Origin of the sequence: Streptomyces sp. NPDC005863 (assembly GCF_042871345.1) — a bacterium.
Lineage (GTDB): Bacteria > Actinomycetota > Actinomycetes > Streptomycetales > Streptomycetaceae > Streptomyces.
Genome location: NZ_JBIAII010000017.1, coordinates 114433 through 160089 on the forward strand (window position 1 = coordinate 114433; position 45657 = coordinate 160089).

Annotated in this window: 49 protein-coding genes, 1 tRNA gene and 2 riboswitches (1 of these 52 only partly in view); of the genes, 31 read left to right on the forward strand and 19 right to left on the reverse strand. The window is 70.5% G+C overall.

Annotation, left to right across the window (positions count from 1 at the left end):
- The 3 genes from ACFYO9_RS37050 to ACFYO9_RS37060 all read left to right on the forward strand — a co-directional run.
- Positions 1-1415: the 3' portion of a DEAD/DEAH box helicase gene (locus ACFYO9_RS37050; protein WP_358778669.1), read on the forward strand. It extends 385 nt beyond the left edge of the window; only the last 1415 of its 1800 coding nucleotides appear in the window; the start codon falls outside the window, past its left edge; the stop codon is at positions 1413-1415.
- A 329-nt stretch (positions 1416-1744) separates the two neighbouring features.
- Positions 1745-2386 carry a helix-turn-helix domain-containing protein gene (locus ACFYO9_RS37055; protein WP_355816862.1) on the forward strand — a complete coding sequence of 214 codons (642 nt, stop codon included), beginning with the start codon at positions 1745-1747 and terminating at the stop codon, positions 2384-2386.
- A gap of 102 nt (positions 2387-2488) precedes the next feature.
- Complete coding sequence (locus ACFYO9_RS37060) at positions 2489-3289, forward strand: S16 family serine protease (RefSeq protein ID WP_355816865.1); 801 nt, start codon at positions 2489-2491, stop codon at positions 3287-3289.
- Between the two features lie 36 nt (positions 3290-3325).
- On the opposite strand, the gene ACFYO9_RS37065 is transcribed toward ACFYO9_RS37060, so the two are convergent.
- The 5 genes from ACFYO9_RS37065 to ACFYO9_RS37085 all read right to left on the reverse strand — a co-directional run bounded on the left by ACFYO9_RS37065 (position 3326) and on the right by ACFYO9_RS37085 (position 7664).
- Positions 3326-4294: a glycine betaine ABC transporter substrate-binding protein gene (locus ACFYO9_RS37065; RefSeq protein ID WP_355816868.1), complete on the reverse strand. Its 969-nt coding sequence runs from the start codon at positions 4292-4294 to the stop codon at positions 3326-3328.
- On the reverse strand, positions 4291-5163 hold the full coding sequence (locus tag ACFYO9_RS37070) for an ABC transporter permease (RefSeq protein WP_355816985.1): 873 nt from the start codon (positions 5161-5163) through the stop codon (positions 4291-4293). Before ACFYO9_RS37070 ends, ACFYO9_RS37065 begins: the two co-directional genes overlap by 4 nt.
- A gap of 26 nt (positions 5164-5189) precedes the next feature.
- On the reverse strand, positions 5190-6398 hold the full coding sequence (locus ACFYO9_RS37075) for a betaine/proline/choline family ABC transporter ATP-binding protein (protein WP_355816987.1): 1209 nt from the start codon (positions 6396-6398) through the stop codon (positions 5190-5192).
- Positions 6399-6474: 76 nt separating this feature from the next.
- Positions 6475-7122, reverse strand: a complete 648-nt coding sequence (locus tag ACFYO9_RS37080; RefSeq protein ID WP_355816990.1) for an ABC transporter permease — start codon at positions 7120-7122, stop codon at positions 6475-6477.
- A gap of 71 nt (positions 7123-7193) precedes the next feature.
- Positions 7194-7664 carry an Lrp/AsnC family transcriptional regulator gene (locus ACFYO9_RS37085; RefSeq protein ID WP_355816871.1) on the reverse strand — a complete coding sequence of 157 codons (471 nt, stop codon included), beginning with the start codon at positions 7662-7664 and terminating at the stop codon, positions 7194-7196.
- A gap of 121 nt (positions 7665-7785) precedes the next feature.
- Here ACFYO9_RS37085 and hppD point away from each other — a divergent pair, with 121 nt between their 5' ends.
- The 4 genes from hppD (at position 7786) to nthA (ending at position 10223) form a co-directional block, all read left to right on the forward strand.
- Positions 7786-8934 carry a 4-hydroxyphenylpyruvate dioxygenase gene (gene hppD / locus ACFYO9_RS37090; RefSeq protein WP_358778668.1) on the forward strand — a complete coding sequence of 383 codons (1149 nt, stop codon included), beginning with the start codon at positions 7786-7788 and terminating at the stop codon, positions 8932-8934.
- Between the two features lie 146 nt (positions 8935-9080).
- Positions 9081-9362, forward strand: a complete 282-nt coding sequence (locus tag ACFYO9_RS37095) for a hypothetical protein (RefSeq protein ID WP_358778667.1) — start codon at positions 9081-9083, stop codon at positions 9360-9362.
- Between the two features lie 22 nt (positions 9363-9384).
- The gene (locus ACFYO9_RS37100) at positions 9385-9639 is read left to right on the forward strand and encodes an SH3-like domain-containing protein (protein ID WP_358778666.1); all 255 of its coding nucleotides are present in this window, start codon (positions 9385-9387) and stop codon (positions 9637-9639) included.
- Entirely contained in the window at positions 9636-10223 is a 588-nt protein-coding gene (nthA, locus tag ACFYO9_RS37105; RefSeq protein ID WP_358705612.1) for a nitrile hydratase subunit alpha, read from the forward strand. Before ACFYO9_RS37100 ends, nthA begins: the two co-directional genes overlap by 4 nt.
- Here the strand turns inward: nthA and ACFYO9_RS37110 are convergent.
- Positions 10220-10783, reverse strand: a complete 564-nt coding sequence (locus ACFYO9_RS37110; protein ID WP_358778665.1) for a quercetin 2,3-dioxygenase — start codon at positions 10781-10783, stop codon at positions 10220-10222. The two genes, nthA and ACFYO9_RS37110, sit on opposite strands and share 4 nt — an antisense overlap.
- A 91-nt stretch (positions 10784-10874) precedes the next feature.
- Here ACFYO9_RS37110 and ACFYO9_RS37115 point away from each other — a divergent pair, with 91 nt between their 5' ends.
- On the forward strand, positions 10875-11336 hold the full coding sequence (locus ACFYO9_RS37115; RefSeq protein WP_355816888.1) for a MarR family winged helix-turn-helix transcriptional regulator: 462 nt from the start codon (positions 10875-10877) through the stop codon (positions 11334-11336).
- Between the two features lies 1 nt (position 11337).
- Here the strand turns inward: ACFYO9_RS37115 and ACFYO9_RS37120 are convergent, their stop codons facing one another.
- Positions 11338-12951 (reverse strand): tetratricopeptide repeat protein, encoded by a 1614-nt coding sequence (locus ACFYO9_RS37120; RefSeq protein ID WP_358778664.1) that lies wholly within the window; start codon positions 12949-12951, stop codon positions 11338-11340.
- Positions 12952-13048: 97 nt separating this feature from the next.
- Here ACFYO9_RS37120 and ACFYO9_RS37125 point away from each other — a divergent pair, with 97 nt between their 5' ends.
- Positions 13049-14419: an FAD-linked oxidase C-terminal domain-containing protein gene (locus ACFYO9_RS37125; RefSeq protein WP_358778663.1), complete on the forward strand. Its 1371-nt coding sequence runs from the start codon at positions 13049-13051 to the stop codon at positions 14417-14419.
- A gap of 100 nt (positions 14420-14519) precedes the next feature.
- On the opposite strand, the gene ACFYO9_RS37130 is transcribed toward ACFYO9_RS37125, so the two are convergent.
- Positions 14520-15005 (reverse strand): SsgA family sporulation/cell division regulator, encoded by a 486-nt coding sequence (locus ACFYO9_RS37130; RefSeq protein ID WP_355816896.1) that lies wholly within the window; start codon positions 15003-15005, stop codon positions 14520-14522.
- A gap of 266 nt (positions 15006-15271) precedes the next feature.
- Between ACFYO9_RS37130 and ACFYO9_RS37135 the strand changes: the two genes are divergently transcribed.
- Positions 15272-16924, forward strand: coding sequence for an RDD family protein (locus tag ACFYO9_RS37135; RefSeq protein ID WP_358778662.1), 1653 nt, complete (start codon positions 15272-15274; stop codon positions 16922-16924).
- Positions 16925-17044: 120 nt separating this feature from the next.
- On the forward strand, positions 17045-17752 hold the full coding sequence (locus ACFYO9_RS37140) for an RDD family protein (protein WP_355816901.1): 708 nt from the start codon (positions 17045-17047) through the stop codon (positions 17750-17752).
- A gap of 83 nt (positions 17753-17835) precedes the next feature.
- Here the strand turns inward: ACFYO9_RS37140 and ACFYO9_RS37145 are convergent, their stop codons facing one another.
- Positions 17836-18120, reverse strand: a complete 285-nt coding sequence (locus ACFYO9_RS37145; protein WP_358778661.1) for a hypothetical protein — start codon at positions 18118-18120, stop codon at positions 17836-17838.
- Positions 18121-18611: 491 nt separating this feature from the next.
- On the opposite strand from ACFYO9_RS37145, the gene ACFYO9_RS37150 reads away from it, so the two are divergent.
- Both ACFYO9_RS37150 and ACFYO9_RS37155 read left to right on the forward strand, forming a co-directional pair.
- Complete coding sequence (locus ACFYO9_RS37150; protein WP_358778660.1) at positions 18612-21026, forward strand: immune inhibitor A domain-containing protein; 2415 nt, start codon at positions 18612-18614, stop codon at positions 21024-21026.
- 156 nt (positions 21027-21182) lie between these two features.
- Positions 21183-21491: a hypothetical protein gene (locus ACFYO9_RS37155; protein WP_355816910.1), complete on the forward strand. Its 309-nt coding sequence runs from the start codon at positions 21183-21185 to the stop codon at positions 21489-21491.
- A 147-nt stretch (positions 21492-21638) separates the two neighbouring features.
- Here the strand turns inward: ACFYO9_RS37155 and ACFYO9_RS37160 are convergent, their stop codons facing one another.
- Both ACFYO9_RS37160 and ACFYO9_RS37165 read right to left on the reverse strand, forming a co-directional pair.
- Positions 21639-22223: an isochorismatase family protein gene (locus ACFYO9_RS37160; protein ID WP_358778659.1), complete on the reverse strand. Its 585-nt coding sequence runs from the start codon at positions 22221-22223 to the stop codon at positions 21639-21641.
- Positions 22224-22390: 167 nt separating this feature from the next.
- Entirely contained in the window at positions 22391-23719 is a 1329-nt protein-coding gene (locus tag ACFYO9_RS37165; protein WP_358778658.1) for a nicotinate phosphoribosyltransferase, read from the reverse strand.
- Positions 23720-23810: 91 nt separating this feature from the next.
- Here ACFYO9_RS37165 and clpS point away from each other — a divergent pair, with 91 nt between their 5' ends.
- The 10 genes from clpS to ACFYO9_RS37215 all read left to right on the forward strand — a co-directional run bounded on the left by clpS (position 23811) and on the right by ACFYO9_RS37215 (position 32001).
- Positions 23811-24125, forward strand: coding sequence for an ATP-dependent Clp protease adapter ClpS (gene clpS, locus ACFYO9_RS37170; RefSeq protein WP_355816918.1), 315 nt, complete (start codon positions 23811-23813; stop codon positions 24123-24125).
- A 107-nt stretch (positions 24126-24232) separates the two neighbouring features.
- Positions 24233-24838 carry a DUF2017 domain-containing protein gene (locus ACFYO9_RS37175; protein WP_358778657.1) on the forward strand — a complete coding sequence of 202 codons (606 nt, stop codon included), beginning with the start codon at positions 24233-24235 and terminating at the stop codon, positions 24836-24838.
- Positions 24839-25219: 381 nt separating this feature from the next.
- The gene (locus tag ACFYO9_RS37180) at positions 25220-26722 is read left to right on the forward strand and encodes an amino acid permease (RefSeq protein WP_358778656.1); all 1503 of its coding nucleotides are present in this window, start codon (positions 25220-25222) and stop codon (positions 26720-26722) included.
- Between the two features lie 89 nt (positions 26723-26811).
- A complete protein-coding gene (locus ACFYO9_RS37185) occupies positions 26812-27234 on the forward strand; it encodes a M67 family metallopeptidase (RefSeq protein WP_355816925.1) in 423 nt (140 codons plus the stop codon).
- A riboswitch (cobalamin riboswitch) is annotated at positions 27198-27371 on the forward strand. It overlaps the preceding gene by 37 nt.
- 43 nt (positions 27372-27414) lie before the next feature.
- Positions 27415-28392, forward strand: a complete 978-nt coding sequence (locus ACFYO9_RS37190; protein WP_358778655.1) for an ABC transporter substrate-binding protein — start codon at positions 27415-27417, stop codon at positions 28390-28392.
- A gap of 128 nt (positions 28393-28520) precedes the next feature.
- Complete coding sequence (locus ACFYO9_RS37195) at positions 28521-29579, forward strand: FecCD family ABC transporter permease (RefSeq protein WP_388667083.1); 1059 nt, start codon at positions 28521-28523, stop codon at positions 29577-29579.
- Positions 29576-30382, forward strand: coding sequence for an ABC transporter ATP-binding protein (locus tag ACFYO9_RS37200; RefSeq protein WP_358778654.1), 807 nt, complete (start codon positions 29576-29578; stop codon positions 30380-30382). The genes ACFYO9_RS37195 and ACFYO9_RS37200 overlap by 4 nt, the downstream gene beginning before the upstream one ends.
- A gap of 66 nt (positions 30383-30448) precedes the next feature.
- On the forward strand, positions 30449-30550 hold the full coding sequence (locus ACFYO9_RS37205) for a putative leader peptide (RefSeq protein WP_355816933.1): 102 nt from the start codon (positions 30449-30451) through the stop codon (positions 30548-30550).
- A 206-nt stretch (positions 30551-30756) separates the two neighbouring features.
- Entirely contained in the window at positions 30757-31035 is a 279-nt protein-coding gene (locus tag ACFYO9_RS37210; RefSeq protein WP_355816935.1) for a MoaD/ThiS family protein, read from the forward strand.
- 12 nt (positions 31036-31047) lie between these two features.
- A complete protein-coding gene (locus ACFYO9_RS37215; protein WP_355816937.1) occupies positions 31048-32001 on the forward strand; it encodes a cysteine synthase in 954 nt (317 codons plus the stop codon).
- Between the two features lie 758 nt (positions 32002-32759).
- On the opposite strand, the gene ACFYO9_RS37220 is transcribed toward ACFYO9_RS37215, so the two are convergent.
- Positions 32760-33227, reverse strand: coding sequence for a type II toxin-antitoxin system PemK/MazF family toxin (locus ACFYO9_RS37220; protein WP_355816940.1), 468 nt, complete (start codon positions 33225-33227; stop codon positions 32760-32762).
- Positions 33228-33426: 199 nt separating this feature from the next.
- Between ACFYO9_RS37220 and ACFYO9_RS37225 the strand changes: the two genes are divergently transcribed.
- Complete coding sequence (locus ACFYO9_RS37225) at positions 33427-34179, forward strand: MBL fold metallo-hydrolase (protein WP_358778653.1); 753 nt, start codon at positions 33427-33429, stop codon at positions 34177-34179.
- Between the two features lie 52 nt (positions 34180-34231).
- Here ACFYO9_RS37225 and ACFYO9_RS37230 read toward each other — a convergent pair whose 3' ends face one another.
- The 3 genes from ACFYO9_RS37230 to ACFYO9_RS37240 form a co-directional block, all read right to left on the reverse strand.
- Positions 34232-35158: a hypothetical protein gene (locus ACFYO9_RS37230; RefSeq protein ID WP_358778652.1), complete on the reverse strand. Its 927-nt coding sequence runs from the start codon at positions 35156-35158 to the stop codon at positions 34232-34234.
- Positions 35159-35246: 88 nt separating this feature from the next.
- Positions 35247-36524, reverse strand: coding sequence for a PTS transporter subunit EIIC (locus ACFYO9_RS37235; RefSeq protein ID WP_355816948.1), 1278 nt, complete (start codon positions 36522-36524; stop codon positions 35247-35249).
- A gap of 266 nt (positions 36525-36790) precedes the next feature.
- Entirely contained in the window at positions 36791-38104 is a 1314-nt protein-coding gene (locus ACFYO9_RS37240; protein WP_358705579.1) for a PTS transporter subunit EIIC, read from the reverse strand.
- Between the two features lie 144 nt (positions 38105-38248).
- On the opposite strand from ACFYO9_RS37240, the gene ACFYO9_RS37245 reads away from it, so the two are divergent.
- The 4 genes from ACFYO9_RS37245 (at position 38249) to rdgB (ending at position 40623) form a co-directional block, all read left to right on the forward strand.
- Positions 38249-38548: a PTS glucose/sucrose transporter subunit IIB gene (locus tag ACFYO9_RS37245; RefSeq protein ID WP_355816953.1), complete on the forward strand. Its 300-nt coding sequence runs from the start codon at positions 38249-38251 to the stop codon at positions 38546-38548.
- Positions 38549-38697: 149 nt separating this feature from the next.
- Positions 38698-39453 carry a ribonuclease PH gene (gene rph / locus ACFYO9_RS37250; RefSeq protein WP_355816956.1) on the forward strand — a complete coding sequence of 252 codons (756 nt, stop codon included), beginning with the start codon at positions 38698-38700 and terminating at the stop codon, positions 39451-39453.
- A gap of 136 nt (positions 39454-39589) precedes the next feature.
- The gene (locus ACFYO9_RS37255; protein ID WP_355816958.1) at positions 39590-39985 is read left to right on the forward strand and encodes a hypothetical protein; all 396 of its coding nucleotides are present in this window, start codon (positions 39590-39592) and stop codon (positions 39983-39985) included.
- A 32-nt stretch (positions 39986-40017) separates the two neighbouring features.
- A complete protein-coding gene (rdgB, locus tag ACFYO9_RS37260; RefSeq protein ID WP_358778651.1) occupies positions 40018-40623 on the forward strand; it encodes an RdgB/HAM1 family non-canonical purine NTP pyrophosphatase in 606 nt (201 codons plus the stop codon).
- A gap of 53 nt (positions 40624-40676) precedes the next feature.
- On the opposite strand, the gene ACFYO9_RS37265 is transcribed toward rdgB, so the two are convergent.
- The 4 genes from ACFYO9_RS37265 to bcp form a co-directional block, all read right to left on the reverse strand.
- A tRNA-Leu gene (locus tag ACFYO9_RS37265) sits at positions 40677-40761 on the reverse strand.
- A 33-nt stretch (positions 40762-40794) separates the two neighbouring features.
- Positions 40795-41865, reverse strand: a complete 1071-nt coding sequence (locus ACFYO9_RS37270; protein ID WP_358778650.1) for an HNH endonuclease signature motif containing protein — start codon at positions 41863-41865, stop codon at positions 40795-40797.
- 152 nt (positions 41866-42017) lie between these two features.
- Positions 42018-43514, reverse strand: a complete 1497-nt coding sequence (proP, locus tag ACFYO9_RS37275) for a glycine betaine/L-proline transporter ProP (RefSeq protein ID WP_358778649.1) — start codon at positions 43512-43514, stop codon at positions 42018-42020.
- Positions 43515-43687: 173 nt separating this feature from the next.
- Positions 43688-44155, reverse strand: coding sequence for a thioredoxin-dependent thiol peroxidase (bcp, locus tag ACFYO9_RS37280; RefSeq protein WP_355816966.1), 468 nt, complete (start codon positions 44153-44155; stop codon positions 43688-43690).
- A 162-nt stretch (positions 44156-44317) separates the two neighbouring features.
- Here bcp and ACFYO9_RS37285 point away from each other — a divergent pair, with 162 nt between their 5' ends.
- From ACFYO9_RS37285 to ACFYO9_RS37295, 3 genes are all read left to right on the forward strand, one after another.
- Positions 44318-44638 carry a DUF3618 domain-containing protein gene (locus ACFYO9_RS37285; RefSeq protein WP_388667086.1) on the forward strand — a complete coding sequence of 107 codons (321 nt, stop codon included), beginning with the start codon at positions 44318-44320 and terminating at the stop codon, positions 44636-44638.
- 106 nt (positions 44639-44744) lie between these two features.
- Positions 44745-45047: a co-chaperone GroES gene (locus tag ACFYO9_RS37290; protein ID WP_055568690.1), complete on the forward strand. Its 303-nt coding sequence runs from the start codon at positions 44745-44747 to the stop codon at positions 45045-45047.
- An 80-nt stretch (positions 45048-45127) separates the two neighbouring features.
- Positions 45128-45199, forward strand: a riboswitch (guanidine-III (ykkC-III) riboswitch).
- 46 nt (positions 45200-45245) lie between these two features.
- Positions 45246-45566 carry a multidrug efflux SMR transporter gene (locus ACFYO9_RS37295; protein WP_150168366.1) on the forward strand — a complete coding sequence of 107 codons (321 nt, stop codon included), beginning with the start codon at positions 45246-45248 and terminating at the stop codon, positions 45564-45566.
- Positions 45567-45657 lie beyond the last annotated feature (91 nt).

Here is a 45657-nt window from a genome sequence, read left to right on the forward strand (position 1 = left end):
GGCCGATGCTGCACCGCAACCGCTCCGAGCAGCGCAAGACCCTGGTGATCCTCGACGAGATCCACCACGCGGGGGACAGCAAGTCCTGGGGCGAGGCGTGCCTTGAGGCGTTCGAGCCCGCCACCCGCCGCCTCGCGCTCACCGGTACGCCGTTCCGGTCCGACACGAACCCGATCCCGTTCGTGCAGTACGAGGAGGGCAACGACGGCATCCGGCGCTCCTCCGCCGACTACACGTACGGCTACGGCAGCGCGCTCGGCGACGGCGTCGTGCGGCCCGTGATCTTCCTCTCGTACTCCGGCAACATGCGCTGGCGCACGAAGGCGGGGGACGAGATCGCGGCGCGGCTGGGCGAGCCGATGACCAAGGACGCGGTCTCGCAGGCGTGGCGCACGGCGCTGGACGCGCGCGGCGAGTGGATGCCGAACGTCCTCAAGGCCGCCGACAAGCGGCTCAGCGAGGTCAGGAAGGCCATTCCGGACGCGGGCGGCCTCGTCATCGCCTCCGACCAGGACTCCGCGCGCGCCTACGCCAAGCTGATCCGTGAGATCACCGGCAGCAAGGCCACCGTCGTCCTGTCCGACGACACCGGCGCCTCCCAGCGCATCGACGACTTCGCCGCGAGCACCGACCGGTGGATGGTCGCCGTCCGCATGGTGTCGGAGGGCGTCGACGTGCCGCGCCTCGCGGTGGGCGTGTACGCGACCACCATCTCCACCCCGCTCTTCTTCGCGCAGGCCGTCGGCCGTTTCGTACGGTCCCGGCGGCGCGGCGAGACCGCCTCCGTCTTCCTGCCCACCGTGCCCGACCTGCTCACCTTCGCCAACGAGATGGAGGTCGAGCGCGACCACGCCCTCGACAAGCCGAAGAAGGAGGGCGAGGAGGACCCCTACGCCGAGTCCGAGCAGGAGATGGACGAGGCGAACAAGGAGCAGGACGAGGACACCGGGGAGCAGGAGCAGTTCTCCTTCGAGGCCCTGGAGTCCGAGGCCGTCTTCGACCGGGTGCTCTTCGACGGCGCCGAGTTCGGCATGCAGGCCCACCCCGGCAGCGAGGAGGAGCAGGACTACCTCGGCATCCCGGGGCTCCTCGAACCCGACCAGGTGCAGATGCTGCTGCAGAAGCGGCAGGCCCGGCAGATCGCGCACAGCAAGAAGAAGCCGGACGGCGAGGCGGACCTGCTCGAGCTGCCCGCCGAGCGGCGGCCGGTCGTCTCGCACAAGGAACTCCTCGGGCTGCGGAAACAGCTCAACACGATGGTCGGCGCGTACGTGCATCAGAGCGGTAAGCCGCACGGGGTGATCCACACCGAACTGCGGCGCACCTGCGGGGGGCCGCCGAGCGCGGAGGCCACCGCCGGGCAGCTGCGCCAGCGCATCGAGAAGGTCCAGGAGTGGGCGACCCGGATGAAGTGAGCCGGAGGGTGAGGCGGGGGGGGGTGAGGCGGGGGTTCCGAGTGGGGAGGTGGTGTGCGAAGTGCGTGCACGCCCCCGCACCGGCGGCCACCGCGTAACGGGGCAATCGGGGGCGCTAGGGGCGTCCCGGTGCCCGGATTCTGGACGAAGTCTTCCGCTGAGCGGGACGGCCTCGCTAATGTCCCCGCACAGCACACGCCCCGTGGCAGCGCCGCCGCGGAGCGCAGCCGGTGTTCCGACCGGCGGCCTCTGACGCGCGTCGCCCACGGGACCGGCGACGCAACCGCCGCGTAAGGGGGTCGCCGACCCTCACCTAAGGAGTGGGCGTCGTGACCGCGGAGACTTCTCAGACGCTCGACCGAGGACTGCGCGTCCTCAAGCTGCTGGCCGACACCGACCACGGACTGACGGTCACCGAGTTGTCCACCAAACTCGGGGTCAACCGGACCGTCGTGTACCGCCTGCTCGCCACGCTCGAACAGCACGCCCTCGTCCGGCGCGACCTGGGCGGCCGCGCCCGCGTCGGCCTCGGCGTGCTGCGGCTCGGCCGCCAGGTGCATCCGCTGGTACGGGAGGCCGCGCTGCCGGCGCTGCGCTCGCTGGCGGAGGACATCGGGGCGACGGCGCACCTGACCCTCGTGGACGGCACGGAGGCCCTCGCGGTCGCGGTGGTCGAGCCCACGTGGACGGACTACCACGTCGCCTACCGCACCGGCTTCCGCCACCCGCTGGACCGGGGCGCCGCGGGCCGCGCGATACTCGCCGCCCGGCAGGGCCTGGTGACCGACCCCGGCTACGCGCTCACCCACGGCGAACTGGAAGCGGGCGCGAGCGGGGCGGCGGCGCCGCTGGTCGGCGTCACGGGCCTGGAGGGCAGCGTGGGCGTCGTCATGCTGGCCGACGCGGTGCCGGAGCGGGTGGGGCCGCGAGTGGTGGACGCGGCGCGCGAGGTAGCAGACGCGTTGCGCTGAGGACGGGTGAGATACAGCCCGTCCGGCGTTTGAGGACGAGCTCGGCGCAGCCGGCGATGAGCCCCGCCACGGCTCAGAGCACCGTCACGTTAGATTGATCGCGTGTTCTCTCGTCTCACGCGCCCCCAGGCCCTCGCCCTCTGCGCCCTCCCCGTCGCGGCCCTGCTCGCCGTCGCGGGGCTCGCGCCGCTGCCGTTCGCGGTGGCCCAGCCCGGCGGCACGGCGAACGTGCTCGGGGAGCACGAGGGCAAGCCGGTCCTCACCGTCTCCGGCGTGCCCACGCGGGAGACGAAGGGCGAGCTCCGCATGACGACGATCGTCGCGACGGGGCCGCAGATGGACATCCACCTGGGCGACGTCGTCGACGGCTGGTTCCGTACCGACCGCGCCGTGATGCCCAAGGACTCCGTCTACCCGGTCGGCGACAACGTCAAGGAAGTCGAGAAGCACAACCTCGGCGACATGAAGAAGTCGCAGGACGACGCCACGAAGGCGGCCCTGTCGTATCTGAAGGCGAACGGCGTCGACGACACCGGCAAGGTGAAGGTCAAGGCCGACCTCGGCAAGATCGGCGGACCGAGCGCCGGACTCTTCCTCTCGCTCGGCATCATCGACAAGCTGGACGGCGACGGCAGCGGCGGCGACCTCACCGGCGGCCGGAAGATCGCGGGCACCGGCACGATCGACGCGGACGGCACGGTCGGCCCCGTCGGCGGCGTGGCCCTGAAGACGCAGGCCGCGCGGCGCGACGGCGCGAGCGTCTTCCTGGTCCCGAAGGACGAGTGCTCGGACGCCGAGGCGGAGCTGCCGAAGGGGCTGCGACTCGTGCCGGTCACGACGCTGAAGGGCACGGTCGCCTCCCTCCGGGCCCTGGAGAAGGGCGCGAAGCTCCCGAGCTGCTGACGCCGCGGTCCGCGCTCGAAGGCCGACCCCGCCCCGCTACCCCTCCTTCACGAACCCCTCCTGTACCAGCCACTCCAGCGCCACCTCGTGCGGGTCCTGCCCCTCCACGTCCACCTTGGAGTTGAGCTCCCGGGCCACCGTGTTGTTCAGCTTCTTCGTGATGGGCTCCAGGACCTCCGCCATCGCCGGGTGCTTCTTCAGGGAATCGCTGTTGATCTCCGGTGCGGCGTTGTAGTTGGGGAAGAAGTGCTTGTCGTCCTCGGTCGTCGTCAGCTTCATCGCCTTGATGCGGCCGTCGGTCGTGAAGACCTCACCGAAGGTGCACGAGCCCTTGGACACCTGCGTGTAGATGATGCCGGTGTCCATCTTGGTGATGCCGGCGGCCGGGATCTTCATGCCGTACGCCTTCTGCATGCCCGGAAGCCCGTCCTCCCGGGACGCGAACTCGCTCTCCACGCACAGCGACACGGCCTTCGGGTCGGACTTGGACAGGGCGGCCACATCCGAGAGCGTCTTCGCCTTGTACTTGGCGGCGTTCTTCTCGTTCATCGCCAGCGCGTACGTGTTGTTGAGCTCGGCGGGCGCCAGCCAGGTGACCCCGTTCTTCAGGTCCGCGTCGCGCACCGCCTGCCACTGCTTCTGCGGGTCGGTGATCGGTTTCGTGTTGCCCTGGTAGGTGATCCAGGCGGTGCCCGTGTACTCGTACATGGCGTCCGCGTCACCGCTCTTGACCGCCTCGCGCGCGCCGATCGAGCCCTGGATGCCGGTGCGGTCGAGCACGTCCGCGCCGGCCGCCTCGAAGGCGATGCCCATGATCGCGCCGAGGATCAGCTGCTCGGTGAACTCCTTGGAGGTGACGGTGAGATCGACGCCCTTCAGGGGCTGTCCCTTGCCGATGGAACCGGGCTTGACGTCGTCCACCATCGGGCTGCCGCTGGTGAGCCCGCACGCCGCGAGCAGCGCACCGCCCAGGGCGAGGGCGAGGGCCTTGCGTGCCGTCCTCATGAGCTCACCTCCAACCCGCGCGGACGCAGGAGCAGTTCGGCCAGCGAGGCCAGCCAGTCGACGAGGAGCGCCAGCGCGATCGTCAGGATCGAGCCCAGCATGAGGACCGGCATCCGCTGGTTGGTCATGCCCGTGGTGATCAGGTCGCCGAGGCCGCCGCCCCCGCCGAACGTGGCGAGCGTCGCCGTGCCCACGTTGAGCACCAGCGCGGTGCGCACGCCCGCGAGGATCAGCGGTACGGCCAGCGGGAGTTCGACCCTGCCGAGGACGCCGAGCGGCGACATGCCGATGCCGCGCGCCGCCTCCAGGAGCGTCGGGTCGTTCGCCTTCAGGCCCGCGATGGTGTTGGAGAGGACCGGCAGCACGGCGTAGATGATGATGCCGATGAGGGCGGCCTTCTCGCCGATGCCGATCCAGATCACCAGGAGCGCGAGCAGCCCGATCGCGGGGGTGGCCTGGCCGATGTTGGCCAGGGCCATCGCCACCGGGGCGCCCTTGCGGAGCTTCTTGCGGGTCAGCAGGATGCCCAGCGGGATGGCGATGATGAGGACGAAGAACGTCGAGATCGCCGTGAGCTGGATGTGCTGGCGCACCCTGAGCCACACGTTGCCGTCCGCCAGGGCGTTCTTCGAGATCGAGTCCAGCTCGGCCTGCTGGAACCACCACCAGGTCGCCAGCAGGATCACCGCGAGGACGACGGGCAGGAAGGTGAGCTTCTGCCAGGTGACCTTGGGCGGCTGTTTCTGCGGGAGGAGCGTCGGCGGGGCCTCCTGTTCGGCCTCTCCCTCGTCGCGGAAGGCGAGCCCCTTTACCTCGTGCTCGCCCTCGGGGCGGGCCGGCTCCCTCGGCGACGGCTTGCGGTCCGGGATCCGGGGCTCGCCCCCGGCCGTGCCGCTCACGCCTTCGCCTCCCCGCCGGTGCCCTCCTGCTCGAAGTGCGTCATGTGGGTGCGCTGCTCCTCCAGTTGGTGCTGGTGCTCGACGGCTTCGAGGCGGTCGGCCTCCAGCATCTCGTGGACGGAGTTCATCAGCGTCTCCATGTCGACGACGCCCGTGTACTCGCCGCGCCGCCCGGTCACCGCGACCCGGCCCGCGTTGTCGGTGAGCACCGCTTCGAGCGCGTCGCGCAGGGTGGCGTCGCGGGTCACCGTGTCGTGGACGAGGGTGCCCGCGCGGGCCAGCGAACCCTTGGCGCGCATCAGGTCGCCGCGGCGCAGCCACTTGTAGGGGCGGCGGCGCTTGTCGAGCAGGAGCAGTTCGTTGGTGCCGCTGCCGCGCAGCTTGTCGAAGATGTCCTGCAGCGGGTCGTCGACGGTCACCGTCGGGATGTCGGCGATCTCCACGTCCCGTACGCGCGTCAGGTTCAGCCGCTTGAGCGCCGCGCCCGCGCCGACGAAACCGGAGACGAAGTCGTCGGCGGGGTTGGTGAGGATGGCCTCGGGGGTGTCGAACTGCGCGATGTGCGAGCGCTCGCGCAGCACCGCGATCCGGTCGCCGAGCTTGATCGCCTCGTCGAAGTCGTGGGTGACGAAGACGATGGTCTTGTGCAGCTCGTGCTGGAGCCGGATCAGCTCGTCCTGGAGGTGGTCGCGGGTGATCGGGTCGACCGCGCCGAACGGCTCGTCCATCAGGAGTACGGGCGGGTCGGCCGCCAACGCCCGTGCCACGCCCACGCGTTGCTGCTGTCCGCCGGAGAGCTGGCGCGGGTAGCGGCCGTGGAACTCGGCCGGGTCGAGCCCCACCAGGTCCAGCATCTCCTCGACCCGGGACTTGATCCTCGTCTTGCCCCAGCCGACCATCTTCGGCACGAGGGCGATGTTCTGGGCGACGGTCATGTGCGGGAAGAGGCCGGAGGACTGGATGGCGTAGCCGACCTTGCGGCGCAGCTTCACCGGGTCGATGTCGGTGACGTCCTCGCCGTCGATGCGGATGCGGCCGCTGGTCGGCTCGATCAGCCGGTTGATCATCTTCAGGGTGGTCGACTTCCCGCAGCCGGAGGGCCCCACGAAGATGACGATCTCGCCCGCCTTGATCTCCATGTTGACGCTGTCCACGGCGGGGTCGGCGCTGCCCGGATAGCGCTTGGTGAGGTTCTCCAGCTCGATGGTCGCCCCGGAGGTGGTGGCCCCGGACGTGGTGGTGGCCCCGGAGGTGGTGGCACCCCCGCCGGTCTCGGTCGCCTCAGACACGGATCCCCCTTGAGATGGTCAGCCGGCCGATCAGGACGTACGCGGCGTCGAAGAGCAGGGCCAGGACGATGATCCCCAGCGTGCCCGCGAGCACCTGGTTGAGCGCGTTCTTGCTGCCGAGCGAGCCGATGCCGCGGAAGATCTCGTTGCCGAGCCCGGGGCCCGACGCGTACGCGGCGATGGCCGCGATGCCCATCAGCATCTGCGTGGAGACCCGGATGCCGGTCAGGATCGGCGGCCAGGCGATCGGCAGCTCCACCCGGAAGAGCCGGGCGAGCCGGGACATCCCGATGCCCTTCGCGGCGTCCACCAGGGACGGGTCCACGCCGCGCAGGCCGACGATGGCGTTGCGCACGATGGGGAGCAGCCCGTACAGGGTCAGCGCGATGACGGTCGGCGCCACGCCGAGCCCCACGACCGGGATGAGCAGGCCGATCATGGCGAGCGACGGCACGGTGAGGATGGTGGAGGTGGTGGTCGTGGCGAGGTTGCCCGCCCACTCGCTGCGGTACGTGGCGACGCCGATCACCACACCGATGACGGTGGCGACGACCATGCACTGGAAGACGGCGCTCGCGTGCTGGTACGCGTCCGTCAGGAGTTGCTGGTGGCGGTTGCCGAGGTAGTCCCAGAAGTTCACTGAAGTGCTCACCTCGCATCTGGTCGGAGGTACTCGGCGATCGTCGGGCCCGGGGACCCGCGATCGGAGACTCAGGGGTCTTCGGACGCCTGCTCCACCAGCGGGATGATCCGCAGCGGAACGGGGTTCTCCATGACGATGGCCGTGGAGGCCCGAACGATGCCATCAAAGCCCACGACCCGATCGATCACACGTTGGAGATCCGCGTTCGACCGGGCCACGAGGCGGCAGAGCATATCGCCGTGACCGGTGATGGTGTGCAGTTCGAGCACCTCGGCGACGCCCGCCAGATGGGCCCGTACGTCCGCGCCCTGGCCCTGTTTGATCTCCAGGGTGGCGAAGGCGGTGACGGGGTAGCCGAGGGCCGCGGGATCGACCTCCGGGCCGAAGCCGCGGATGACTCCATTGGACTGAAGCCGGTCCATCCGCGCCTGCACCGTGCCCCGCGCCACGCCGAGCCTGCGGGAGGCCTCCAGGACCCCGATGCGGGGCTCCCGGGCGAGGAGCACGATGAGCCGCCCGTCCAGATGATCGATCGCCATGACGCCTCCCAGATGGTCATGATGTACAGATAGCCCGCCCATCCTGGCCACCGACTGTGCAGTTTGACCACTGAAAACGCGAACTATTGCGCACCTTGCTGTTCGGCGGGAACCTCGGGCCATGACTGAGACCACCACCCACACCACCCCGGACACCGCGCGCGAGGCCGACCCCTTCCCGGTCAAGGGAATGGACGCGGTCGTCTTCGCCGTGGGCAACGCCAAGCAGGCCGCGCACTACTACTCCACGGCGTTCGGCATGAAGCTGGTCGCCTACTCCGGACCGGAGAACGGCAGCCGCGAGACCGCGAGTTACGTGCTCACCAACGGTGGCGCGCGCTTCGTCCTGACCTCCGTCATCAAGCCCTCCACGGACTGGGGACACTTCCTCACCTCCCATGTGGCCGAGCACGGCGACGGCGTCGTCGACCTCGCCATCGAGGTCCCGGACGCGCGCGCCGCGTACGCCTACGCCGTCGAGAACGGCGCGCGCGGCATCACCGAGCCGTACGAGGTCAAGGACGAGAACGGCACGGTCGTGCTCGCCGCCATCGCCACGTACGGCAAGACCCGCCACACCCTGGTCGAGCGCGGCGGTTACGACGGCCCGTACCTGCCCGGTTTCGTGGCCGCCAACCCGATCGTCGAGCCGCCGGCCAAGCGCACCTTCCAGGCCATCGACCACTGCGTGGGCAACGTCGAGCTCGGCAAGATGAACGAGTGGGTCGGGTTCTACAACAAGGTCATGGGCTTCACGAACATGAAGGAGTTCGTGGGCGACGACATCGCGACCGAGTACAGCGCGCTGATGTCGAAGGTGGTCGCGGACGGCACCCTCAAGGTGAAGTTCCCCATCAACGAGCCCGCCATCGCCAAGAAGAAGTCGCAGATCGACGAGTACCTGGAGTTCTACGGCGGCGCCGGCGTCCAGCACATCGCGCTCGCCACGAACGACATCGTGGAGTCGGTGCGCACGATGCGCGCGGCGGGCGTGCAGTTCCTCGACACCCCCGACTCGTACTACGACACGCTCGGCGAGTGGGCCGGTGAGACCCGCGTGCCCGTCGAGATCCTGCGCGAGCTGAAGATCCTCGTCGACCGCGACGAGGACGGCTACCTGCTGCAGATCTTCACCAAGCCGGTGCAGGACCGTCCGACGGTCTTCTTCGAGATGATCGAGCGGCACGGGTCGATGGGCTTCGGCAAGGGCAACTTCAAGGCGCTCTTCGAGGCGATCGAGCGGGAGCAGGAGAAGCGGGGCAATCTTTAAGCGGGGTTGATCGCGGGCTGCGCCCAGCTCGTCCTCAATCGCCGGACGGGCTTCGTCTTCGCGGGCTGCGCCCTGCTCGTCCTCAATCGCCGGACAGGCTCTGTCTGTCCGGCGATTTCGCGTCGCGGGACGGCTAGTGTGCGGGCATGGCCAGGATCAATGACGTCGGCGGGATGCAGGGGTTCGGGGTGCTCGACACCTCCGACGACACCGAGCCCTTCCACGCCGACTGGGAAGCCCGCGTCTTCGCCCTCAACAGCGCGCTGGTGCGCGAAGGCGTCTACAACCTCGACGAGTTCCGCGACGCGATCGAGACGATGTCGCCCGCCGACTACCTCGCCGCCTCGTACTACGAGCGCTGGTTCCACGCCATCCGTACGCTCCTGGAACGCAAGGGCGTGATCGAACCCGGCGCGCTCGATGAGTGACCGGTTCGGGCCCGGAGCCCGCGTGCGCACCGTGGCCCACGACCCGCCCCACCACACCCGCCTGCCGCGCTACGCCCGCGGCAAACGCGGCGTGGTCGTCGAGCCGGAGGGCTCCCACCCGCTGGCCGACGTCCGCTCCCAGGGGCGCGGTGACGCCCCCGTCGAGCAGGTCTACGCCGTGCGCTTCGACGCCCGCGAGCTGTGGGGCGAGGGCGACCACCACGTCGTCCTCGACCTGTGGGAAAGCTATCTTCAGCCGGAGGACGACACCCCATGAGCGGTACGCACACCGACGCCACGATCTCCCGCCAGGTCCGGCGCCTGGAGACCCTGTTGGAGGAGCGCGGCATCGTCGTCGGCGCCGCGCTCGACGAGATGCTGGACGCCTTCCTCGCCGGGGCGAGCCCCGTGAACGGGGCCCGGGTCGTCGCGCGGGCCTGGACCGACCCGGCGTACAAGGAGCGGCTGCTCGCCGACGGCACCGCCGCCGTCACCGAACTCGGCTACTCCGCAGGGGGAGTCCAGCCGCAGCGGCTGCGCGTCGTCGAGAACACCGAGGACGCGCACAACGTCGTCGTCTGCACGCTCTGCTCCTGCTACCCGGTCCGGCTGCTCGGCCCCTCGCCCAGCTGGTACAAGAGCGAGGCCTACCGCTCGCGGGTGGTGCGCGAACCCCGCGCCGTGCTCGCCGAGTTCGGCCTCCGGCTGCCGGAGGCCACGGATGTCACCGTGTGGGACTCCAGCGCGGAGACCCGCTACCTGGTCCTGCCGCGCCGCCCCGCGGACACGGCGGGGCTGACCGAGGACGAGCTGGCGGCGCGGGTGACCCGCAACGGTCTGATCGGCACGGCCGCGCTCTAGAGATCCCGCGTGCGCCACTCGTGGCCGGGCAGGAACGTCACGTCGTAGTGCTCGGGAACGGTCTCGAACGAGCGGCGTTCGGGGGTCAACGGCCGGTGCGGGAGCCCGTGTTGCTCCGTCGGGGCGCCGAGGTTCTCGAAGAAGCGCTCGAAGGTGCCGCCAGGCCCCGCGGCGACCCCGACGACCTGGCTGTGGTGGCGCTCCATGCGGTAGGCGTGCCGGCAGTTCTTGGGCACGAAGCCGAAGTCGCCGGGGGTGAGCAGCTTCTCCTGCTGCACGCCCTCGGTGTCCTCGACGAAGAGGCGGACCGCGCCCTGGGTGACGTAGAAGACCTCGTGGGTGTCGGCGTGCACGTGGGCCGGTATGAGGTCGCCCTTGGGCCCCTCGACGGTGAAGAAGTTGAAGGTGTTCTCGGTCTGCTCGCCGCCCGCGTACACGGTGATGAGGTCCCCGAAGAGGTGCGCGCGGTCGCCCTCGCCCTTCTCGATGAAGTACGGCTTGCCCGGCTCCGGGGGGATGCGGGAGGCCCGGCGGTGGCGGGTGGCGTACTCGATGGTCATGGGCGTGCTCCTTCGTGGCGGTGATCTGTCGTATCGGTGATCTGTCGTGGCGGTGCTCTGTCGGACATCCGTGTCAGGTACCCTGACATTAATGACGCAGAAGCCCGCCCGACGCAACCTCCCCCAGCTCCTCGGCGAAGCCCGCCGCTGGTTCGAGGAGGGGCTCCTCGCCGCCATGGCGGCGGCCGGGGCCACCCCCGTCTCGCCCACCCAGGTCCAGCTCTTCGCCGTCCTCGACGACGACGGCACCACCGTCTCCGAGCTCGCCCGCCGCATGGGCGTCACCCGGCAGACCGCCCACCAGGCGGTACACGGCCTGGTCGGCGCCGGGCTGCTCGCCCAGGTGCCGGACCCCGCCTCCGCGCGGCAGCGGCTGATCCGGCGTACGGCGGAGGGTGAGCGGGCGCACCGGGCGGCCGAGGCGGTCCTCGTACGGATGGAGGAGCGGCTCGCCGAGCGCATCGGCCCTGCGGCGGCCGACGCCCTGCGCGCGGCCCTGGAGGCGCCGTGGGGCCCGCCGGCGGAACCGGAGCCGCCCGGCGCGGACCGCTGAGTCAGTTGCTCCCGGAGGAACCGGATGAGCTGGAGGAACCGGATGAGCCGGAGGAACCGGACGAGCGGGGCCGAGGCGTTTGCCCCCGCCCCCGCGCGGACTGGCGCTGGGTCGTACGCCGCTGCGGCTGCCCTCGTCGCGGCGTGCGCCGCGGCTTCACCTCGGTGATCTCCGCCGCGGGACCCGACGCGTACATCTCCTCCGGGCCGCCCTCCGGCGGCTCGCCCAGCGCCTCAAGGGCCCGCTTCGCCGCGGGCACGGCCAGCGGCGAGAAGAACGGATTGACGCGCATCGCCTCACCGATGTGGCGCCGCGCCGCCCCGTAACGCTCCAACTCCCGTTCGATCTCGCCCCGGTGATAGGCGATCAGGGCGCTGCGCGGCCCCTTTTCCATCGCCTTCGTCGCCAGTTTCAGGGCCGCCTTGTCGTTGCCGGCCCTGTGCAGCGCCCAGCCCAGCGCGTCCGCCGTCTGCGGGCTGCCGTGCCGCTTGTACTCCGCGGTGAGCCGCTTCACCGCCGCGTCGGCGTCACCGTGGTCCGCCTCGAACAGGCCGAGGATCCGTTCGTTGTTGACGCCGCCCGCGGCCTCCTGCTTCACGCGCGCCCGCAGCGCGTCGTACTGCGCCCGCGCCGCCGGCCTCAGCTTCAGCGACTCGTACAACTCGCCCAGTTCCAGGTCGTATTCGGGCAGCGGGTGGCGGAGGATCGCCGCGCGGTAGGCCTGCAGCGCCTCCGAGGGGCGGCCGAGCGCGGCAAGGGCCCGGCCCCGGCCCGCCATCGCCGGGTGGTGGTCGGAGTCCGCGGCGAGCGCGGCGTCGTCGTAGCGCAGCGATTCCGTCGGCTCGCCCCGCTCCCACGCGAGCTCCGCGACGTGGTGCAGGCACGCCGCCTTCTCGGCGGGGGAGCGGGCCAGGGCCGCCGCGTCGACGAGCTCCGCGTTCGCGTTCTCGCGCCAGCCGCGGTCGCGGTAGACCTGCCCGGCGAGCGTCCGGACGGTCGTGGCCGAACCCGACCCCGAGCCCGACCCCGAGCCCGACCCCGACCCCGAGCCTGAGCCCGACCCCGAGCCCAGCTTCTGTAGCGACTCCAGCTCCCGGCCGACCCCCTTGGCGTCGCCGAGACCCGAGTACGCGTCGATCAGCGCGGCGTGGGCCGCCCACCGCTTCGGCGCCTCCTTCACCGCGAGCTCGCCCCACTTCTTGGCGGCGCGGTAGTCGTGCCGGGCGTCGGCGAGGGCGGCGAGCCCCGTCAGGGCCTCCGGGTTCCCCTGGGGTCGTACCCGGAGCGAGGTGTTCAGCGCGGTCTCCGCCTTCGGGAAGTCGGCGACCATGGAGCTGCGCACGCCGCGCGCCACGTACGCCGAGCCGAGCACCGCCCAGGAGTGGTCGTCGCGCGGGTTCGTCCGCACGAACGCCTCCTGCTCGCCGATGAGCGCCGCGAGGTCCGGCAGCGCGGCGGGCACCCCCGTCCCGACCGCCGCCATCGCCCGCCCGGCGGGTCCCAGCGCGGGTGGCGCCGCCTTGTCCCCGGACGGCGGCAGCAGTACGTACGCGCCGCCGAGCACCACGCTCCCCGCGACGGAGGCGACCAGGACACGCTTCACCCAAGGGTTCATGCCGTTCACTGTGCGTCAATAGGAAGAGCACATCCGGGCGGCGGAACGTTGTCGTACACGGGTTCACACCGATGGCCCCGGGTGCAAGGCTGTGATCATGAGCCGCACGCTGATCGAACTCCTCCAGGAGGGCCTCCCGGCCGAGGCGGTCCTCACCGACCCCGACGTCACCTCCTCGTACGCGCACGACATGGCGAGCTTCTGCGCCGCGGGCGCACCGGCCGTCGTCGTGCTTCCGCGCACCGTCGAGCAGGTCCAGCACGTCATGCGCACCGCCACCGAGCTGCGCGTCCCCGTCGTCCCGCAGGGCGCCCGCACCGGCCTGTCCGGCGCCGCCAACGCCAGCGACGGTTGCATCGTCCTGTCCCTGGTCAAGATGGACCGCATCCTGGAGATCAGCCCCGTCGACCGCGTCGCGGTCGTCGAACCGGGCGTCGTCAACGCCGCACTGTCCCGCGCGGTCGGCGAGCACGGCCTGTACTACCCGCCGGACCCCTCCAGCTGGGAGACCTGCACCATCGGCGGGAACATCGGCACCGCGTCCGGCGGCCTGTGCTGTGTGAAGTACGGCGTCACCGCGGAGTACGTCCTCGGCCTCGACGTCGTCCTCGCCGACGGGCGGCTCATGAGCACCGGGCGCCGCACCGCCAAGGGTGTCGCCGGCTACGACCTGACGCGGCTCTTCGTCGGCTCCGAGGGCAGCCTCGGCATCGTCGTCCGCGCTGTCCTCGCGCTCAAGCCCGAGCCGCCCCAACAGCTCGTCCTGGCCGCCGAGTTCGGCTCGGCGCAGGCCGCGTGCGACGCCGTCTGCCGGATCATGGAGGGCGGCCACGTCCCGTCCCTCCTCGAACTGATGGACCGTACGACGGTGAAGGCCGTCAACGCCATGGCCCAGATGGGGCTGCCCGAGACCACCGAGGCGCTGCTGCTCGCCGCCTTCGACACCGCGGACCCCTCGGCGGACCTCGCCGCGGTCGGCGCGCTCTGCGAGGCCGCGGGCGCCACCCAGGTCGTCCCGGCCGAGGACGCGGCGGAGTCCGAACTCCTGCTCCAGGCGCGGAGGTTGTCGCTCAACGCGCTGGAGGCGGTGAAGGGCACCACGATGATCGACGACGTGTGCGTGCCGCGCTCCAGGCTCGCGGACATGCTCGACGGCGTCGAGCGCATCGGCGAGAAGTACGGCCTGACCATCGGGGTCTGCGCGCACGCGGGCGACGGCAACACCCACCCCACCGTCTGCTTCGACGCGGCGGACCCCGACGAGAGCCGGCGGGCCCGCGAGTCCTTCGACGAGATCATGGCCCTCGGCCTGGAACTCGGCGGCACCATCACCGGCGAGCACGGCGTCGGCATCCTGAAGAAGGAGTGGCTGGCGCGCGAACTCGGCCCGGTGGGAGTGGAGATGCAGCAGGCCATCAAGGCCGCCTTCGACCCGCACTCACTCCTCAACCCGGGCAAGCTCTTCTGAAACCCGGGCAAGCCCTTCCGACCGGACCTGGACCTGGACCCGGACCCGGTCCCGGTCCCGGACTCTTCCCGCTCCGCTCTCGCCCCCGTGGCGGCGGTGCTCACTCACCGTCCTTGGACTCGTCGGACGGCCACGGGTCGCGCAGCCACAACTCGTCCGCGCGGGTGCGGCCCGACGCGGGCGCGAGCAACTCGGCGAGGCCGTCGTCGATGCCGAGCTGCTCGGCCTCGGAGCCCGGCGGCACCACCCGCAACGTCCGCTCCAGCCAGGCGGACACGGCGGTGGCGGGCGCCTCCAGGAGCGCGTCGCCGTCCGGCGAACTCAGCGCCATCAGGACGACGCTGCGGCCGTCCACCTTCGTCGGCCACACCCGCACGTCGCCGTGGCCGCACGGCCTGAACACCCCCTCCACCAGGAGCTCCCGGGCGAACGTCCAGTTCACCGGGTGCTCGGAGCCGATGTGGAAGGCGATGTGGACGGCGTACGGGTCGTCGGTGCGGTAGGTGAGGCGGGCCGGTACGGGGATGACCCGCTCCGGCGAGAGGACCAGCTTGAGCTCCAGTTCGCGTTCCACCACGGAGTGCATGTCGATGCCCTTCCTTGCCTGTAGGGGCCCTGGGAGCGGACCCGTACGAGTGGAGAGCGCGAGATCCCCCGGCCATTACGCGGGTTCGGGAGAATTTCTCCGGACGCCGTCGCCGCGGTCGCCGCCAAGGGCGGGGGAGGGGCGGGGGATGTGTGGGGAGCGTGCCCGGAAAGTGGTCCGTAGGGCGGGAGACGCCCGGTGGGACACGGAGGTCTGATAGATGTGGAGCCCCCAGAAGACCCCCGAGCAGATACGGGACGACGGACATGAGCGCCCCAACTCCGGCCCCAGGCGACGACCGGCCGCGCGAAGGCTACTACCCCGACCCGTCCATTCCCGGATATGTCCGGTACTGGAACGGTGCCGCCTGGGTCCCCGGTACGAGCCGTCCCGCGCCGTCCGACGGCGAACCGCTGCCGCCTCCGCCCGGTGCGGGTGCGGGTATCGGCCCCGACGCGGGTGCAGGTTCCGCGGTGCCGCCCGCCGTGGAGGAGACGGGCCCGCACTTCTTCGACGAAGACCCGCCGGCCGGCGGGCCCCAGCAGTCCGGCGGCCCGGCGCAGTCCGGTGGTCCGGAGCAGGCCGGCCGCGCCGACCAGCACGGCTCCCGGCCCGAACCCGCGTCGGCGTGGGGCGCGGACGCGGGCCGCCAGACCGGCCTCGGCGGCGAGCCGGACCACAAGGTGGTCTGGGGCGCCCCGGGCCAGCCCGACCCGCGCGTGCCGAGCGACGCGGCGCCCCGCGCGGAGTCCCCGGCCCCCGGCACGGCGCTGCGGCCCGCCGAGCCGCCGCAGGACGAGAGCAACCCCGGCACGGTGACGATCCGCGCCGTGCCGCCGGGCACGGCGAAGCCGCCGACCGGCGAGGGCACGGTGACGTTCCGCCGCCCGACGGGCCCCGTGCCGCCCGCCGCGGGCAGGCCAGGCGGCGCGGCCACGCCCGCCCCCTCGGCCGGCACCGACGGCACCATGTCGATCCGCGCGATCCGGCCCAAGTCGGCGCTGCGGGGCGGCGGTCGGACCGCGGCCGCGCAGTCGCCCGTACCGCAGCAGACCGCCGACCCGGCCGCCTCGGGCCCGGCCCCGGCGCCGACCCCGGCCCCCGCACCGACCCCGGCGCACCAGCAGCCGCAACCGCAACCGCAGCCCCAGCCTCAGCCGCACGCCCAGCCCCAGCCCCACCAGCAGCCCCAACCCCAGCCCCAGCCCCAGCCCCAGTCCTCCGTGCCGCAGCAGGGTGGCGTCCCCGCCCCCGTCACCTCGGGGCCCGGCGGCGGCTCGCCCTCCTGGGCGCAGCAGGTGCACCAGCTCGCACAGCCGCAGCCCGGGACGCCCACACCGGGCCCCGCCCCCGCACAGGAGGGCGAGGGGCAGCCCGTCGTGCCGTGGAAGCCGGTGGCCGAGGACCCGTTCCTCGCGGTCGCCCGCGCCCAGGCCGCGGCGCGCCCCGCGGGACTCGGCAGGCGCCTGGTGGCCCGGCTCATCGACACCGTCGCGCTCGCCGCCGTCACCGGCGCCGCCGCGCTGCCGCTCGGCACCAAGGCCGCCGACCACGTCGACAGCAAGATCGACGCGGCGAAGCTGTCCGGCCAGAAGACCACGGTCTGGCTGCTGGACGGCACCACCGCGGGCTACCTCGGCATCGTCCTCGCCGTCCTGCTCCTCTTCGGCGTCGTCTACGAGGCACTGCCCACCGCCAAGTGGGGCCGCACCCTCGGCAAGAAGGTGTGCGGGCTCCAGGTGCGCGACATCGAGGAGCACGAGGCGCCGACCTTCGGGGCGGCGCTGCGGCGCTGGCTGGTGTACAGCGTGCCGGGCGTCCTGGTGATCGGCGTGGTGGGCATGGTGTGGTGCGTCTTCGACCGGCCGTGGCGCCAGTGCTGGCACGACAAGGCGGCGAACACCTTTGTCGCGGGGTGACGGCGGGCGCGGCGGCGGGGCGGCGGTGAGGTGACGGCGGGGCGGCGGGGGTGACGGCCGGGTAACCCGGTCAGCCGCTCGCCGGATGCGGAGCGGGGACCGGCGCGGTCGACTCGGGCCATGAGCACCGAACCGCCGCAATACCCGCCGCCGGACGACGACCCGTTCAAGAAGCAGCCCCCGCAGCAGCCCCCGCAGGGCGGCGGTTCGCCGTACGACACCCCGCCCACGGGCCCGCCCCCGGGCGGCGGCTCCCCCTACGGCACCCCGCCGCCGGGCGCGGGCGGCGGCTCCCCTTACGGCACCCCGCCGGGCTCCGGGCCCCCGCCCTACGGAGGCGACCCGTACGGGGGCGGGCACGGCGGGCAGGATCCCCTCGCCGGGATGCCGCCGCTCGCCGACAGCGGCAAGCGGACGCTCGCCCGCGTCATCGACATGATTCTGGTGGGCATCGTCGTCGCCCTGTTGTCGTGGGCCTTCGGCACCGCCGAGTACGACATCGACCCGGACGACGTGAACACGGGCCGCTCGTTCGGCCAGGCCCTGCTGGCCGCCGTGCTCTACATCGCGTACGACACCTTCATGATCTCCAGGACCGGGCAGACGCTCGGCAAGAAGTGGCTGGGCATGCGCGTCGCGAACCTCAACGACGGGGCCACGCCGAGCCTGCAGACCTCGCTGGCCCGCGCGGCCGTGCTCTGGCTGCCGTTCGCCTTCTGCTGCGCCTGCATCTGGACGGCGATCTGCGGCGGCTGGAGCTTCTTCGACAAGCCCTACAAGCAGGGCCTGCACGACAAGGCCGCCAAGACGGTGGTGGTCAGCGTCTAGGGGTGGCCCGGCGTCCAGGGGCGGCCGGCGTTCAGCGGTGACCGGCGCCCATCGGCGTCAGGTGGTGGTGGCGGGTCCGTGGGTCACGGGCCCGCCGGTTCGCGTACGGAGTCGGCGAGCACGGAGCGCTGCGCCGGGACGCGGTCGCCGGCGGGGGCGGCCGCAGGCGCGGTGCGGGCGGCGGGCGCCGCGGGCTGTTTCGGCAGCGGCACCGTCATGGCGACCAGTAAGCCGAGGCCGAGCGCGGCCATGGCTATCACGGCGATGCCGACTCCCGAGGCGGTCTGGGAGAGCAGCAGCATCGCGAGGGTCGACAGGATGACGGTCACCGAACCGTAGGTGATCTGTGCGGTGGTCGGACGTGGCATGGGACGCGGCATGACGTGATCCGTCCTCGGCAGTGATCCCCCCACGCCTTGTGAGCCATGGGGGCGGATGCGGGTGTGGGAACGGCTGTTGCGAATCAAAGGGTGCCTGACGGCGGCGACTTGGGATGTGTCGCCCAGCGCGGTGGCGCACCGTCGATTGACTCTATTCCGCACCATGCCCGACGGGAACGGTTGGTAAGCGTGACCTAACCCACGGTGCAGCAGCACAGGGGGCGCACGGGTTCATGGCGTCCATCAAGTGGACGGTGCGGCGCGCCCGTTGGCCCGCTCCGGCGGGGCGTGTGCCGTGTCCGCATAGCGGTGTTCCGCTTCTGCATAGTGCACTTGGCCTGTGCAAGTCAAGGTCTGTCTTTTCTCCCGTACTTCCGGTCGAATGTCGTCACTTGTGACGCGTACATCGCGCGCGGACCTCCTCCGACCGGGATCTCGGTCCGCCATTTTCGCGCGGGCGCGGGGGAGGAAAACACCAAGTGACAGCCAGAACACGGACGTTCAGAGCCACCGCGGTGGCCGTGGCGATGGCCGCTGCCGCCGCGACGTTCTCTGCGGCGACGGCCTCGGCCGACGGCGGGACCTCGTCGGGGGCTCCGGCCATCGACCGCCAGGACCCGTCGCGGACCAAGGCGCAGGTCGACCACGACCTCGACGGACCCTTCAGCAAGCAGCAGGCGCAGCAGCGCAAGGCGGCTCTGCAGCAGGTCGTCGCGGGCGACGCCAAGGTCCAGAAGAAGGGTGGCTCCCAGGTCGTCAAGCTCGACGACAAGAAGTACGTCGAGCTGGGCCGGGAGAAGACCGACAAGATCTTCACGATCCTCGTGGAGTTCGGGAACAAGGTCGACGACACGACCATGTACGACCCGGACGGGCCCGACGGCCCGCAGCCGCCGGTCAAGAAGTACGGCGGCAAGGCAGGCCCCGCGCACAACAAGATAGCCAAGCCGGACCGTGCCAAGGACAACAGCACGGCCTGGCAGAAGGACTACAACCAGAAGCACTTCCAGGACCTGTACTTCGGCAAGGGCAAGGACGCCAAGGGCAAGGCCAAGCACTCGCTGAAGACCTACTACGAGAAGACCTCCTCGGGCCGTTACTCGGTCGACGGTGAGGTCTCCGACTGGGTCAAGGTCGAGAACAACGAGGCGCGTTACGGCTCGAACTACTGCGGCGACACCAACTGCCCGAACGTCTGGGACGCGGTCAAGGACGGCGTGACCGCCTGGGCCAAGGACCAGAAGGCCAAGGGCCGCACGGACGCGCAGATCAAGGCGGACCTGGCCAAGTACGACCTCTGGGACCGCTACGACTTCGACGGCGACGGCAACTTCAACGAGCCGGACGGCTACATCGACCACTTCCAGCTCGTGCACGCGGGCGAGGACGAGTCGGCCGGCGGCGGCGCCGAGGGCGAGAACGCCCTGTGGGCGCACCGCTGGTACGCGTACGGCAACGACGCGGGCAGCACCGGCCCCGGCAACAACAAGGCCGGCGGCACCCAGATCGGCGACACGGGCATCTGGGTCGGCGACTACACGATGCAGCCGGAGAACGGCGGCCTCGGCGTCTTCGCCCACGAGTACGGCCACGACCTGGGCCTGCCCGACCTGTACGACACCACGGGCAAGGGCGACAACTCGGTCGGCTTCTGGTCGCTGATGTCGGCGGGCTCCTGGCTCGGCACCGGCAAGGACGCCATCGGCGACATGCCCGGCGACATGACCGCCTGGGACAAGTTCCAGCTGGGCTGGCTCGACTACGCCAAGGCGAAGGCCGCGACGACGTCCGAGCACAAGCTGGGCGTCTCGGAGTACAACACCCGCCACCGCCAGGCGCTCGTCGTCGACCTGCCGAAGAAGTCCGTCACCACCAAGGTCGTGAAGCCCGCCGAGGGCACCAAGCAGTGGTGGAGCGACCAGGGCGACGACCTCAAGAACACCCTGACCCGCTCGGTCGACCTGACCGGCAAGTCCAAGGCCGATCTCTCGCTGCAGGGTTGGTGGGACATCGAGGCCAACTACGACTACCTCTACACCGAGGTCTCGACGGACAACGGCGCCAACTGGACGCCGGTGGACGGTACCGCGGACGGCCAGCCGATCACCCGTGACGCCGGCGACAAGCCCGCGTTGACCGGTGCTTCGGGCGCGTACAAGAAGCTGGTCTTCCCGCTCGACGCCTACGCGGGCAAGAAGATCGACGTCCGCTTCCGCTACTCCACCGACGGCGGCGCGGGCGGCAAGGGCTTCGCCGCGGACGCCATCGCGGTCACCGCGGACGGCACCAAGCTGTTCGAGGACGGCGCCGAGGGCGACGACAACGGCTGGACGGCGAAGGGCTTCTCGCGCATCGGCGAGTCCTTCACCAAGAAGTACGACCAGTACTACCTCGCCGAGAACCGCCAGTACGTCTCGTACGACAAGACCCTGAAGGTCGGCCCGTACAACTTCGGCTTCTCGCGGACCCGTCCCGACTGGGTCGAGCACTACGCGTACCAGACCGGCCTCATGGTCTGGCAGTGGGACACCTCGCAGAAGGACAACAACACCAGCGCCCACCCGGGCGAGGGCCTGATCCTGCCGGTGGACGCGCACGCGAAGCCGCTGAAGTGGAAGGACGGCACGGTTCTGCGGAACAAGATCCAGCCGTTCGACGCGCCGTTCAGCAAGTTCGCGACGGACAAGTTCACGCTCCACAACGCGGACGTCGCGCTCAAGATCAAGTCCCAGAAGGGTGTCCCGGTCTTCGACGACCACAAGGGCACCTACTGGTACAAGGAGAACCCCACCGGAAGTGTGAAGGTCACTGACACGAACACTCAGATCAAGATCATCAAGCAGCCGAAGGACGGCTCCTCGATCACGGTCCAGGTGGGCCCCTCCAGGAAGTAACTAGCGTTTTCGCAGGTCAAGCCATGATCGGCCGTCGCCCCCTAGCGGGCGGCGGCCGATCGTGTTTAGGTGCGTCCTGAGGATTTCTTATTGACGCGGGGCCCGGACAGACCGGTCCACGGCCCCGTGCGATGTCTCACGGGGGTGTGACGAAACATGTCCGCAGGAGGTTTCTGCAAGCTGCCGAACGGCAGCGTGGTGGTGGCGCTGACCCTGCCGAGCCCGCAGCCGGCCGGCGGCACGGTCAGGATGATCGTGCACGCCGTGAACCGGGCGCGGGCCCTGACCAGGCTGCGGAATCTGGGCATGCGGGCGGTGTACCTGCGGGGCAACGCGGAACCGCCGACGCCGGACGAGGTGACGGCGGTGCTGCACCATCCGGACGGCCTCATATGGCGCACGGCGCGGGACGATGCGTCCGAGCTCTGGCACCCGATCCGAGCCCTGCGGAGACTCCCGCTCTGAGACTCTGCTGGTTGTCGTGCGTCTGCGGGCCCGCCGTGGCCGGTCGCGCAGTTCCCCGCGCCCCTGAACGGCACCTTCGCTCGGGCGGTACGCAGGACCACTCAGGGGCGCGTGGAACTGCGCGACAAGCCCCCACCGGCCCGCAGGTCAGACGACGGGCTTGCCCGTGAGTTCCACCCCGGCCGAGCGGAGCTCGGCCATCGCCGCCTCCGTGGTCGCCGCCGCGACCCCCGCCGTGAGGTCCAGAAGCACGGTCGTCCGGAACCCTTCCCGCGCCGCATCCACAGCGGTGGCGCGAACGCAGTGGTCCGTGGCGATGCCCACCACGTCGACCTCGGTGATCTCCCGCTCCCGCAGCCACCGCGCCAGGGAGAGCCCGTTCTCGTCCACGCCCTCGAAGCCGCTGTACGCCGCCGAGTACGCGCCCTTGGAGAAGACCGCGTCGATCGCGCCGGAGGCGACCGCGGGGGCGAAGTTCGGGTGGAACCCGATGCCCTCGGTGCCGGCCACGCAGTGCGGCGGCCAGGAGTCGACGTAGTCGGGGTGGTCGGAGAAGTGGTCGCCCGGGTCGATGTGGTGGTCGCGGGTGGCGACGACGTGCCGGTACCCCGGCTGGCCCTGGCCGATCAGCTCGGTGATGGCGGCGGCCACGTCCGCCCCACCGGCGACCGCGAGGCTGCCGCCTTCGCAGAAGTCGTTCTGCACGTCTACGACGATCAGTGCGCGGCGCATGGCGGGTGTCCTTCGGTTCGGCAGGGCGGGGGACCGGTGGGGGACTCGGCCGGATGAACCGAGCGTAGAGACTTCACACACGTTCCGGGAGGGGGCCGGCCCACCATCCGACGAGGGGCCGCGTGGCCCCCTCGGACGTACTCCGTGGATCAGACGTACTCCCTGGGTCAGACGTACTCCGTGGGAATGACCGCCTCGCCGCGCGATAGCTGGGTCGCCGAGAGGGGGAGGTGGGCGCGGGCCGCGGTGTGGCGGGCTCGGACCGTGTCGAGGGGCTCGCGGGCGACGATCTCGCCGCCCTTGACCAGCTCGACCAGGAGCGTGCGGTCGGCGAGGTCCGCGGGGACCGGGCCCGTGCCGACCACCTCCGCCTCGGCGACCCCGTACGCGTCGCTGCGCCGCGCCGCCCACTTGCGGCCGCCGAGGGACGACTTCGCGCCCATCGACTTCTTCGCCACCGGCTCCAGCGGCGCCTTCGGGTCCGCCGAGTGCGCGCGGGCCACCAGCTTGTAGACCATCGAGCAGGTGGGGTGCCCGGACCCGGTGACGAGCTGCGTGCCCACCCCGTACGCGTCCACGGGCGCCGCCGCGAGCGACGCGATGGCGTACTCGTCGAGGTCGGAGGTGACGACGATCTTCGTCTTGGTCGCGCCGAGCTCGTCCAGCTGCTGGCGTACCCGGTGCGCGACGAGCAGCAGGTCGCCGGAGTCGATGCGGACGGCGCCGAGCTCGGGCCCGGCGACCTCGACGGCGGTGCGGACCGCCTCCGTCACGTCGTACGTGTCCACCAGCAGGGTCGTGCCGGGGCCGAGGGAGTCCACCTGGGCCTGGAAGGCGTCGCGCTCGTTGTCGTGCAGCAGAGTGAACGCGTGGGCGCTGGTGCCGACGGTCGGGATGTCGTAGCGGAACCCGGCCGCCAGGTCCGACGTGGTCGCGAAGCCCCCGACGTACGCCGCGCGGGACGCGGCCACCGCGGCCAGCTCGTGGGTGCGGCGGGCGCCCATCTCGATCAGCGGCCGGCCGCCGGCGGCCGAGGACATCCGGGAGGCCGCGGCCGCGATGGCCGAGTCGTGGTTGAGGATGGAGAGGATCACCGTCTCCAGGAGCACGCACTCCGCGAAGGAGCCCTCGACCCGCAGGATCGGCGAGCCGGGGAAGTAGACCTCGCCCTCGGGGTAGCCCCAGATGTCGCCGCCGAAGCGGTAGTCGGCCAGCCACGTGAGGGTCGCCTCGTCGACGATGCCGCGCTCCCGCAGGAAGCCGAGGACGTCGGCGTCGAAGCGGAAGTTCTCCACGGCGTCCAGGACCCGTCCCGTTCCGGCCACCACGCCGTAGCGCCGGCCCTCGGGGAGTCTGCGGGTGAAGACCTCGAAGACCGAACGCCGGTCCCCGGTCCCCGCTTTCAGCGCGGCCTGCAGCATCGTCAGCTCGTACTGGTCGGTGAAGAGCGCTGTCGACGGAACATCCACCGGCAGGCCAAGGTCCGCTGTGTTCATACGAAGGATGCTACCCCCAATCTCGTCACTCTGACGATTTCGCGGGGCGCGCGGGAGGCCATTTGTGCGAGGCGCTCCGCGGGGTGGCAGCATGGGCCGGGTGAGTACGGCTCCCGCAGAAATCACCCGACCGGAATCGGCCGAAGAGGCCATGGTCGTCCCCGAACCGGACGTCCCCTGGATCACGCTCGTCCACAACGACCCGGTCAACCTGATGAGTTACGTGACGTACGTGTTCCAGACGTACTTCGGTTACTCGAAGGAGAAGGCCACGAAGCTGATGATGGACGTGCACCAGAAGGGCCGCGCGGTCGTCTCCAGCGGCACCCGCGAGGAGATGGAGCGCGACGTGCAGGCCATGCACGGCTACGGCCTCTGGGCCACCCTTCAGCAGGACCGCAAGTAGGGGACCGCGCGCGGGGCCCGGCAGGGACCGCGCGCAGGGACCGCAAGAAGCGGGCCGCGAGGAGCGGACCGCCCGCCGCGTACGGACCGGAAGCAGCGACGCATCTGATGCCAGGACAATTCGAACCGATGCCGGGGGGCGGCGCAGCCGTCGCGCTCGACGAGGTCGAGATCTCGATCATCCGTTCCCTCGCCGTGCAGCTCCTCGAGCTGATCGGTCCCGGGCCGGGCGGCGAGGTCTCCGACGACCCCCTCGCGGAGCTCTTCGCCGAGGGGCCGAGCGAGCCGCCCGCCGACCCGGTGATGAAGCGCCTGCTGCCCGACGCGTACGGCGGCCCGGGGGGCGAGGACGGTTCGGCGGGGGGCCCCGACGAAACGCGGGCGTACTCCGCGGAGTTCCGCCGCTTCACGGAGAACGATCTGCGGGCCAAGAAGCGCGACGACGCCCTCGTGGTGATCCGCTGCCTGGACGCGACGACCGCCGCCGGCGACGGCGGAGCTGTCCTGAAACTGTCGGTCGAGGAGTCCCGCCACTGGCTCGGCGCCCTCAACGACCTACGGCTCGCGATCGGCACCCGCCTGGAGGTCACCGACGAGGAGGACGTCGATCTGCTCTACCGGCTCCCCGACAGCGACCCCCGCAAGCCCATGGTGATGGCCTACCTCTGGCTGGGCGGACTGCAGGAAACCCTGGTCGGGACGTTGCTGGACTGATCGGTGCGGCCCTCGCCACACTTAGGTGCAGAGGGCAGCAAAATTTGTTGTAGTAGACAGGTTCCGTTCATCGGGCGGGCCGTTCGCTCAGCGGATCCTCAAATCCGGATAACGATCGCGTCACGGCATTGCCCTGCTTTGCCATGTCTAGGGCGCTTTGTCCGCTTCTCCCTGTGTTCTGCGCCACAGGTGGCTCATTTCCTCACTTCGTTCACCGTGATACATCTTCACGACCGCTCGGCGACGCCACCCATGTCGCCGAGGGCGCTTCAGCCGGCAGACCGCCGGTAGCACTCCATCCATATCCGGGGGGATCAGGACCTGATCCGCAGCCACAACGCAGATGTGCGGGCGCGGATCAGCATGGAGAAAGGCGTCACCATGACCTCAGTGCAGGTCGAAGAGCACCACGGCGAGCCTGGCGGCAATGGTGTCGTGCAGGGCGGCCCGTCCGGCGAGGGCGAGGGTTACCAGCGCGGGCTCGGAGCCCGGCAGATCCAGATGATCGCGATCGGCGGTGCCATCGGCACCGGCCTGTTCCTCGGCGCGGGCAAGGCCATCCACAAGGCCGGTCCCAGCCTCATCCTGGCGTACGCCATCGCGGGCCTCGTCATCTTCTTCATCATGCGGGCGCTCGGCGAGCTCCTCATGTACCGGCCCGTGTCCGGCTCCTTCTCGGAGTACGCACGCGAGTTCATGGGCCCGTTCTTCGGATTCGTGACCGGCTGGACGTACTGGCTCTTCTGGGTCGTCACCGGCATCACGGAAGTCACCGCGGCCGCCCAGTACATGCAGTACTGGACCCACGACTCGTTCCCACAATGGGCCTACGCGCTCGTCTTCACCGTCATCCTGTACGGCGCGAACCTCATCTCCGTGAAGCTCTTCGGTGAGCTGGAGTTCTGGTTCTCGATGGTCAAGGTCACCGCCATCATCGGCATGATCCTGATCTGCGTCGGCATCCTCACCATCGGCTTCTCCGACGCCGGTGACACCGCGTCGGTGACCCACCTCTGGGACGAGGGCGGCTTCTTCCCCAACGGCATCGGCTCCACGCTGATGACCCTGCAGATCGTGATGTTCGCCTTCCTCGCCGTCGAGCTGGTCGGCGTCACCGCGGGCGAGTCCAAGGACCCCAAGACCGTCCTGCCCAAGGCCATCAACACCGTGCCGTGGCGCATCGCCGTCTTCTACGTCGGCGCGCTGATCATGATCCTGTCGGTGGTCCCGTGGACCTCATTCAAGCCGGGCGTCTCGCCGTTCGTGAAGGCCTTCGAGGAGATGGGTCTCGGCGTCGGCGCCGCCATCGTGAACTTCGTGGTCCTCACCGCCGCGCTCTCCTCCTGCAACTCCGGCATGTACTCCACCGGCCGCATGCTGCGCGACCTGGCGCTCAACGGCCAGGGCCCGAAGTTCTTCACCAAGCTCACGAAGAACGGCCTGCCGCTGACCGGCACCACCGTCTCGGCCGCGTTCATGCTCGTCGGCGTCTGGATCAACTACCAGTGGCCGGGCGAGGCGTTCAACTACGTCGTCTCCTTCGCGACCATCTCCGGCATGTGGGCCTGGATCATGATCCTGTGCTGCCAGATCCGCTACCGCCGCAAGGCCGACCGCGGCGAGCTGCCGCAGTCCACCTTCCGGGCGCCCGGAGCCCCGTACACCAGCTGGTTCGCGCTGCTCTTCATCGGCATGGTCATCGTGATGATGGGCGTCGACAAGGACGCGCGGATCTCGCTGTACGCCGCCCCGGTCTGGGCCGCGATCCTGACCGTGTCGTACCTGGTGCTCAAGAGCCGCAACCCGCAGGCCGCGGCCTTCAACCGGCAGAAGGTCGGCGTCCAGGGCGGTACGTCCGACAGGGACCCGCTCGACAAGGACTGACCGGCCGTCCCCAAGGCCGCTGTCCAGCATGTGGGCCCGCCCGTACCACACTTCGGTACGATGCGGGCCCTCTGCTTATCCTGGCTCCCATGCTGACCATCACCCAGGCCCTCCACGACCAGATCGTCGCGCACGCGCGCAAGGACCACCCCGACGAGGCCTGCGGCGTGGTCGCGGGACCGGAGGGCACCGACCGGCCCGAGCGGTTCATTCCGATGCTCAACGCCGCGCGCTCGCCCACGTTCTACGAGTTCGACTCGGGTGACCTGCTCAAGCTCTACCGCGATCTCGACGACCGCGACGAGGAGCCGGTGATCGTCTACCACTCGCACACGGCGACCGAGGCCTACCCCTCGCGCACCGACATCACGTACGCCAACGAGCCCGGCGCGCACTACGTCCTGGTCTCCACCGCCGACACCGACGGCGCGGGCCCCTTCCAGTTCCGCTCGTACCGGATCGTGGACGGCGAGGTCACCGAGGAAGAGGTAAAGGTCGTCGAGGCATACTGAGCTTTACTCATGAGGGCGGCAGGACCCAGGAAGCCGGTGCGAACCCGGCACGGTCCCGCCACTGTGACCCCGTTCCACCCGGCAAGCAGCGCCGGGGCCGGGGGAGTCAGGAACTGACCTGCCGCCCTTCTCCACGCAACACAGGGGACGCGGAAATCCCCTGGAGGAGGCAGCTCAGCCATGTCCCGCCGTCACCGCCACCCCGGCATACGCGCACTCGCCGCGGCCACCCTGCTCGTCCCGCTCGCCGCGTGCTCGTCCTCCGGTTCCGGAGGTGACGCGAAACCCGCCGCCAAGGCCGCCGGATTCCCGTACACCGTCACCAACTGCGGTGTGCGGACGACGTACGACGCACCCCCGAAGCGCGCCGTCACCATGAACCAGCACACCACCGAGGTGATGCTGGAACTCGGCCTCGCCGACCGCATCGCGGGCACCGCCTACCTCGACGACAAGGTCCTGCCGAAGTACGAGAAGGCGTACACGTCACGCCCCGCGCTCGCCGAGGAGTACCCCTCGTACGAGAAGCTGCTCGCCGCCAACCCCGACTTCGTGTACGGCGGTTACCCGAGCGCCTTCCTCGCGGGCGACGGCCGCGGCCGCCCCGCGCTCGCCAAGTCGGGCATCAAGACCCGCCTGAACGTCGAGGGCTGCGCGAAGAAGCCGGTCTCCATGGACGACGTCTACCGCGAGGTCCGCGAGGTCGGCGCCACCTTCGGGGTGCGCGGCCGCGCCGAGAAGTGGGTCGAGGGCGCCCGCAGCGAACTGGCCGCCACCGCGGCGAAGTCCCGGGGCAAGAAGCGGCACTCCGTCTTCGTCTACGACAGCGGCGACAAGACCGCGTTCACCGCGGGCGGCCGCGGCATCGGCAACGACATCATCGAACGGGCCGGCGGCCGCAACGTCTTCGCCGACGTCGACAAGTCCTTCACCGACGCCTCCTGGGAGAAGGTGGTCGAGCGCGGGCCCGAGACCATCCTGATCCTCGACTACGGCGCGACGACGGTCGCCCAGAAGAAGAAGCGCCTCCTGGACGACCCGGCCCTCCAGGACGTCCCGGCCGTCAAGAACAAGAGCTTCGCGGTGCTGCGGCTGTCGGACGTGGTCACCGGCGTACGAGCACCGCAGGCGGTGAGGAAGCTGGCGGCGCAGCTGTGAGGGGCATCCAGCCCGCGCGGCGGCTCATTCAGCCTGTCGGGCGACTCATTCAGCCCGCGGGGCGGATCCTTCAGCCCGCGGGGCGACTCATCCAGCCCGTGGGGCGGATCTTTCAGCCCGTCCGGCGTTTGAGGACGAGCCCGAAGGGCGATCGACGGGACGCACGGGGGCGCCGCCTCCTCACCCTGACAGGGCTCACCGTGGCCCTCGCGGCAGCGATACTCGCCGGGCTGGCCTTGGGCTCCGTCCGCATCCCGCCGGGCGACGTGGTCGAGGCCCTGACGGGCAGGGCGGAGCCCTCCCCCTTCCGCACCATCGTGCTGGACGTCCGCCTCCCCAGGGTCCTGCTCGGCGCAGCCGTAGGCGCGGGACTCGCCGTCATCGGCACCGTCCTGCAGGCCCTCGTCCGCAACCCCCTCGCCGACCCGTTCCTGCTCGGCGTCTCCTCCGGCGCCTCCGTCGGCGCGGTCTCCGCGATCGTGCTCGGCGGCGTCTTCGGGCTCGGCGCAGCCCTGTCGACCACCGTCACCATCCCGGCCGCCTCCTTCGCGGGCGCCCTGATCTCCCTGGTCCTCGTCTACTCGCTGGCCAGGAGCGGCGGCGGCTTCGCCACCGGCCGGCTGATCCTCGCGGGCGTCGCCGTCTCGTACATCCTCACCGCGCTGACCAGCCTCATCCTGGTCACCGCCGACAGCGCCGACCACCTCAAGGAAGTCCTGTACTGGACGCTCGGCGGACTCGGCAGCGCCCGCTGGGGCATGATCGCCCTGCCCTGCGCGGCCCTGCTCGTCGGCACGGCCCTCCTGATGGCTCTGGCCCGCCCCCTCGACCTGCTCCTCGCCGGCGAGGAGGGCGCCACCGTCCTCGGCCTGGACGCGGCCCGCTTCCGCGCCGGAGTCTTCGTCCTCGTCTCGCTGCTCACCGGCGTCCTGGTCGCCTACAGCGGGGCCATCGGCTTCATCGGCCTGATGGTGCCGCACGCCGCCCGCATGCTGGTCGGCGCCGCCCACCGCGCCCTGCTCCCGGTGGTGGCGCTGATGGGCGCGGTCTTCCTGGTCGCCGCCGACCTCGCCGCGCGTACCGTCGTCGCCCCGCAGGACATCCCCGTCGGCGTGCTCACCGCGCTGACCGGCGGACCGTTCTTCCTGTGGCTGCTGCGGCGGCGCCCCGAAGGAGTGGCGGTATGACCCATCCGCCCCATCCGCCCCGGACGGTCGGCGCGCTGCGCGCCGAAGCACTCTCGTACGAGGTGGAAGGACGTCTCCTCGTCGACGCCGTCGACCTCACCGCCGACCCCGGCGAGACCGTCGGCGTCGTCGGACCCAACGGCAGCGGCAAGACCACCCTGCTGCGCTGCGTGTACGGCACGCTGCGCCCCACCGCGGGCCGCGCCCTCCTCGACGGCGACGACCTGCACACGCTGTCCGCGAAGGCGCGCGCCCGCCGCCTCGCCACGGTTCCGCAGGACGGGCAGACGGCGTTCGAACTCACCGTCCGGCAGGTCGTCGCGATGGGCCGCTCCCCGCACAAGCGGTTCTGGGAGGCCGACACGGCCGCCGACGACACGCTCGTCGCGGCGGCGCTCGCCCGGGTCGGCGTCGAGGAGCTCGCCGACCGCGCCTTCCCCTCGCTCTCCGGCGGCGAGCGGCAGCGCGCGCTGGTGGCCCGCGCGCTGGTCCAGGAGCCGACCCTGGTCGTCCTCGACGAACCCACCAACCACCTGGACATCCGCTACCAGCTGGAGATCCTCTCCTTCGTACGGGGCCTGGGCACGACGAACCTCCTGGCCCTGCACGACCTGAACCTCGCCGCGTACTTCTGCGACCGCCTGTACGTCCTCGACGGCGGCCGACTCGTCGCCTCCGGGGCGCCGAAAGAGGTCCTCACCACCGAGCTGCTCGCCACCGTGTACGGGGTGACCGCCGAGGTCAGCACCCATCCGCTGACCGGCGCCCCGACGGTCGTCTATCTGCCGCCGCCCGCATCCTGAACGGATTCCGTCCACCAGCTGAGATCACACTCCGGGATCCGGACCGGGAATCGATACGATGACCGCATGGTTCCCCACGACGTGAGCGAAAAGACGCCGGGCGCACTGCTCGTTGCGCGGCTGCACGTCGACCTGTGCCGCCTCGCCAGCGCGATCTGTTCCCGCTGAACCGCACGGCCGTGGCGCCGTCGCACTCCGTACGTCCGCGTGCCACCGGGCACCGCACCACGGCGGGCACAGCGCAGCAGGCGCGCCGCCACCCGTACTTCTCGCACTCCTCGCACTCCTCGCACTCCTCGCACTCCTCGTACTTCCCGCACTCTTCGCACTCTTCGCACTCTTCGCACTTCTCGACCCACGACAGGAGCCCCAGCATGGCCATCGAGGTCCGCATCCCGACCATCCTCCGCACCTACACCGACGGCGAGAAGGCCGTCCAGGGCAGCGGGGACACCCTCGCCGAGCTCTTCACCGACCTCGACTCGCGCCACAACGGCATCGCCGAGCGCATCGTGGACGGCGACAAGCTGCGCCGCTTCGTGAACGTGTACCTGAACGACGAGGACGTCCGCTTCCTCGACGGCATCTCCACGAAGCTCGCCGACGGCGACAGCGTCACGATCCTGCCGGCCGTCGCCGGCGGCATGGTCTAGGCCCGATCCCGGATGCCTCGCTACGACTCCCCGCTCGCCGCGGTCGGCAACACGCCGCTCGTCCGCCTGCCGCGGCTCTCGCCCTCGGACGAGGTCCGGGTCTGGGCCAAGCTGGAGGACCGCAACCCGACCGGCTCCATCAAGGACCGGCCCGCCCTCCACATGGTCGAACAGGCCGAGAAGGACGGCCGGTTGACGCCCGGCTGCACGATCCTGGAGCCGACCTCCGGCAACACCGGCATCTCGCTCGCCATGGCGGCCAGGCTCAAGGGCTACCGCATCGTGTGCGTCATGCCGGAGAACACCTCCCAGGAGCGGCGCGAGCTGCTCGCCATGTGGGGCGCCGAGATCATCTCCTCGCCGGCGGCGGGCGGCTCCAACACGGCTGTTCGCGTCGCCAAGGAACTGTCCGCCGAGCACCCCGACTGGGTGATGCTCTATCAGTACGGCAACCCGGACAACGCGGGCGCCCACTACGCCACGACTGGCCCGGAGATCCTCACCGACCTCCCTTCCATCACCCACTTCGTGGCGGGCCTCGGCACGACGGGCACGCTCATGGGCGTCGGCCGCTACCTGCGCGAACAGAAGCCGGACATCAAGATCGTCGCGGCGGAGCCCCGCTACGACGACCTCGTGTACGGCCTGCGCAACCTCGACGAGGGGTTCGTCCCCGAGCTGTACGACGCGTCGGTCCTGACCACCCGCTTCTCGGTCGGCTCGGCCGACGCGGTGACCCGCACCCGCGAACTCCTCCAGCAGGAGGGGATCTTCGCGGGCGTCTCCACGGGGGCGGCGCTGCACGCGGCGATCGGGGTAGGCAGGAAGGCGGTCAAGGCCGGCGAGCAGGCCGACATCGTCTTCGTCGTGGCCGACGGCGGCTGGAAGTACCTGTCGACGGGCGTCTACACGGCGGAGACGACGGAGGCGGCGATCGAAACGTTGCAGGGCCAACTCTGGGCGTAGGGCTTGCCGCCCCGGGGAACGGTTCTCGCCGGCTGCGCCAGGCTCGTCCTCAAGCGCCGGACGGGCTTGGGGGGTGGGACGGGGCTGGGGCGGTTCGCCGGCTGCGCCGAGCTCGTCCTCAAGCGCCGGACGGGCTGAGACAGCCGCGACGAAGAGGCTCAGGGGTGACGGGGCTCGGTCGATGCGCCGGCTCCGCCGAGCTCGTCCTCAAACGCCGGACGGGCTGGGGGCGTGACGTGGCTCGGTGGATCGCCGGCTGCGCCAGGCTCGTCCTCAAGCGCCGGACGGGCTTGGGGGGTGGGACGGGGTTGGGGTGGATCGCCGACTGCGCCGAGCTCGTCCTCAAGCGCCGGACGGGCTGAGACAGCCGCGTCGGCCGGGTCGCATCCCCGCCTCGGACGCGCTGCGACTCCGCCGCGTCCGAGACACCGCTGCTCCGCCGACTGAGAAGTCAGCCGAGCGGCGGAGCCATCTCCAGCCCGTCCGGCGTTTGAGGACGAGCTAGGCGAAGCCAGCGATTGACCGAGCTGAGTGGGGGGATTTCAGCCCGTCCGGCGTTTGAGGACGAGCTCGGCGGAGCCGGCGATCGACCGAGCTGGGGTGCCGGTTCAGGCAACGGGTTTCAGCCTGTCCGGCGTTTGAGGACGAGCTCGGCGGAGCCGGCGATCCGACCTAGCTCGGGTCCCGGCCAGGGCAGCGGGATTTCAGCCCGTCCGGCGCCTGAGGACGAGCTCGGCGCAGCCGGCGAGGGAACCGTCTCAGCCCGCCAGGTACCGCACCTGATCCCACACCACCGGATCCACCACCCCCGCCCGCCGCCTGAAGTCGTCCAGCGGGACCTCCCGCAGCTCGTCCGTCTCCAGGAAGCTCGCGCGACCCCGCGCGTCGCCCACCGCGCCCGGCGGCAGCGTGATCACGCCCGCCCGCTCGTCGTGGTACTTGCTCGTGATCTTCGCGACCCGCGCGCTCCGCCCCCGTACCGAAAGCACCAGACAGGGACGGTCCTTGCCGCCAGGGCCGTCCTCGTACGGCACCCGCGCCCACCAGATCTCCGCGGGCCGCGGCGCCGGCAGCCGCCCCCGCCGCCGAGGGCCCCGCGGCGGCCGGGTCCTGCCCGGCGGCCGTGAGCTGGACACACGGGGGCCGCGCCCCCAGCCGTCCACCAGCGTGACGACGAGCGCGAGCACCACCACGGCCGCCAGCGCGAGCCACCAGGACGTGTCCATGAGGACGACCGTACCGGCGCACGCCCCGCGGCGCCCACCGCGCCCCGGGCGCCCCGAGAGACCCCCGAACCGGTGACAGCGCAGGTGAGTTCCCCCACAACGGCCCGCGACGGAGGAGCGACCAGGCCTTTTGCGCCTTACGCTCGACGAACCGCACACCACCCCTCAGCTCTCCTGTCAGCGCGGAGGTTCCAGCTACATGAAGCTCACCGTCGTCGGCTGCTCGGGGTCGTTTCCGTCCGCGGACTCGGCCTGCTCGAGCTACCTCGTCGAGGCCGACGGCTTCCGGTTGCTGCTCGACATGGGCAACGGCGCCCTCGGCGAGCTGCAGCGCCACATCGGCCTGTACGACCTGGACGCGGTCTTCCTCAGCCATCTGCACGCCGATCACTGCATCGACATGTGCGTGTACTTCGTCGCCCGCTACTACCGGCACGAGGGCGGCCGCTGCGCCCCCATCCCGGTCTACGGCCCCGAAGGCACCGAGCAGCGGCTGACCACCGCGTACGCCGACACGCCCTCCGCCTCCTCGATGAGCGAGGTCTTCGACTTCCACACGGTCAAGCCCGCCTCGTTCGACATCGGCCCGTTCGCCGTGCGCACCGAGAAGATGTGCCACCCCGTCGAGGCGTACGCCATCCGCGTCGAGCACGGCGGCAGGTCCCTCACGTACTCCGGGGACACCGGCCCCACCGCGGCCCTGGACGAACTCGCCGGGGGCACCGACCTCTTCCTCTGCGAGGCGGCCTTCACGCACGGCAAGGAGAACATCCCCGACCTGCACCTGAACGGCCGCGAGGCGGGCGAGTCCGCCCGGCGCGCCGGTGCGGGCAGGATGCTGCTCACCCACATCCCGCCGTGGACGGACCCCCAGGTCAACCTCGCCGACGCCCGCGCCGTGTACGACGGCCCGACCGAGCTGGCGGCCCCCGGCGCCTCGTACGAGATCTGACCGCGTACGACATCTGACCGGCCGGGCGGTCTCGGTGCGGCCGGCAGCGGTTTCAGCCCCGCCGGAAGCCGCGGCCGCCCAGCGCCATCCGGTTCCATGTGTGGCGGCGGCCGCGGATCGCCACCGAGTAGTCGTACATCACCTCCGGGTCGCACATCCCCGGCAGGAACGAGTCCCCGAAGTGGTGGGCGTCGATGCCCACCTCCTTGGCCGTCAGGGCGAGTTGGGGCACCACGTTCGCGTGGCTGCCCTCCTGGCTGGTGCCGATCGCGCCCATCGCCACCGCGCCCGCCTCCTGCACCGCCGCCACCGCCTCGGCCGCCAGCTCGCGGGTGACGCCCGGCAGCGTGCCCGGCAGGGGGAGGACCACCCCGTCGGCGCCCGCCTCCACCAGGGACGTCAGCCGGCCCACCGTGAGCCGCTCCGGATGCCCGGCGTGGTGCATCTTGCCGCTCCACAGCGCCACGTCGTCACCGAGGCCGGCGCGCAGCTCCTCGGTGACCCGGGCCAGCCCCTCGTACGACCCGCCCGTGCCCGGGTTGGCGGTGAGGCAGAGCATCGCCGCGCCCATGTCGATCAGGCGCCTGGCGTACTCCGGCCTGGCGCGGCGGATCTCGGGGACGTCGCCGGGCTCCAGGTTGATGCCGACCGGGCGGCCGATGTACGCGGCGAGGTCGGCGATCGAGGTGAACGTGCCGAGACCCGGCAGGTCGAGCCGCTCGCCGTCCCAGGCGCGCTCGATCAGGTTCAGTACGACGATGTCGGCGCCGAAGGCCGCCACGAGCTCGGCGTTGTGCACCCCCGGCATACCCGGCACCGGGATCAGGGCGGCGCTGTCGGCGAAGACCTCGGCGACCATGGTGCGGCCCTCGGCGGCGGCGACCGAGGCGGTCAGGGCGCGGCCGCGCAGGGCGGCGAGGTGCTCGCGGTCGAGGTCGAGGATGCGGGGGGTGGGCCGGGGGCCGTGCTCGTCGCTCATGTCTCGACCGTATGCCGCCGGGCATGACGAAGCCCCTCGCCGTTCGTACCGATGGCGAGGGGCTTACGTCACTGAGATGCGGCGGAGGCTACTTGCCCTCGGCCTTCTGGAGCTCGGCGAGCTCCTCGTCGGACTCGCGGCCCGGCGTCGGCAGGTTGAACTTGGTGATCGCGAAGCGGAAGACCACGTAGTAGATCGCCGCGAAGCAGAGGCCGACCAGGGCGAGGCCCCACGGGTTCTTCGCGATGCCGAGGTTCAGCAGGAAGTCGACCGCGCCGGCCGAGAAGCCGAAGCCGTCCTTCATGCCGAGCGCCCAGGTCAGCGCCATGGAGACACCGGTGAGCACCGCGTGGATCGCGTACAGGACCGGCGCGATGAACATGAAGGTGAACTCGATCGGCTCGGTCACACCGGTCACGAACGCGGTGGCGGCGAGCGAGAACATCATGCCGCCGACGACCTTGCGGCGCTCGGGACGGGCGCAGTGCACGATCGCGAGGCAGGCGGCCGGGAGGGCGAACATCATGATCGGGAAGAAGCCGGTCATGAACTGGCCCGCGCTCGGGTCGTGGTGCAGGAAGCGCGCGATGTCGCCGTGGTAGTCCACGCCGCCGTCGGTGTGGGTGCCCGCCTGGAACCACGGGAAGGAGTTCAGGAGGTGGTGCATGCCGACGGGGATCAGCGCGCGGTTGGCGACACCGAAGACACCCGCGCCGACGGCGCCCGAACCGACCAGCCACTCACTGAAGTTGTGGATGCCGGTGCCGAGGACCGGCCAGATCAGACCGAAGACGATGCCCGCGACCAGACCCGCGAAGGCGGACAGGATCGGGACGAGACGGCGGCCGCCGAAGAAGCCGGCCCAGTCGGGCAGCTTGGTCCGGTAGAACTTCTGGTAGAGCAGGGCGACGATGATGCCCATGACCACGCCGCCGAGCACACCGGCGTTCACCGGCGCCTCGTTCATGACTATCTTGCCGTCCACGACGGAGGCGACCTTCGGCAGGTTCTTGTCCGTGAAGGTGGCGAGCACCTTCTGGAAGACAAGGTAGCCGGTGACGGCCGCGAGGGCCGTCGAGCCGTCCGACTTCTTCGCGAAGCCGATCGCGATGCCGACGCAGAACAGCAGCGCCATGTTGTCGAGCAGCGCGCCGCCGCCCGCCGCCATGTAGCTCGCGAGCTTGTTGATGAAGGTCGGGAAGGACTCCTTGCCGAGCATGTCGTCCTGGCCGAAGCGGACCAAGAGGGCCGCGGCGGGCAGCACGGCGACCGGCAGCATGAGGCTGCGGCCGATGCGCTGCATGACAGCCATCACGCCGGCGCCCTTTTTCTTCTCGGCCGCGGGGGCGGCATTGGCCGTGGGCACAACTTCCTCCAGTGGGCAAGGCGCCGCCTGGGGACAGGGAAGTGGAAGACGGCGGCGTCTTTGGGGGACGCGGCGAGAAGGCCGCGTGGTCTACACCAATAAGTGGTGTAGACCTGTTGTAGCACGGTGAAGGTGACGTAAGGAACCCGCGATTCCTGTGGGGTCCGCCATATCCCGACATGACAGACCAAAGACCCCCGGACTCATGGTCCGAGGGCCTGTCTGCTGCCCGTCAGTGGGGACGCGGAACCCGCCGCGAGCGGAAGTTACGCCTTCGTCTGCTCCTTGTCCAACGCCTCCGATTCCTCCTCCGGTTCACGTCCCGGCGTATGCAGATCGAACTTGATGATGACGAAGCGGAACAGCGCGTAGTACACGACGCCGAAGCACAGTCCGATCGGAATGATCAGCCATGGCTTGGTCGCAAGGCTCCAGTTGATGACGTAGTCGATCAGCCCCGCGGAGAAGCTGAACCCGTCCTTCACGCCCAGCGCCCACGTCACCGCCATCGACACACCGGTCAGCACCGCGTGGATCGCGTACAGCGCGGGCGCGATGAAGAGGAACGAGTACTCGATCGGCTCGGTGATGCCCGTGACGAACGACGTCAGACCGACCGACAGCATCAGACCGCCGACCACCTTGCGGCGCTCCGGACGCGCGCAGTGCGTGATCGCGAGGGCCGCCGCGGGCAGCGCGAACATCATGATCGGGAAGAAGCCGGAGGTGAACTGGCCCGCCGTCGGGTCACCCGCGAGGAACCGGTTGATGTCACCGTGCACCATCGTGCCGTCCGGCTTGGTGTAGTCGCCGAACTGGAACCACACGAAGGTGTTCAGGAACTGGTGCAGGCCGACCGTGAGCAGCGCGCGGTTGGCGACGCCGAAGATGCCCGAGCCCAGCCAGCCGAGGTCGACGAGCCACTTGGAGAAGCTGGTCAGCGCGTCGCCGATGGGCGGCCAGATCCACACGCAGAGCCCCGCGAAGACCAGCCCCACGAAGGCCATGATGATCGGCACGAGCCGGCGCCCGTTGAAGAAGCCGAGCCAGTCGACCAGCTTCACGCGGTGGTAGCGCTGCCAGAACCAGGCCGCGAGCAGCCCCATCACGATGCCGCCGAAGACCCCCGGATTCTGGTACGGCGCCTGCGCGACCGTCCCGTCCTCCGCCACGCAGACGCCGCCCCACATCCCCGCGCCGCCGAACGTGGTGTCGACCGGGCAGTCGTCGGGAAAGGCGCGCAGCACCGCGTAGTAGACGAGGAACCCCGCGACCGCCGCCAGCGCCGTGGAACCGTCCGACTTCTTCGCCATGCCGATGGCCACGCCGATGCAGAACAGCAGCGGCAGGCCGAGCGTGGAGTCGAGCAGCGAACCGCCCGCGGCCGCGAAGACCTTGGCCACGTTCGTCCACCCGAGACCGTCGTCGCCGAACACGTCGGGCTGCCCGAGACGGTTCAGGATGCCCGCCGCGGGCAGCACGGCGATGGGCAGCTGCAGGCTCCGGCCCATCTTCTGCAGGCCCTGGAAAAGCCCGTTCCACCACTTCTTCTGCGGCACCGCGGCGGCTGGGGAACTCATCGGCGTCCCTCCCGGAACAAGCCAGGTTTGGCGGTCGTTGAAAACTGGTGTAGACCAGTTGCGGTACGTGTGGGAGCGGCGCCCGGCCGGGGCCGGCACCTTGACCGTCATCATTGGGCACGAGTGCCGTAACCGCCCGCGAAGATGGTCCAACCGTGCGTTACCGTGGCAAAGCGGTCCCCCGGCCGCGAGAAACACAGGGAGAAACACATGGCCAGCAAGGCTGAGAAGATCGTTGCCGGGCTCGGCGGCATCGAGAACATCGAAGAGGTCGAGGGCTGCATCACCCGCCTGCGCACCGAGGTAAAGGACCCGGCCCTGGTCGACGACGCCGCGCTGAAGGCCGCCGGCGCGCACGGCGTCGTCAAGATGGGCACGGCCGTCCAGGTCGTCATCGGCACGGACGCCGACCCGATCGCGGCGGACATCGAAGACATGATGTGAGACCGGACCTCCGGACTCACCCCTGAGGGGCCCTCCCGCACGCCGGGACGGGCCCTTCGGCCGTGCGGGACCGGCCTCTGGCCATACATGCTTTGGCCGTACGTGGTCGCGGGAACCAGCCCACCCCCGCCTCCCGCTAGGCTCGACGCATGTCTTCAACTCCCGGCATCGACACCCCCCGCATCGACGGCCGCACCCCCGAGCAGCTCCGCCCGATCGCCATCGAACGCGGCTGGAGCAAGCACGCGGAGGGCTCCGTCCTCATCTCCTTCGGCGACACCAAGGTCTTCTGCACCGCCTCCGTCACCGAAGGCGTGCCGCGCTGGCGCAAGGGCAGCGGCGAAGGCTGGGTCACCGCCGAGTACTCGATGCTGCCCCGCTCCACCAACACCCGCGGCGACCGCGAATCCGTGCGCGGCAAGATCGGCGGCCGCACCCACGAGATCTCCCGCCTCATCGGCCGCTCCCTGCGCGCCGTCATCGACTACAAGGCGCTCGGCGAGAACACCATCGTCCTGGACTGCGACGTCCTCCAGGCCGACGGCGGCACCCGCACCGCCGCCATCACCGGCGCCTACGTCGCCCTTGCCGACGCCGTCGCCTGGGCCCAGGGCAAGAAGCTCGTCAAGCACGGCCGCAAGCCGCTCACCGGCACCGTCAGCGCCGTCTCCGTCGGCATCGTCGACGGCGTCCCGCTCCTCGACCTCTGCTACGAGGAGGACGTGCGCGCCGACACCGACATGAACGTCGTCTGCACCGGCGACGGCCGCTTCGTCGAGGTCCAGGGCACCGCCGAGGCCGAGCCCTTCGCCCGCAAGGAGCTCAACGCGCTCCTCGACCTCGCGGTCGGCGGCTGCGAGGAGCTCGCCGCGTTCCAGCGCGCGGCGCTCGAAGCGACGCGGTAGCGCCTGCGGCGGCCCCGCGGGCGACGTAGGTCACGCCGCCCCGGAAGCAACCACCCACCCCCCGGGGGACGTTATTACGAGTACGGGCGCACGGGCAGAACCGCGCGTCCGTACGTACCCGGGGAGGGACCGAACCATGGCCGCGCGACACCGTCGTATCGCCACCGCCGTCGCCACGGCACTGATCGTCATTCCGGCCGGCGTGGGCCTCGTCGGCTGCGACGCCGTCTCCAAGGCCCTGGACTGCGTCCAGACCGCGGACACCATCGCCGACAGCGTCACCGACCTCCAGCAGGCCGTGGAGAACGCCGGCGACGACCCCGCCGCGGCGGACCGGGCGCTCGACGACATCGGCAAGAACCTCGACAAGATCGACGAGAAGACCGACGACACGGACGTGAACAAGGCGGTCGACCACCTCGACCAGGCCGTCGGCAACGTCCGCACCGCCATCAGGAACGGCGACGCGACCCCGGACGTCGGCCCCGTCACGGACGCGGCGGGCGAACTGACGAAGGTCTGCACGCCGTAAGCGGGCCTGCCGGGGGCGGCGATACTGGGGGAATGACCCGCCTCATCCTCGCCACCCGCAACGCCGGCAAGATCACGGAACTCCGGGCGATCCTCGCCGACGCAGGCCTCGACCACGAACTCGTCGGCGCGGACGCGTACCCCGAGATCCCCGACGTCAGGGAAACGGGCGTCACCTTCGCCGAGAACGCCCTCCTCAAGGCCCACGCCCTCGCCCGGGCCACCGGCCTGCCCGCCGTCGCCGACGACTCCGGCCTCTGCGTCGACGTCCTCGGCGGCGCACCCGGCATCTTCTCCGCCCGCTGGGCCGGCCGCCACGGCGACGACCAGGCCAACCTGGACCTGCTCCTGGCCCAGCTCGGCGACATCGACGCACCGGAACACCGCGGCGCCCACTTCGCCTGCGCGGCGGCGCTGGCCCTGCCGGACGGCACGGAACGCGTGGTGGAGGGCCACCTCCCCGGCACCCTGCGCCACGCCCCCGCGGGCACGGGCGGCTTCGGCTACGACCCGATCCTCCAGCCGGACGGCGAGACCCGCACGTGCGCGGAACTGACGGCAGCAGAGAAGAACGCGATCAGCCATCGCGGGGAGGCGTTCCGGGGGTTGGTGCCGGTGGTGCGGGAGTTGTTGGGCTGACGTGAACGGACCGTGGGCCGGTCTCGGACGACCGGCCCACGGTCCGCTGGGAGTGCGGCCGGTGGGACTCGAACCCACACGGGTGTTAACCCACTGGGACCTAAACCCAGCATGACTGCCAAATTCCATCACGGCCGCTCAAAAACGGTCACACGGTCTGACCGGCGGCGTTCAGTCTAAGGGTTGGGCAGGCTGCCCGGCGAGGGGCGACCTTCGCTTCTGGCGGCACCACGTCTCGGTCAGCGCATGGCAGTTGGGGCACAGATATCTCAGATTCGCCCGTCGGTTGTCCCGCCAGTGGCCGTTTACGTGGTCGATCTGCAACGTGATCGGTTGGCCCAGCCAGACTCCGGTGTTGCCACATGACGTGCACTCGTAGGGGACGCCGATCTCGGTCAGGGCTCGGTGGAGCTGACTGCGGTTGGTGCGCCCCGACTGCGGCGGCAGGACCACCAGTACCCGCTGGGCGGCCGGTGCCTGCCTGGGGCGGTCCGGCTGTCCCCAGGCTCGGCGCCTGAAGTGGCTCGTGTCGAGGCCGAGACGGGCCGCCGCCCGCCGGACGCGTCGGTGGTTCGTGTCGCTGACCTCCATGTCGAGGCCACGCATCACGTCGGCGTAGCTGGTGGCGCTTCGCACCTGGTCGCGGAGATCTTCTTCCGGGATCGCCACGCGCCGATAGGAAAAGTGCCCGGTGTCGATGCGCTGGGTGCGCAGCATGCGGCTCAGCGTGGCGCGCGAACGGCTGTCGTCGGGCACGCCCAGTGTGCGGGCCACACCGCGCACGCTGGTGGAGGCGGCGGCAGCGGCCCGCAGCTCCTCGGTGGTGAAGGGCAGGTCCGGCTCGGTGCGGCCGATGCAGGGGAAGTGGCTGATGTCGATGCCCGCTGCGCGTATGCGGCGCCGGATGTGGGAGAGCGTGCCGGTGGCCGGCGTCGCGCCCAGCCTCAGTGCCACTTCGCGGAGTGAGGAGGAGGATGCGGCGGCTTCCGCGATGGCGGCGTCCGGGTACTTCCGCCAAGGACTGCGTTTGACGAAGTGGCTCGTGTCGAGACCGTGGTCGCGGACCTTCTCCTGCAGCACACGCCGTTGGCCACCGTTCACTCCGAGACCGAGGCGCCGCATCAGATCGGTCCAGTTGCTGGCCTCGGCGACGACCGGGGCGAGCAGGTCCTTGCTATATGCGTGGGCCGGTTGGCGAGAACTGGCGCGGGTTGCGAGGGGCGGATAAGGCTTGCTCGTCACTTCCGTGCTCCTTCTCTCGTCCCGGCCACGCGTTCGCAGCCTCGTACGGCCTAACGAACCGAAAATCGGACTGTTACGCCCGGAACGCGGAACGGCCCGCCTCACTTGTGGGTGCAAGTCGGGCGGGCCGTCGCGGAGGGAGGGCGCGAGGGTCAGAACCTCGGGGACGGGGACTGGGACTCGACCATTTCCGCGGCTTCCTCCTTCGTCTCCACCGACGGCGGTGAACCCGTCAGCGGCTGCTGTGCCGTCTCCTTCATGCAGGCCACCGCGATGACGCCGACGACCGCCGCCGCCATCGAGTAGTACGCCGGGATCATGTCCGTCCCCGTCACGCTGATCAGCGACGTGATGACCAGCGGGGCCGTGCCGCCGAAGAGGGAGGCGGAGAGGTTGTAGCCGACGGAGAGGGAGCCGTAGCGGACCGACGTGGGGAACAGGGCCGGGAGCGTCGCCGACATCGTGCCGAGCAGGCAGAGCAGCGAGAGGCCGAGCAGCAGCATGCCGGCCGAGACCGCGACCAGGCTGCCCTGCTTGATCAGGAGGAAGGCGGGGATGGAGAGGACCAGGAAGCTGACCATGCCCGTCATCAGGAGCGGCTTGCGGCCGAAGCGGTCGGAGAGCTTGCCGACCTGGGTGATGATCAGCATCAGGACGATCATCGTGCCGATGAGGATGAGCAGGCCGTGCGAGTCGTCGTAGCCGAGCTCGTCGGAGAGGTACGTCGGCATGTACGACAGGAGCATGTAGTCGGTGATGTTGTACGCGCCGACCAGGGCGATGCACAGGATCAGCGTCTGCCAGTGGTCGCGGAAGATCTTCGCGAGGTCGCCCTTGGCGGTGGTCTCCACGGCGGAGGCGCCCTCGCTGGCCGAGTGGTAGGTCGCGTCCTCCATCTTCTGGAACGCGGGGGTCTCGTCCAGCTTGAGCCGCAGGTAGAGGCCGACCAGGCCGAGCGGGCCCGCCACGAGGAACGGGACGCGCCAGCCCCAGGAGTCCATGGCGTCCGAGCCGAGGGCGGAGTTGAGGATGAGGACCAGGCCCGCCGCGCCGGTGTACCCGGCGAGGGTGCCCATCTCCAGGAAGCTGCCGAAGAAGCCGCGGCGCTTGTCGGGGGCGTACTCGGCGATGAAGGTCGACGCGCCGCCGTACTCGCCGCCGGTCGAGAAGCCCTGCACCAGGCGGAAGAAGATCAGCAGGACCGGCGCCCAGAAACCGATGGTGGCGTAGGACGGGATCAGGCCGATGGCGAGCGTGCCGATCGCCATCATGATCATCGTCAGTGCGAGGACCTTCTTGCGGCCGATCTTGTCGCCCATCGGGCCGAAGACCATGCCGCCGATGGGGCGCACCAGGAAGGAGACCGCGAAGGTGGCGAAGGACGAGACCAGCTGGACCGTGTCGTTCCCGGACGGGAAGAAGACGTGGCCGATGGTGACGGCCAGGTAGCTGTAGATGCCGAAGTCGAACCATTCCATGGCGTTGCCGAGCGAGGCGGCTTTGACGGCCCGCTTGACGGCGGCCTCGTCGGTGACCGTGATGTCGGTCCGGCGCAGGGGCGGGTTCTTGCGTCGTTTCACGGCCCGGAAGAGGTTCCGGTGCCGCTTCACCGCCTCGGCGTCGGCCGCGATCTCTTCGTTGGCCGCCATGGAGTGGTTCCTTTCATTCTTCGTACAAGTCCCCCGTGAAATCCCCCGTGGGATCACTTGCTCGAAGATGGCCGATGCAAACGGAAGCCCCCCCCCGTGAGGGGGGCTTCGTCACAGTTCGGCGGAGGCTCGGCAGGCCTAACAGGCCCAGCACGGGCCCGGCGGGCGGCCGCTCAGACGCCGAGGTCCCTGATGATCTTCGCCACGTGCCCCGTCGCCTTCACGTTGTAGAACGCGTGCTCGACCTTGCCCTGCGCGTCGACCACGACGGTCGAGCGGATCACGCCGGTCACCGTCTTGCCGTAGAGCTTCTTCTCGCCGAAGGCGCCGTACGCCGCGAGGGTCTCCTTGGACGGGTCGCCGACCAGCGTGACCTTGAGGTTCTCCTGCTCGCGGAACTTCGCGAGCTTCTCCGGCTTGTCCGGCGAGACGCCGATGACGTCGTAGCCGGCGGCGGCCAGCGCGTCGAGGTTGTCGGTGAAGTCGCAGGCCTGCTTGGTGCAGCCGGGGGTGAGGGCGGCCGGGTAGAAGTAGACGATGACCTTGCGGCCCTTGTGGTCGGCCAGCGAGACGTCCTTGCCGTCGGCGTCGGGCAGGGTGAAGGCGGGGGCGGTGTCGCCGGGCTGCAGTCGCTCGCTCATGCGCGGTCTCCTCGTACGGGGCGTGCGTCGGGGGTGTGATGACGGAGTCGAGCGTAATAGGGGTGCCGTGGGGTGCGGTGCGCGCGAAGCTGACAGACTGTGGGGTAAGGATTCACGGAGTGACCGGTTCAGATTCTCAGCTACGACGACGGAGGCAGCGCGGTGTCGGATGCCAGGACCCCTGCGCAGATCGAGGCGGACATCAAGCGCCGGCGCGACCAGTTGGCCGAGACCCTCGACGAGATCGGGGTGCGTGTTCACCCGAAGACGATCGTCGGCGACGCGAAGGCGAAGGTCGCCTCCAGCGTGGACCACACGCTCGGACGGGCGTACGTCGGTGCGAACCGCGTCGTCTCGGACCTGCGGGGCCAGCTGGTCAGGGAGGACGGCGCGCCGCGCATCGAGCGGATCGTGCCGGTCGCCCTGGTGGCGGTGGGCCTCGTGGGGCTCCTCGTGGTGAGCTCGCGGCGGCGCGCCGACTGAGGCCGGCGGGCGAGCGCCGACCCGGGAGGCCACGGCGGCGGCCGGGGCAGGTAGGTTCTGGGGCGTGAGCGAGAAGATCCCCCACGACGACAAGCTGCCCATCCGCATGCTGCACGACCGCGTGCTCGTGCGGCAGGACACCAGCGAGGGTGAGCGGCGCTCCGGCGGCGGCATCCTCATCCCCGCGACCGCTGCCGTGGGCAAGCGGCTGGCCTGGGCCGAGGTGGTCGCGGTCGGGCAGAACGTACGGACGGTCGAGCCCGGTGACCGGGTCCTGTACGACCCGGAGGACCGCGCCGAGGTCGAGGTGCGGGGCGTGGCCTACGTCCTGATGCGTGAGCGCGATCTGCACGCGGTGGCCGCCGACCGTTTCGAGGGCTCGGAGGACTCGACGGGTCTCTATCTGTAGCCGTCCGCGCGCGAAATCTGTAGCCGTCCGCGCGCGATGGACCTGTGAGGGGCCGGTGACCGGTGTCACCGGCCCTTTCGCATGGGTTTTGCTACCGTGGAACGACCCCGACGAGACGCGCCGTACCGGGTTTTCCGCAAAGACGACGCACCCCATCAGGTAACGCGTTCTCGCGTATCACTCGTCGGAGGTGCCGTCATGGCCTGGGTTCTGCTGATCGTCGCCGGTCTGCTCGAAGTGGGCTGGTCGATCGGGATGAAGTACACGGACGGTTTCACGCGGCTGTGGCCCAGCGTGTTCACCGGCGTGGGCATCGTCGCCAGCATGATGCTGCTGTCGCAGGCCGCCAAGACGCTGCCGATCGGTACGGCCTACGGGGTGTGGGTCGGCATCGGCGCCGCCGGCGCGGCGGTGCTCGGCATGGTGATCCTGGGTGAGCCGGTCACCGCCGCGCGGATCTTCTTCGTCTGTCTGCTGCTGGTCGCCGTGGTCGGCCTGAAGGCGACGTCCGGGCACTAGGGCCTGTCCGGCGGATCAGGTCGCATCCGGGTGGCCCGCGCGTCTTCGTGCTGGTGAGCGGGGTCTGGCGCGTCGAGATGCAAGGCGGAGG

What these genes read in the sequence shown, in the direction of transcription:
- ACFYO9_RS37145 (WP_358778661.1), bottom strand. Translation starts at nt 18,120, where the DNA reads ATGCCACGTCCGACCACCGCACAGATCACCTACGGTTCGGTGACCGTC.
- ACFYO9_RS37160 (WP_358778659.1), bottom strand. Translation starts at nt 22,223, where the DNA reads ATGCGCCGCGCACTGATCGTCGTAGACGTGCAGAACGACTTCTGCGAA.
- ACFYO9_RS37085 (WP_355816871.1), bottom strand. Translation starts at nt 7,664, where the DNA reads ATGGCGATCGATCATCTGGACGGGCGGCTCATCGTGCTCCTCGCCCGG.
- ACFYO9_RS37255 (WP_355816958.1), top strand. Translation starts at nt 39,590, where the DNA reads ATGGCCGCGCGACACCGTCGTATCGCCACCGCCGTCGCCACGGCACTG.
- ACFYO9_RS37190 (WP_358778655.1), top strand. Translation starts at nt 27,415, where the DNA reads ATGTCCCGCCGTCACCGCCACCCCGGCATACGCGCACTCGCCGCGGCC.
- ACFYO9_RS37225 (WP_358778653.1), top strand. Translation starts at nt 33,427, where the DNA reads ATGAAGCTCACCGTCGTCGGCTGCTCGGGGTCGTTTCCGTCCGCGGAC.
- ACFYO9_RS37240 (WP_358705579.1), bottom strand. Translation starts at nt 38,104, where the DNA reads ATGAGTTCCCCAGCCGCCGCGGTGCCGCAGAAGAAGTGGTGGAACGGG.
- bcp (WP_355816966.1), bottom strand. Translation starts at nt 44,155, where the DNA reads ATGAGCGAGCGACTGCAGCCCGGCGACACCGCCCCCGCCTTCACCCTG.
- ACFYO9_RS37245 (WP_355816953.1), top strand. Translation starts at nt 38,249, where the DNA reads ATGGTCCAACCGTGCGTTACCGTGGCAAAGCGGTCCCCCGGCCGCGAG.
- ACFYO9_RS37165 (WP_358778658.1), bottom strand. Translation starts at nt 23,719, where the DNA reads ATGAACACAGCGGACCTTGGCCTGCCGGTGGATGTTCCGTCGACAGCG.
- ACFYO9_RS37110 (WP_358778665.1), bottom strand. Translation starts at nt 10,783, where the DNA reads ATGACCATCGAGTACGCCACCCGCCACCGCCGGGCCTCCCGCATCCCC.
- ACFYO9_RS37290 (WP_055568690.1), top strand. Translation starts at nt 44,745, where the DNA reads ATGCTGCACGACCGCGTGCTCGTGCGGCAGGACACCAGCGAGGGTGAG.
- ACFYO9_RS37095 (WP_358778667.1), top strand. Translation starts at nt 9,081, where the DNA reads ATGGCCAGGATCAATGACGTCGGCGGGATGCAGGGGTTCGGGGTGCTC.
- ACFYO9_RS37200 (WP_358778654.1), top strand. Translation starts at nt 29,576, where the DNA reads ATGACCCATCCGCCCCATCCGCCCCGGACGGTCGGCGCGCTGCGCGCC.
- ACFYO9_RS37065 (WP_355816868.1), bottom strand. Translation starts at nt 4,294, where the DNA reads ATGAGGACGGCACGCAAGGCCCTCGCCCTCGCCCTGGGCGGTGCGCTG.
- ACFYO9_RS37220 (WP_355816940.1), bottom strand. Translation starts at nt 33,227, where the DNA reads ATGGACACGTCCTGGTGGCTCGCGCTGGCGGCCGTGGTGGTGCTCGCG.
- ACFYO9_RS37180 (WP_358778656.1), top strand. Translation starts at nt 25,220, where the DNA reads ATGACCTCAGTGCAGGTCGAAGAGCACCACGGCGAGCCTGGCGGCAAT.
- ACFYO9_RS37155 (WP_355816910.1), top strand. Translation starts at nt 21,183, where the DNA reads ATGTCCGCAGGAGGTTTCTGCAAGCTGCCGAACGGCAGCGTGGTGGTG.
- ACFYO9_RS37175 (WP_358778657.1), top strand. Translation starts at nt 24,233, where the DNA reads ATGCCAGGACAATTCGAACCGATGCCGGGGGGCGGCGCAGCCGTCGCG.
- ACFYO9_RS37215 (WP_355816937.1), top strand. Translation starts at nt 31,048, where the DNA reads ATGCCTCGCTACGACTCCCCGCTCGCCGCGGTCGGCAACACGCCGCTC.
- ACFYO9_RS37230 (WP_358778652.1), bottom strand. Translation starts at nt 35,158, where the DNA reads ATGAGCGACGAGCACGGCCCCCGGCCCACCCCCCGCATCCTCGACCTC.
- hppD (WP_358778668.1), top strand. Translation starts at nt 7,786, where the DNA reads ATGACTGAGACCACCACCCACACCACCCCGGACACCGCGCGCGAGGCC.
- ACFYO9_RS37120 (WP_358778664.1), bottom strand. Translation starts at nt 12,951, where the DNA reads ATGAACCCTTGGGTGAAGCGTGTCCTGGTCGCCTCCGTCGCGGGGAGC.
- ACFYO9_RS37125 (WP_358778663.1), top strand. Translation starts at nt 13,049, where the DNA reads ATGAGCCGCACGCTGATCGAACTCCTCCAGGAGGGCCTCCCGGCCGAG.
- ACFYO9_RS37205 (WP_355816933.1), top strand. Translation starts at nt 30,449, where the DNA reads ATGGTTCCCCACGACGTGAGCGAAAAGACGCCGGGCGCACTGCTCGTT.
- ACFYO9_RS37210 (WP_355816935.1), top strand. Translation starts at nt 30,757, where the DNA reads ATGGCCATCGAGGTCCGCATCCCGACCATCCTCCGCACCTACACCGAC.
- ACFYO9_RS37295 (WP_150168366.1), top strand. Translation starts at nt 45,246, where the DNA reads ATGGCCTGGGTTCTGCTGATCGTCGCCGGTCTGCTCGAAGTGGGCTGG.
- rdgB (WP_358778651.1), top strand. Translation starts at nt 40,018, where the DNA reads ATGACCCGCCTCATCCTCGCCACCCGCAACGCCGGCAAGATCACGGAA.
- rph (WP_355816956.1), top strand. Translation starts at nt 38,698, where the DNA reads ATGTCTTCAACTCCCGGCATCGACACCCCCCGCATCGACGGCCGCACC.
- ACFYO9_RS37115 (WP_355816888.1), top strand. Translation starts at nt 10,875, where the DNA reads ATGACGCAGAAGCCCGCCCGACGCAACCTCCCCCAGCTCCTCGGCGAA.
- ACFYO9_RS37135 (WP_358778662.1), top strand. Translation starts at nt 15,272, where the DNA reads ATGAGCGCCCCAACTCCGGCCCCAGGCGACGACCGGCCGCGCGAAGGC.
- clpS (WP_355816918.1), top strand. Translation starts at nt 23,811, where the DNA reads ATGGGCCGGGTGAGTACGGCTCCCGCAGAAATCACCCGACCGGAATCG.
- nthA (WP_358705612.1), top strand. Translation starts at nt 9,636, where the DNA reads ATGAGCGGTACGCACACCGACGCCACGATCTCCCGCCAGGTCCGGCGC.
- ACFYO9_RS37130 (WP_355816896.1), bottom strand. Translation starts at nt 15,005, where the DNA reads ATGCACTCCGTGGTGGAACGCGAACTGGAGCTCAAGCTGGTCCTCTCG.
- ACFYO9_RS37185 (WP_355816925.1), top strand. Translation starts at nt 26,812, where the DNA reads ATGCTGACCATCACCCAGGCCCTCCACGACCAGATCGTCGCGCACGCG.
- ACFYO9_RS37140 (WP_355816901.1), top strand. Translation starts at nt 17,045, where the DNA reads ATGAGCACCGAACCGCCGCAATACCCGCCGCCGGACGACGACCCGTTC.
- proP (WP_358778649.1), bottom strand. Translation starts at nt 43,514, where the DNA reads ATGGCGGCCAACGAAGAGATCGCGGCCGACGCCGAGGCGGTGAAGCGG.